This window comes from Nesterenkonia aethiopica (genome assembly GCF_039534665.1).
Classification (GTDB): Bacteria; Actinomycetota; Actinomycetes; order Actinomycetales; family Micrococcaceae; genus Nesterenkonia; species Nesterenkonia aethiopica.
On sequence record NZ_BAAAVT010000020.1, the window covers coordinates 1 to 53,304 of the forward strand.

Annotated in this window: 52 protein-coding genes and 1 tRNA gene; 17 read left to right on the top strand and 36 right to left on the bottom strand. The window is 69.8% G+C overall.

Translation table 11 applies throughout. The features are described from left to right. Window positions 1-258 precede the first annotated feature (258 nt). The 6 genes from ABD658_RS13425 to ABD658_RS13450 all read right to left on the bottom strand — a co-directional run bounded on the left by ABD658_RS13425 (window position 259) and on the right by ABD658_RS13450 (window position 6,539). Window positions 259-1,545 (bottom strand): adenylosuccinate synthase, encoded by a 1,287-nt coding sequence (locus tag ABD658_RS13425; RefSeq protein WP_344683371.1) that lies wholly within the window; start codon window positions 1,543-1,545, stop codon window positions 259-261. 153 nt (window positions 1,546-1,698) lie between these two features. Further along, window positions 1,699-2,352 (bottom strand): thymidine kinase, encoded by a 654-nt coding sequence (locus ABD658_RS13430; protein WP_344683369.1) that lies wholly within the window; start codon window positions 2,350-2,352, stop codon window positions 1,699-1,701. 62 nt (window positions 2,353-2,414) lie between these two features. Continuing rightward, complete coding sequence (locus ABD658_RS13435; protein WP_344683367.1) at window positions 2,415-3,911, bottom strand: lipase family protein; 1,497 nt, start codon at window positions 3,909-3,911, stop codon at window positions 2,415-2,417. 134 nt (window positions 3,912-4,045) lie between these two features. Continuing rightward, window positions 4,046-4,471 (bottom strand): DUF3151 domain-containing protein, encoded by a 426-nt coding sequence (locus ABD658_RS13440; protein WP_344683365.1) that lies wholly within the window; start codon window positions 4,469-4,471, stop codon window positions 4,046-4,048. Between the two features lie 29 nt (window positions 4,472-4,500). Further along, entirely contained in the window at window positions 4,501-5,184 is a 684-nt protein-coding gene (locus tag ABD658_RS13445) for a response regulator (RefSeq protein WP_344683363.1), read from the bottom strand. Further along, window positions 5,181-6,539, bottom strand: a complete 1,359-nt coding sequence (locus ABD658_RS13450; protein WP_344683361.1) for a sensor histidine kinase — start codon at window positions 6,537-6,539, stop codon at window positions 5,181-5,183. Before ABD658_RS13450 ends, ABD658_RS13445 begins: the two co-directional genes overlap by 4 nt. A 203-nt stretch (window positions 6,540-6,742) precedes the next feature. On the opposite strand from ABD658_RS13450, the gene ABD658_RS13455 reads away from it, so the two are divergent. Together ABD658_RS13455 and ABD658_RS13460 are read left to right on the top strand one after the other, a co-directional pair. Further along, complete coding sequence (locus ABD658_RS13455) at window positions 6,743-7,825, top strand: ABC transporter permease (RefSeq protein WP_070161388.1); 1,083 nt, start codon at window positions 6,743-6,745, stop codon at window positions 7,823-7,825. A gap of 46 nt (window positions 7,826-7,871) precedes the next feature. After that, window positions 7,872-8,663 (top strand): ABC transporter ATP-binding protein, encoded by a 792-nt coding sequence (locus ABD658_RS13460; RefSeq protein WP_083277659.1) that lies wholly within the window; start codon window positions 7,872-7,874, stop codon window positions 8,661-8,663. A gap of 56 nt (window positions 8,664-8,719) precedes the next feature. On the opposite strand, the gene phnE (ABD658_RS13465) is transcribed toward ABD658_RS13460, so the two are convergent. The 6 genes from phnE (ABD658_RS13465) to ABD658_RS13490 all read right to left on the bottom strand — a co-directional run bounded on the left by phnE (ABD658_RS13465) (window position 8,720) and on the right by ABD658_RS13490 (window position 14,593). Then, complete coding sequence (gene phnE / locus ABD658_RS13465; protein WP_344683356.1) at window positions 8,720-9,685, bottom strand: phosphonate ABC transporter, permease protein PhnE; 966 nt, start codon at window positions 9,683-9,685, stop codon at window positions 8,720-8,722. Next, window positions 9,682-10,710: a phosphonate ABC transporter, permease protein PhnE gene (gene phnE / locus ABD658_RS13470; protein WP_344683354.1), complete on the bottom strand. Its 1,029-nt coding sequence runs from the start codon at window positions 10,708-10,710 to the stop codon at window positions 9,682-9,684. Before phnE (ABD658_RS13470) ends, phnE (ABD658_RS13465) begins: the two co-directional genes overlap by 4 nt. Then, window positions 10,707-11,579 carry a phosphonate ABC transporter ATP-binding protein gene (gene phnC / locus ABD658_RS13475; RefSeq protein ID WP_083277658.1) on the bottom strand — a complete coding sequence of 291 codons (873 nt, stop codon included), beginning with the start codon at window positions 11,577-11,579 and terminating at the stop codon, window positions 10,707-10,709. The genes phnE (ABD658_RS13470) and phnC overlap by 4 nt, the downstream gene beginning before the upstream one ends. Window positions 11,580-11,693: 114 nt before the next feature. Beyond that, the gene (phnD, locus tag ABD658_RS13480; protein ID WP_070161382.1) at window positions 11,694-12,680 is read right to left on the bottom strand and encodes a phosphate/phosphite/phosphonate ABC transporter substrate-binding protein; all 987 of its coding nucleotides are present in this window, start codon (window positions 12,678-12,680) and stop codon (window positions 11,694-11,696) included. A 331-nt stretch (window positions 12,681-13,011) separates the two neighbouring features. Continuing rightward, window positions 13,012-13,851: an HAD family hydrolase gene (locus tag ABD658_RS13485; RefSeq protein WP_344683351.1), complete on the bottom strand. Its 840-nt coding sequence runs from the start codon at window positions 13,849-13,851 to the stop codon at window positions 13,012-13,014. Between the two features lie 10 nt (window positions 13,852-13,861). Continuing rightward, a complete protein-coding gene (locus tag ABD658_RS13490; RefSeq protein ID WP_344683349.1) occupies window positions 13,862-14,593 on the bottom strand; it encodes an aspartate/glutamate racemase family protein in 732 nt (243 codons plus the stop codon). Window positions 14,594-14,722: 129 nt separating this feature from the next. Between ABD658_RS13490 and ABD658_RS13495 the strand changes: the two genes are divergently transcribed. Then, on the top strand, window positions 14,723-15,895 hold the full coding sequence (locus ABD658_RS13495) for a LysR family transcriptional regulator (RefSeq protein ID WP_344744786.1): 1,173 nt from the start codon (window positions 14,723-14,725) through the stop codon (window positions 15,893-15,895). 154 nt (window positions 15,896-16,049) lie between these two features. On the opposite strand, the gene fbaA is transcribed toward ABD658_RS13495, so the two are convergent. After that, on the bottom strand, window positions 16,050-17,072 hold the full coding sequence (gene fbaA, locus ABD658_RS13500) for a class II fructose-bisphosphate aldolase (protein ID WP_344683343.1): 1,023 nt from the start codon (window positions 17,070-17,072) through the stop codon (window positions 16,050-16,052). Between the two features lie 198 nt (window positions 17,073-17,270). Between fbaA and ABD658_RS13505 the strand changes: the two genes are divergently transcribed. Continuing rightward, entirely contained in the window at window positions 17,271-18,050 is a 780-nt protein-coding gene (locus ABD658_RS13505) for a GntR family transcriptional regulator (RefSeq protein ID WP_344683341.1), read from the top strand. A 20-nt stretch (window positions 18,051-18,070) separates the two neighbouring features. Here the strand turns inward: ABD658_RS13505 and ABD658_RS13510 are convergent, their stop codons facing one another. Beyond that, entirely contained in the window at window positions 18,071-19,363 is a 1,293-nt protein-coding gene (locus tag ABD658_RS13510) for an MFS transporter (RefSeq protein WP_344683339.1), read from the bottom strand. 156 nt (window positions 19,364-19,519) lie between these two features. Next, window positions 19,520-21,283, bottom strand: a complete 1,764-nt coding sequence (locus ABD658_RS13515; protein ID WP_344744789.1) for a PucR family transcriptional regulator — start codon at window positions 21,281-21,283, stop codon at window positions 19,520-19,522. A gap of 143 nt (window positions 21,284-21,426) precedes the next feature. Here ABD658_RS13515 and ABD658_RS13520 point away from each other — a divergent pair, with 143 nt between their 5' ends. From ABD658_RS13520 to ABD658_RS13530, 3 genes are read left to right on the top strand one after another with little or no spacing between them, the layout of a single operon-like run. Then, window positions 21,427-22,923 carry a sodium:solute symporter family protein gene (locus tag ABD658_RS13520; RefSeq protein ID WP_344683335.1) on the top strand — a complete coding sequence of 499 codons (1,497 nt, stop codon included), beginning with the start codon at window positions 21,427-21,429 and terminating at the stop codon, window positions 22,921-22,923. Further along, complete coding sequence (locus ABD658_RS13525) at window positions 22,920-24,644, top strand: thiamine pyrophosphate-binding protein (protein ID WP_344683332.1); 1,725 nt, start codon at window positions 22,920-22,922, stop codon at window positions 24,642-24,644. Before ABD658_RS13520 ends, ABD658_RS13525 begins: the two co-directional genes overlap by 4 nt. Continuing rightward, a complete protein-coding gene (locus ABD658_RS13530) occupies window positions 24,644-25,603 on the top strand; it encodes an NAD(P)-dependent oxidoreductase (protein WP_344683329.1) in 960 nt (319 codons plus the stop codon). Before ABD658_RS13525 ends, ABD658_RS13530 begins: the two co-directional genes overlap by 1 nt. A 104-nt stretch (window positions 25,604-25,707) precedes the next feature. On the opposite strand, the gene ABD658_RS13535 is transcribed toward ABD658_RS13530, so the two are convergent. Together ABD658_RS13535 and ABD658_RS13540 are read right to left on the bottom strand one after the other, a co-directional pair. After that, a complete protein-coding gene (locus ABD658_RS13535) occupies window positions 25,708-28,158 on the bottom strand; it encodes an ATP-binding cassette domain-containing protein (protein WP_344683327.1) in 2,451 nt (816 codons plus the stop codon). A gap of 146 nt (window positions 28,159-28,304) precedes the next feature. Continuing rightward, window positions 28,305-29,183 carry a helix-turn-helix domain-containing protein gene (locus ABD658_RS13540; protein ID WP_344683325.1) on the bottom strand — a complete coding sequence of 293 codons (879 nt, stop codon included), beginning with the start codon at window positions 29,181-29,183 and terminating at the stop codon, window positions 28,305-28,307. 94 nt (window positions 29,184-29,277) lie between these two features. Here ABD658_RS13540 and ABD658_RS13545 point away from each other — a divergent pair, with 94 nt between their 5' ends. After that, window positions 29,278-29,931 carry an NAD(P)-dependent oxidoreductase gene (locus ABD658_RS13545; RefSeq protein ID WP_344683323.1) on the top strand — a complete coding sequence of 218 codons (654 nt, stop codon included), beginning with the start codon at window positions 29,278-29,280 and terminating at the stop codon, window positions 29,929-29,931. Between the two features lie 24 nt (window positions 29,932-29,955). Here ABD658_RS13545 and ABD658_RS13550 read toward each other — a convergent pair whose 3' ends face one another. Continuing rightward, entirely contained in the window at window positions 29,956-30,102 is a 147-nt protein-coding gene (locus ABD658_RS13550; RefSeq protein ID WP_344683373.1) for a hypothetical protein, read from the bottom strand. On the opposite strand from ABD658_RS13550, the gene ABD658_RS13555 reads away from it, so the two are divergent. Continuing rightward, window positions 30,068-30,499: a DoxX family protein gene (locus ABD658_RS13555; RefSeq protein WP_344744800.1), complete on the top strand. Its 432-nt coding sequence runs from the start codon at window positions 30,068-30,070 to the stop codon at window positions 30,497-30,499. The two genes, ABD658_RS13550 and ABD658_RS13555, sit on opposite strands and share 35 nt — an antisense overlap. A gap of 10 nt (window positions 30,500-30,509) precedes the next feature. Here the strand turns inward: ABD658_RS13555 and ABD658_RS13560 are convergent, their stop codons facing one another. Then, window positions 30,510-30,908 (bottom strand): YciI family protein, encoded by a 399-nt coding sequence (locus ABD658_RS13560; protein ID WP_311026234.1) that lies wholly within the window; start codon window positions 30,906-30,908, stop codon window positions 30,510-30,512. A gap of 73 nt (window positions 30,909-30,981) precedes the next feature. Further along, window positions 30,982-31,782: a class I SAM-dependent methyltransferase gene (locus tag ABD658_RS13565; RefSeq protein ID WP_344683316.1), complete on the bottom strand. Its 801-nt coding sequence runs from the start codon at window positions 31,780-31,782 to the stop codon at window positions 30,982-30,984. Between the two features lie 160 nt (window positions 31,783-31,942). Between ABD658_RS13565 and ABD658_RS13570 the strand changes: the two genes are divergently transcribed. Further along, window positions 31,943-32,665 carry a class I SAM-dependent methyltransferase gene (locus tag ABD658_RS13570; RefSeq protein WP_344683314.1) on the top strand — a complete coding sequence of 241 codons (723 nt, stop codon included), beginning with the start codon at window positions 31,943-31,945 and terminating at the stop codon, window positions 32,663-32,665. A gap of 21 nt (window positions 32,666-32,686) precedes the next feature. Here the strand turns inward: ABD658_RS13570 and ABD658_RS13575 are convergent, their stop codons facing one another. Then, window positions 32,687-33,295, bottom strand: coding sequence for a TetR/AcrR family transcriptional regulator (locus ABD658_RS13575; protein WP_344683312.1), 609 nt, complete (start codon window positions 33,293-33,295; stop codon window positions 32,687-32,689). 190 nt (window positions 33,296-33,485) lie between these two features. Between ABD658_RS13575 and ABD658_RS13580 the strand changes: the two genes are divergently transcribed. Continuing rightward, the gene (locus tag ABD658_RS13580; RefSeq protein ID WP_344683310.1) at window positions 33,486-34,097 is read left to right on the top strand and encodes a hypothetical protein; all 612 of its coding nucleotides are present in this window, start codon (window positions 33,486-33,488) and stop codon (window positions 34,095-34,097) included. A gap of 134 nt (window positions 34,098-34,231) precedes the next feature. On the opposite strand, the gene ABD658_RS13585 is transcribed toward ABD658_RS13580, so the two are convergent. The 10 genes from ABD658_RS13585 to ABD658_RS13630 form a co-directional block, all read right to left on the bottom strand. Then, window positions 34,232-34,543: a hypothetical protein gene (locus ABD658_RS13585; protein WP_344683304.1), complete on the bottom strand. Its 312-nt coding sequence runs from the start codon at window positions 34,541-34,543 to the stop codon at window positions 34,232-34,234. 401 nt (window positions 34,544-34,944) lie between these two features. Then, window positions 34,945-35,856, bottom strand: coding sequence for a hypothetical protein (locus ABD658_RS13590; protein WP_344683302.1), 912 nt, complete (start codon window positions 35,854-35,856; stop codon window positions 34,945-34,947). 8 nt (window positions 35,857-35,864) lie between these two features. Beyond that, window positions 35,865-37,559, bottom strand: a complete 1,695-nt coding sequence (locus tag ABD658_RS13595) for a hypothetical protein (protein ID WP_344683300.1) — start codon at window positions 37,557-37,559, stop codon at window positions 35,865-35,867. A 326-nt stretch (window positions 37,560-37,885) separates the two neighbouring features. Further along, window positions 37,886-38,395 carry a hypothetical protein gene (locus ABD658_RS13600; protein ID WP_344683298.1) on the bottom strand — a complete coding sequence of 170 codons (510 nt, stop codon included), beginning with the start codon at window positions 38,393-38,395 and terminating at the stop codon, window positions 37,886-37,888. Further along, entirely contained in the window at window positions 38,392-39,123 is a 732-nt protein-coding gene (locus ABD658_RS13605) for a DapH/DapD/GlmU-related protein (RefSeq protein ID WP_344683296.1), read from the bottom strand. Before ABD658_RS13605 ends, ABD658_RS13600 begins: the two co-directional genes overlap by 4 nt. 453 nt (window positions 39,124-39,576) lie before the next feature. Next, window positions 39,577-40,005 (bottom strand): cupredoxin domain-containing protein, encoded by a 429-nt coding sequence (locus tag ABD658_RS13610; protein ID WP_344683294.1) that lies wholly within the window; start codon window positions 40,003-40,005, stop codon window positions 39,577-39,579. A gap of 87 nt (window positions 40,006-40,092) precedes the next feature. Continuing rightward, complete coding sequence (locus ABD658_RS13615) at window positions 40,093-40,767, bottom strand: hypothetical protein (protein ID WP_344683292.1); 675 nt, start codon at window positions 40,765-40,767, stop codon at window positions 40,093-40,095. Continuing rightward, entirely contained in the window at window positions 40,760-41,338 is a 579-nt protein-coding gene (locus ABD658_RS13620) for an RNA polymerase sigma factor (RefSeq protein WP_344683291.1), read from the bottom strand. The genes ABD658_RS13615 and ABD658_RS13620 overlap by 8 nt, the downstream gene beginning before the upstream one ends. A gap of 71 nt (window positions 41,339-41,409) precedes the next feature. Then, on the bottom strand, window positions 41,410-42,138 hold the full coding sequence (locus tag ABD658_RS13625) for an SDR family NAD(P)-dependent oxidoreductase (protein ID WP_344683290.1): 729 nt from the start codon (window positions 42,136-42,138) through the stop codon (window positions 41,410-41,412). A gap of 94 nt (window positions 42,139-42,232) precedes the next feature. Beyond that, window positions 42,233-43,141, bottom strand: a complete 909-nt coding sequence (locus ABD658_RS13630) for a LysR family transcriptional regulator (protein ID WP_344683288.1) — start codon at window positions 43,139-43,141, stop codon at window positions 42,233-42,235. A gap of 109 nt (window positions 43,142-43,250) precedes the next feature. Here ABD658_RS13630 and ABD658_RS13635 point away from each other — a divergent pair, with 109 nt between their 5' ends. Next, window positions 43,251-43,997, top strand: a complete 747-nt coding sequence (locus ABD658_RS13635) for a LysE family translocator (protein ID WP_344683286.1) — start codon at window positions 43,251-43,253, stop codon at window positions 43,995-43,997. 3 nt (window positions 43,998-44,000) lie between these two features. Here ABD658_RS13635 and ABD658_RS13640 read toward each other — a convergent pair whose 3' ends face one another. Both ABD658_RS13640 and ABD658_RS13645 read right to left on the bottom strand, forming a co-directional pair. Continuing rightward, entirely contained in the window at window positions 44,001-45,299 is a 1,299-nt protein-coding gene (locus ABD658_RS13640; RefSeq protein ID WP_344683284.1) for an RNA polymerase sigma factor, read from the bottom strand. A 10-nt stretch (window positions 45,300-45,309) separates the two neighbouring features. Continuing rightward, window positions 45,310-45,657 carry a YciI family protein gene (locus ABD658_RS13645; RefSeq protein WP_070162244.1) on the bottom strand — a complete coding sequence of 116 codons (348 nt, stop codon included), beginning with the start codon at window positions 45,655-45,657 and terminating at the stop codon, window positions 45,310-45,312. 373 nt (window positions 45,658-46,030) lie between these two features. Here ABD658_RS13645 and ABD658_RS13650 point away from each other — a divergent pair, with 373 nt between their 5' ends. From ABD658_RS13650 to ABD658_RS13665, 4 genes are all read left to right on the top strand, one after another. Further along, on the top strand, window positions 46,031-46,294 hold the full coding sequence (locus tag ABD658_RS13650; RefSeq protein ID WP_070162246.1) for a glutaredoxin family protein: 264 nt from the start codon (window positions 46,031-46,033) through the stop codon (window positions 46,292-46,294). Between the two features lie 180 nt (window positions 46,295-46,474). After that, window positions 46,475-47,251 (top strand): Pr6Pr family membrane protein, encoded by a 777-nt coding sequence (locus ABD658_RS13655; protein WP_344683281.1) that lies wholly within the window; start codon window positions 46,475-46,477, stop codon window positions 47,249-47,251. Window positions 47,252-47,355: 104 nt separating this feature from the next. Further along, window positions 47,356-48,429 (top strand): sugar-transfer associated ATP-grasp domain-containing protein, encoded by a 1,074-nt coding sequence (locus ABD658_RS13660; RefSeq protein ID WP_344683279.1) that lies wholly within the window; start codon window positions 47,356-47,358, stop codon window positions 48,427-48,429. 468 nt (window positions 48,430-48,897) lie between these two features. After that, window positions 48,898-50,127 carry an IS110 family RNA-guided transposase gene (locus tag ABD658_RS13665; RefSeq protein WP_344744802.1) on the top strand — a complete coding sequence of 410 codons (1,230 nt, stop codon included), beginning with the start codon at window positions 48,898-48,900 and terminating at the stop codon, window positions 50,125-50,127. 141 nt (window positions 50,128-50,268) lie between these two features. Here the strand turns inward: ABD658_RS13665 and ABD658_RS13670 are convergent. After that, window positions 50,269-50,341, bottom strand: a tRNA-Ala gene (locus ABD658_RS13670). A gap of 267 nt (window positions 50,342-50,608) precedes the next feature. Here ABD658_RS13670 and ABD658_RS13675 point away from each other — a divergent pair. Continuing rightward, window positions 50,609-51,463, top strand: a complete 855-nt coding sequence (locus ABD658_RS13675; protein WP_344685359.1) for a Cof-type HAD-IIB family hydrolase — start codon at window positions 50,609-50,611, stop codon at window positions 51,461-51,463. 59 nt (window positions 51,464-51,522) lie between these two features. On the opposite strand, the gene ABD658_RS13680 is transcribed toward ABD658_RS13675, so the two are convergent. Together ABD658_RS13680 and ABD658_RS13685 are read right to left on the bottom strand one after the other, a co-directional pair. Next, window positions 51,523-51,843 (bottom strand): hypothetical protein, encoded by a 321-nt coding sequence (locus ABD658_RS13680; RefSeq protein ID WP_344685357.1) that lies wholly within the window; start codon window positions 51,841-51,843, stop codon window positions 51,523-51,525. Between the two features lie 116 nt (window positions 51,844-51,959). Beyond that, window positions 51,960-53,137 (bottom strand): IS3 family transposase gene (locus ABD658_RS13685; protein WP_344685355.1). Its coding sequence is split into 2 segments (ribosomal slippage): window positions 51,960-52,850 and window positions 52,853-53,137, totalling 1,176 coding nucleotides; the frame shifts between segments, so codons are not numbered across the junction. Window positions 53,138-53,304: the final 167 nt, after the last annotated feature.

Consider the following 53,304-nt stretch of genomic DNA (forward strand, 5'->3'; position numbering starts at 1 on the left):
AACTCAGCGGGATATCCTCTTCGTCCCATGTGGCACTCCAATGCTCGGGACACCAGAATCCACGAAATCCAAACTCCTCGGAACTCAGGACGGACCATTGTGTCAGCGGACGAGCAGGAGAACCAAGAATTCACGGGCAATTGGCTCCGCCAACCCGAACTGAGCAGCATAAGAGGGCGCTACGACCTCTGAAACCCAGAATGCAGGCCTTGACGGCCGGGCGATGATGCCTCGGCGGCGGAGTCGCCTCGACGCGGATCAGTCGATCAGGTCACGTACGGCGATGACCTCGTCGCGCCCCGGACCCACACCCACGCCCGAGATCCGCGTGCCGCTCATCTTCTCCAGAGCCAGCACATAGTCACGGGCGTTGGCCGGCAGATCATCCAGGGTCCGCGCCTCAGAGATGTCCTCAGTCCATCCGTCGAAATGCTCGAAGATGGGCTTCGCGTGATGGAACTCTGTCTGCGTCATCGGCATCTCGTCATGCCGCACTCCGTCGACGTCGTAGGCCACGCACACGGGGATCCGTTCGATTCCGGTCAGGACGTCCAGCTTGGTGAGGAAGTAGTCGGTGAAGCCGTTGATGCGGGCAGCATGCCGGGCCATGACGGCGTCGAACCATCCGCAGCGTCGCGGCCGACCGGTGTTCACGCCGAACTCGCCGCCGGTCTTCTGCAGAAACTCGCCCCACTCGTCAAACAGCTCCGTGGGAAACGGGCCCGCACCGACACGGGTCGTATATGCCTTGACGATGCCGACGGACCGGTTGATACGCGTGGGACCGATGCCGGTCCCCACTGAGGCACCGCCGGCTGTGGGGTTCGACGACGTCACGAACGGATAGGTGCCATGGTCGACGTCGAGGTAGGTGGCCTGACCTCCCTCCATGAGGACGACCTTGCCCTCGTCGAGCGCGTCGTTGAGCAGCAGCGTGGTGTCGACGACCATCGGCCGCAGGCGGTCCGCGAAGGAGAGGAAGTACTCGGCGATCTCATCGACCGTGATGGAACGTCGGTTGTACAGCTTGACCAGCAGCTCGTTCTTCTGCCGCAGGGCGCCGTCGATCTTCTGCCGCAGGATCGACTCGTCGAAGATGTCCTGCACACGGATTCCGAGACGTCCGACCTTGTCCATGTAGGCGGGCCCGATGCCACGGCCGGTGGTACCGATGGCCCGCTTGCCCAGGAACCGCTCGGTGACCTTGTCCATCGTCTGGTGATAAGGGGCCACCAGATGAGCATTGGCCGAGATGCGCAGGCGGGACGTGTCCGCGCTGCGAGCCTCCAACCCCTCGATCTCCTCGAAGAGGGCCTCCAGGTTCACCACGACACCGTTGCCGATCACCGGCACCGCGTTCGGGGAGAGGATTCCCGCCGGCAGAAGCTTCAGCTCGAACTTCTCCCCCCCGACGACCACTGTGTGGCCTGCGTTGTTCCCACCATTGGGCTTGACCACATAGTCGACGCGTGAGCCGAGCAGGTCCGTCGCCTTGCCCTTCCCCTCGTCTCCCCACTGGGCACCGACGATCACGATGGCTGGCATGTCGCTCCTTCAGTGGTCCCCGCTCTGCGCCGGGACGTCTCGACGTCAGTGCCGTCCCCTTACGCCGACGACACCGTCGGAAAGTCTACCAACGCAGGTATGACACCCTGATCTCGCGCCGACGATCCTGGACGTTTCGCCGCCCACTGAGATTCAAGCCAGTCGGCCCCCGGAGGCCTCCAGGTAGCAGCCTGCACACAGCGACTCGTACCAGACGTCCTCGCCGTCGATGGCCACCTGGTCACCGTCGAAGATGATCCTCTCCCCCGCCCGTCGGGTGTTGAAGACCGCCTTGGCGCCGCAGCGGCAGATGGTCTTCAGCTCCTCGAGGGAGTGCGCGATGTCCATCAGTCGGCCCGAACCGGGGAAGGACCGGGTGCGGAAGTCGGTGCGGATCCCGTAGGCCAGCACCGGGACACGGTCCAGCACGGCGATCCGCAACAGGTCATCCACCTGCTGCTCGGTGAAGAACTGGGCCTCATCCACCAACAGACACGCCACCGGCTTCACTCCGCGGCGCAGAGCGCGGGACTCGGCATCGTCGACGTCGTCCAGCAGGGTGCCTGGAGCGCTGGCCCCCGCATGCTGATGGAACAGCTCCCGCAGGTCCACGCCCGGAGGGACCAGGAAGTCCACCGACCGGGTCACCCCCAGGCGGGAGACGATCTCGTCGGCGCCCTTGGTGTCCAGATCCGGCTTGGCCAGCAGCACCCGCTGCCCACGCTCCTCATAGTTGTAGGCCGCCTGGAGCAGACCCGTGGACTTCCCAGAGTTCATCGCCCCGTAGCGGAAATAGAGCTTGGCCACCCTCGTCCTCTCTGAAGCTCCTGCAGGCCCCGCTCATTGTAGAGGGCGGGGCCGGCAGGAGCTCAGAGCCGCCAGCAGCTGCTCACCGGGGTGATCCCGTTCAGCGTCGCCCCTGTGAACAACGCCACACCGGGCATGCTCGCCACGAATCCACCGACATGGGTGGGGACCCCAAGCGTCTCGAACGTCACCCTCACCCCTTCGCCACACCACCGCTGCGCCAGGCCTCTGCCGGTGGAATAGGGGATGACGTCGTCCAGCAGCGAATGGTTGATCTGCACAGGCACTTCGGGAGCCCGACCGTCCCCCAACCTTTGCGCCGCCACTGCAGAGGCGAGGGGCTCGTCCTGGATCAGCTCGTTGAAGCCACGGCTATCGACGGTCAGTGTGGCGGTGTCCACGAACATGTGGCTGATCAGCGCGGAGACCGTGCACTGGCCGGAGGCCTGCTCCAGCCGGGCCAGCCCCTCCTCATTGAGGAACTCCGCGGGGTTCAGCCCCTCCGACTCCACCAACCCGCCGAGCGCGAACAGGAGGAACGCGTTGTACAAGCTGCTGTCGATCATGTCCCCGACCTCGAACAGGTCTGCCGGCACCGCCCCGGCCGCTCCGGAGATCAGGTTCAGCTCCGGTGCGTGCTCATGCGCCGTCTCCAGGGCCGCAGCCGCCGCGCCCCCGCCCTGCGAATAGCCACGGATGTGCACAGGGCTGTCCGGTCCGAGCGCCACTCCCTCGGCCTGCTGGGCCGCGCGGGCAGCATCGAGCACCGCATGCGCCTGGTCCACCCGGTTCATGAACGTGTGCGTACCCTCAACGCCCAGCCCGATGTAGTCCGGCATCACGACGGCGTAACCCGCCTTCAACGCCGAGGCCACACCCAGACCCTCGTACTCAGTGCCGGCGGCCAGCTGCCGGCTCGGGGCGCACTGATCGCCCAAGCCTTGGGTGCCGGGCGCGTGGACGATCAGCGGTCGCTGCGGATCGTCGCCGCCGCGGCGCGGCTCCAGGACCGTGGCGACGGCGGCTCGGGCCTGCCCGTTGGAGTCGGTGGTGCGGTACATGATGCGGGTGACTTCGGCGTCGTGCTCGATCAGCCCGATGGGGTCCAGGTAGAACGTGGCGGGCTGCTGGCGGATCAGCGTGCCGTCCTGGTCCGGGAGCTCCGCGGGCACGGCGTAGAAGTCCTCGTCGGTGCCCTGCGCCAGATCCTCAAGGGCGGCTGCGTAGTGCACATCGTCCTCCGTCAGCTCCGCAGAGGACTCGACGGCGGCTTCAGCCTCCTCGACGGTGACGTCGCCGGGGACCTGCTCAGCGATCAGGTCGGCGTCGTCGGCCTCCTGCCTCTGCTGCCACAGCTGCTGCAGCTCGGCGAGGTCCTCCTCAGCGGGGTACTCCTCCGGCTCGGCGGAGGCCGCAGGCATCACCGCCAGCAGAAGCGCGGCGGCCGACAGCGCGGCACCTGCCCCACGGGCCAGGCGTCTCCCTCCCCGGGGCGGGTAGCCAGCGGACGGTCCGCCGGGTGTCCGGCGACGGGGCCAGGGCGTCACAGAGTTCGTCATCGAGCCTCTCCATCAGTGCGGGATCAGAACCGGAGCACTCATTACCCACGGGTGTGACCCGTGAGTAATCAGTGATCCGAATCACATACTACTGGGAGGCGCGAGCCCTGGGAAGACCCGGGAGCCCCCGGGCCTCAGCGGTGCAGCTGGGCGATCTGCTCCGGCGCGGAGGGATCACAGTCCCGCAGGAAGGTCTGGATCCGATGGATCTCCTCGGTCTCGCCGATCGCCGTGGCGGCCTGCCCCAGCGCGGCCAGCGACCGCAGGAAGCCCCGGTTCGGCTCATGGGACCACGGGACCGGGCCGGAGCCACGCCACCCCGAGCCGCGCAGCGCATCCAGTCCCCGGTGATAGCCGACCCGGGCGTAGGCGTAGCCCTCCACGGTGTACCCCTGGGACAGCGCGTCCTCGGCCAGCAACGCCCAGACCAAGGACGACTCCGGGTGCTTGGCGGCCAGGTCCACGGGCTCCTCACCGGCGGCGAGTGACTCCGTGACCTCGGGCTCGGCCGGCAGCAGCGTGGGCTCCGGCTCCATCAGGTTGCGTCCGACGATGCTCATGGCTGCCATCCTACGCGGCTCCCCAGCCCTCACGCGCGGATGATCCCCCGCTCTGACGCCACCCGAACCGCCGCAGTCCGGTTGTCCGCTCCAAGCTTCTGGTAGATGTGCACCAGGTGCGTCTTCACCGTCGCCACGGAGATGAACAGTTGGCGAGCGATCTGCTGGTTGGACAGCCCTGTGGCCAACAGCTCCAGCAGCTCCACCTCACGGGTGCTCAGCGAAGTGCTGTCACCCCGCATTCTGCCCATCAGCCGGGCGGCGACGGCGGGAGCCAGTGCCGTCCGCCCCGCGGCCGCATCGTGGACCGCTCGATGGATCTCCTCCGGGGCGGCGTCCTTGAGCATATACCCGCTCGCCCCAGCCTCCACCGCGGCCAGAATGTCGGCCTCCGTGTCGTAGGTGGTCAGGATCAGCACCGGAAGTCTGGGGCACTGCTGCCGCAGCTGACGAGTCGCCGCAACCCCGTCCATACCCTCCCCCATCTGCAGATCCATCAGCACAAGGTCAGGACGGCGCCCCTCCGTGACGAGCCGGGCGACGACGTCGAGGGCCGCTTTCCCGTCCGCCGCCTCAGCCACCACTCGGATCTTCGGATCCTCACTGAGCATCGCGCGCAGACCCGCTCGGACCACCGGGTGATCATCGACCAACACTGCGCTCAGCCCGTCACCGGGCTGAGCACCGCCCTCGGCTCCGGGACTCTGCCTCACTCCGCCCATCGCTCCACCTCCCCTGGCAGCTCCTGAGGCTGCGGGGGCTCCTGCCCCAGGGGAATGCGTATGGACACCGCCGTTCCCGAGCCGGGGGAAGACTCTACGTGCAGCTGGCCGCCCTGGGCCGCGACACGGTCGCGCAGCGCCCCGAGGCCGACGCCGGTGCCCATGGGGCGCTCGGCGCCGGAGGCAGGGGGCACCCCGACCGTCGCGTGCTGATCGAAGCCGACGCCGTCGTCGACGACGTCGACGAGCAAGGCCTCCTGCAGGAACGTCAGCGTGACGGCGGCCGTGTCAGCCTGGGCATGCCGCAACACATTGGCCAGGGTCGCCTGCACCGCCCGCAGCACCAGCATCGCCTGGCTGCCCGCGACGGGTCGGAGACCTCCGCTGACGCGTAGTCGGCACCGCAAGCCCTGTCCCTGTGCGGCCGCCTGCGCTTCGATCTGCCGGCAGGCACGGCGCAGCTCGTCGAGGAGGCCCGGATCCTGCAGCTCACCGGACTGCAGCACGGCGACGAAGCGTCGAGCCTCATCCAGGTTCTCCCCTGCAGTGCGCACCACCGTGCTCAGCTGGTCCCGGGCCTGCGCAACGGAGCCTGAGTCGAGATTGGAACCTGCGGCACGACTCATCAGGACGATGCTCGCCAGCCCCTGAGCGAGCGTGTCATGGATCTCACGGGCCAGCCGCTCCCGCTCGACGAGCGCGCCCGCCTCCCGCTGGGCGGCGACCAGTTCCTGGCGAGCGCGCTGCAGGTCCTCCATCGTCTCCCGAAGCGCGCGGTTCTCCTGATCCATGATTCTGTAGGCCTGCGCCATCAGCCCGGCACAGACGGCTCCGATGATCGGTCCGATCACCGTGGCGGGATGGTCTCCTCCGGGCTGGTTCCAGAGCACGAGGACGACGGCACCCGTGAGACCCGCGACGGCGACGACGGCCCATGGGACGCGCAGCAGGTGCAGGTGCAGGAAGAACAGCGGGAAGGCGACCCAGGCGAAGTCTGCGCTGACGGCCAGCAACCCACCCCACAGGCCGGTGACCACGAACAGCCACACCAGCGTGCCGCCCTGTCCGAGCGCTGAGTCCGTCCGCAGAGGTCCGGTGCTCGACGACGCGGACGTCTTCGCCTCCGAGACGCGCCGTTCCACGAACGTGCCGGCCACGTAGACCGCCGCGAACACCAGCGTCAGTGCGGCTCCGGTGACGCGGATTTCGACGGAGTGAGGACCGTCCAGCAGTCGGATGAGCCCAATGACGAGGAGCACCGCCACGCTGGTGTGCAGACCCACGCGCAGGCTGCGCAGGATCACCACACCACGCCCTGCCCGTGGATGCTCATCCGGCCTCAGCATCCCCCCATCGTATGCGGGCGAAGACATCAGGGCATCAACCGAACGGTTGACCGGCACCTCCACCTTTCGGAGGCCGAGGCTCCACCACCCAGGCGATGGAGAACCCGCACTCGCGAAGGAGAGTGGAGGAAGACACGGCGGATGCCCTCCGCCCCGACCGACCAGCGAGGTCGGAACACCCCTGACGATGATCGGAGATCCTGATGTATCTGGCACTTCGCGAAGTCCGCTTCGCCCGCGGGCGCTTCGCACTGATGGGCACAGTGGTCGCCCTGATCACGCTGCTGCTGGTGATGCTCACCGGGCTGACCTCCGGACTGGCGCGACAGAACGTCGCCGCGATCGACTCGCTGCCGGCGGATCGGATCGCCTTCGGGGATGACGAGCGCGAGCCCAGCTACACAGAGTCCTCCGTCGACGCTGAGCAGCTGGAGACATGGCAGCAGGCCGAAGGCGTGGCCCACGCGGAGCCGCTGGGCATCAGCCAGACCACGGCCGAGGCCGGGAACGCGGTCTCAGTGGCCGTCATCGGACTCGCCGAGGACTCCCGAATGACGCCAGACGGCGAGGCGGCACCGAGTGTGGATCAGACGGTGGTCTCCGAAGAGATCAGCGAGGACCTGGGGCTGACAGTCGGCGATCCGGTGACGGTCAACGGCCAGGAACTCACGGTCAGCGCCGTGACTCCTACCCAGTGGTACAGCCACACCCCGGTGATGTGGACCGCACTGGCGCAGTGGCAGGAGCTCTCCCCTCGCGGCGATGCCGATGCCGTCGGCACCGTCCTGGCGATCACCGCACAGGACGACGCCTCCCCGACCCTCGATGAGCAAGCGGTGGATGACGCCGCCGGCACGTGGAGCATGACCCCCACAGAGAGCTTCGACGCGCTGGCGTCCTACTCCTCCGAGAACGGTTCGCTGACGCTGATGCAGGTCATGCTCTATCTGATCTCCGGTCTGGTGATCGCGGCGTTCCTCACCGTGTGGACCGTCCAGCGCACCCGGGACATCGCGGTGCTCAAAGCTCTCGGAGCCTCCACCGGCTATGTGCTGCGCGATGCTCTGGCGCAGGCCGCCGTGGTGCTCACTCTCGGTGCGAGCATCGGTGGTCTCGCCGGGTGGGCCGGCGGTCTCGCCACCAGCGGGGCAGCGCCTGTCGAACTCACCATGCTGACGACTCTGGCGCCCGCGGCCGGAGTCCTCCTCACCGGGCTCGCCGCCGCCGTTCTCGCTGTCCGCCGGGTCACCCGGGTGGACCCCCTCCTCGCACTCGGCGGCAGCTGATCCGCGCCCGCACTGTCCATCACCCTTCCATCTCATAGGAACACGCATGCCCACATCACCATTCACCTCGGACCAGACGGCATCGGCCGTTCCCTCTGACACCAGCTCCCGCACCGTCCCGGCACACGCGCCGACAGCCCTCGAGCTGGACGGTGTGACCCTCACCTACCCGGACGGCGCAGGGACGCTCACCGCTCTGGACGAGGTCTCGCTCCGCGTCGGCGCGGGTCAGATGCTCGCCCTCGTCGGTCCCTCCGGGTCCGGAAAGTCCAGTCTGCTCGCCGTCGCGGCCACTCTGGTCCAGCCTCAGCACGGTGTGGTGAGCATCGCCGGACGCGATGCCGCCCAGCTCAGCCGCCGAGGCCGCGACCGGCTGCGGCGCGACGAGATCGGCATGATCTTTCAGCAGCCCAACCTGCTGCCGTCGCTGACGTCGCGTGAGCAGCTCATCATTGCTGAAGACATGAGGGGCGGCGCCCGTCGGTCGGCCGCGGCCAGGGCCGACGCCCTGTTGGAGGAGGTCGGCCTGACCGACGCCGCCGGACGGAGACCTCATGAGCTCTCCGGAGGAATGCGCCAGCGTGTCAACATCGCTCGCGCCCTGATCGGCTCGCCGTCGGTGCTGCTGGTGGACGAACCGACGGCCGCTCTGGACCACGACCGTTCTCTGACCGTGGTGCAGCTGCTCGCGAGACTGACGGCCGAGCATCAGGTGGCCACCGTGATGGTCACCCACGACACCGAGTACGTGCCGGTGGCCGACGCCGTGGCCACGATGCGTGACGGCGCTCTGTCCCGCCCCGAACCGACCGACACCGGAAAGACCTCATGGAACTGAGCTCCTCCAGCCCTGGGCCTCAGCTGGGCGACCGGCGAGCATCCCGTGGGGTCTCCTCAGGTCGGAGGAGTGCCGAGCACAGGACCGTCACCGGAGTCATCAGCACGCACCGACGCCCGCACCTGCTTCTTCGGCGCCCCGTGGATGACCCGATGACGGATCCAGGCCGAGATCTGGTCGATGATGATGGTGACCACGATGATCACCACCAGGGTGATGCCGATGCGGTCCCAGGCACGCACGTTGAACAGGGCCGAGAGCAGGGATCCGATGCCGCCTGCCCCCAGCACACCGAGGATCGCCGAGGCCCGGATGTTGACCTCGAAGCGGTACAGCCAGATGGCGATCACCTCCGGCATCACCTGCGGCAGCACCGCCCAGCGGATCATCTGCACCTTGGTGGCCCCGGCGGCGCGCGAGGACTCCAACGGCCCCGGATCCACCCCCTCGATCGCCTCCGAGATGAGTTTCGACAGAGTGCCGATGGAGCTCACTCCCAGGGCCAGCGCACCGGCCAGCGGCCCGAGGCCGAAGATCGGCAGCATCACCGCGATGGCGAACACGATCTCCGGCACCGCGCGGATCATCGAGAGGATGAACCGCACCACCGCATACAGGGGCAGCGGCGTCATGTTCCGCGCGGCCAGAAAACCCATGGGCAGGGAGAACAGCGCCCCCACCACGGTGCCGATCCAGGCGATCTGCACCGACTCCAGCATGTCGGAGAATGCCGTGGTCCACGCCGCCTGCACCTCCGGGGTCAGCGGCTGAAAGACTCCCTGAACCATCAGCGTGGAGTAGTTGAGGAAGTTCGCGGGGAAGTCGGCCAGCCGAGAGAAGTTCGCCCCCGTGGTGGAGACGGCTGCGATGAAGAGGATCCCGAAGGCCAGCATCCCCAGGTTCCATCCCAACTTGGAGGGCTTCACCGGACGGGCGTCCAGACGATCCGGGGCGAAGCGAGGACCGCCGTCTGCGCCGGAGGAGCTCAGCGACTGCCCGCCAGGCACGTGGGAGTCGCTCATGTCAGCCTCCGTCGGATGGTCAGGGACAGGAAGTCCACGGCCAGCACCACGACCACCAGGGCGATCATGATCGCCGAGATGTTCTCATAGGCGAAGCGCGAGAGCTGCACGCTGATGATCGAGCCGATGCCTCCCGCGCCCACGATCCCGAGGACCACGGAGGCGCGGATGTTCAGCTCGAAGACGTAGAGGCTGTAGGACAGGTATCCGGGGAGGATCTGCGGCACCACAGCCACCCGGTCGCGCTGCAGCAGGTTCGCCCCCGAGGCGTCGGCGGCCTCCAGCGGACCGCGGTCCACGGCGTCGATGGTCTCACCGGTCAGCTTGGCGATGATGCCGATGTTGAGCATCACCAGCGCCAGCACACCGGCCATGGGTCCGGCGCCCCCGGCGGTGCCGCCCAGCATCGCCACGAACAGCAGGCCGTACCCGATGTCCGGGATGGACCGGATCACCGAGTTCAGCGCCTTCACGAACTGGGAGACCCCCGTGCTCGGGCTGGAGACCGGGGAGGCCAACATGGCCAGCAGCAGGCCGATGCAGCACCCCACGGTGGTGGCGACCACCGCCATGGCGAGGGTGACCAGCCACGCGTCGGAGACCCGCCAGATGAACGCCCAGTTCGGGTTCAGGAATCCCTGCAGCACCGGTTCGGCGCGGTGCAGGTCCTCCCACAGCGGGGACAGCGTGAATCCGATCCCGGAGCCGCCCCACCAGGTCACCCCGATCACGGCCAGCGCGCCGAGGATCGGCAGCGTGCCGGTGCGGGTGCGCCAGCCCAGGAGCAGCACGGCCACCAGCGCCAGGGCGCCCAGCGCCGGATACAGGGGCACCCGACCCACACCGATGTCGAGGACCAGCGTGGACGAGGAGGTGGCCAGGAAGAACAGGATCAGCAGGACGACGACGGCGGCCAGGCCCAGGTAGCCCGTCACACTGGGACGCGGCTTCTCCGGTCGGTCCGCTCCGCCGGAGGCCGGAGGTCCCCCGGGTGCGGAGGGCGGTGCAGTGACGGTGACGCTCACCGGCCAGCACGCTCCGCCGGTGAGGCGGCCGATCCGCCGCCCTCGACCTCAGGTCCTTCCTCGGGTCCGTCCTCGGCGCCCAGGGCCTCGTCCACGCTCACCGGAGCGTCGGGGGCGACGTCCTCAGCCGTCAGGGACCGCTGGTAGACGCCCTCGATGGCAGCATCGGTGGCGGCCTCCACGGGGCCATCGAAGACGACCTCCCCGCCGCGCATGCCGATCACCCGGTCTGCGTACCGGCGCGCCATGTCCAGGTGGTGGAGGTTCACGATGGTGGTGATCCCCAGTTCCCGGTTGATGCGTCGCAGGTCCTGCAGCACCTGGTGCGCGGTGGGCGGGTCCAGGGAGGCCACCGGCTCGTCGGCGAGGATCACCTCGGGATCCTGGGCGAGCACCCGGGCGATCGCGACCCGCTGCTGCTGTCCCCCGGAGAGTGCGGAGGCCCGGTTGTAGGCCTTCTCCACGATGCCGACGCGCTCCAGCGACTGGAAAGCGATCTCCTTGTCGGCCGCCCTGTACCAGCCCAGCAGCGAACGCCAGGAGGAGGTCTGGGACGACCGACCCACCAGCACGTTGGACAGCACGGAGATCCGGCTGACCAGGTTGAAGGACTGGAAGATCATGCCGACCCGGGAACGCAGGCGGCGCAGCTGCCGGCGGGAGGAGGGGTCGACGACCTCGTCGCCGACGGTGAGGGTGCCCGAGGTGTAGGGCACCAGGCCGTTGATGGTACGGATGAGGGTCGACTTTCCCGCGCCGGAGAGGCCGACGATCACGACGAACTCTCCGGCCTCGATGTTGAGGTCGACCTTCTTGAGGCCTGGGAAGCCGCCGGGGTAGACGACATCGACGTTCTCGAATCTGATCATGGAGTTTCCTGTGGACCGTGTCGCGGGAGGTCCCGACCGGCGGTGCGCCGGTCCGGACCTCCCGCGACAGGGGGACGACGGCTGGCGACGTCGCCCGGACGGGGTCGGATGGGCTTACTCGTCGCCGAAGTTCGCGGCCACATCACGGGCGGCGTCGAGAGCGTCGATGTTGGCCTCCACGAGGTCGTCGATCTCATAGACGTCGAAGAGGACCTCCTGACCCTCCTCGGACTCGGTGAGCGCCAGGAAGCCGTCGGTGATCTGCTGCTTCTCCTCGTCGCTGAGGTCAGCGGCGAGGGCGATCCCGTCATTGGGGATGTCCTCGCTCCAGGCGAAGACGACGACCTCGTCGCCGACGTCCTCCTGCTCCTCCACCACGGACTCCCGGGCGTCGTCGAAGCTGACCCCGATGCTGATCTCGCCGTTGTAGACGTTGAGCACCGAGTTCGGGTGGCCCCCGGCGAACTGGGCGTCGATGTCGCTGAGCGGGTCGAAGCCGTTGAGCACCTCCAGCTGGGTGGCCGGGTAGTAGTAGCCGGAGGCGGAACCCTCGTCCACGAAGGAGATGGTCTCGCCCTCCTCGATCAGCTCAAGCGCCTCCTCCCCGACCGGTCCGGACTCGGCGGTGTCGGTGCCGTTGCAGAACAGCATCTCGTAGCCCTGGCCGGTCTCCGCCATGACGGGCTCGTCCAGGCAGTAGGTGTCCGGATCATTGGTGAACCACTGGGTGACGTAGGTGTCGGAGCCGTAGCGCACGGACTGGAGCACGGCCTCGGCATCGGCCTGATCGATGGCCTGGACCAGCGCGATCGGGCCGAACATGCCGATGTCGGCCTGCCCGGTCTGCATGGCGGTGACCAGTCCCGCATAGTTGTCGGTGATGTACGGCTCGACATCGCGGTCCAGCTCCTCGGCGAGCAGCTCCGCCAGCGCGTCGGCGTCCTCGACGAGCTGGTCCATGTCCTGCGAGGGGACCAGGCCGAGCACGAGGGCGTCCCCGTCTCCGCCGTCGCCGCCGTCATCGGAGTCCGCGACGCAGCCGGCCAGAGCGAGCGTGAGCACGCCGCCGACGGCGAGTGCGGAGGTGGTCTTGATGCGCATGAGTGATTCCTTGTCGATCATGATGCCGGTGGCTGCCGGACCTGCACATCGATAGAGACCCCCAGTGCACCGTCCGGCAGGCTCCTCGTCCCGAGCCGCGGCACCGCGTGCCTGAGCCTCGTGTCGAGAGCCTCATCCGGGCACGCCGCACCTGACGCGGGGCGCGAGTCTGATCCTCACTCTAGAGCGGAGAGATGGGCCTCACAAGCCACGGAAGGGGCGTTTGATCAGGTGTCACACAGTGTTCACATGCCTGGCGGAAGCCCGTGATGCCGCTCACGACGTCGGCATGAGCGGCATCACGTGACCTGCGAGTAGGTATCGGCGCTGGTCAGCGCCTTGCGCGCGCTCGCGCCCAGGACCTGATGATCGGCGCGGCATCGGCGAAGTCCTGGACGCGATGATCCGGCTCTCCGAGTCCGGTGGCGAATCTGTCGATCAGCAGCGTGGTGCCGCCCAGGGCCGCGAGGTGCTCATGATCGTTGCGCCAGATGTCCCCCACCGAGAGGATCTCCTGCGCCGGCACGGGCTCCTCCCCGCCGATCAGCTCCCCGGCCCGACGCAGGACCTCCGGCATGCCGAAGGGCTTCCGAGAATCTGTGATGACGGCGTCGAAGGCCTCGGTGAGCCCGAGCGTCTCGAGCCACGGGCCGAATGCGGCGGCGGGGGCGTTGGTGGCCAGCACGACGCCGGCCTCCGCACGGACCTCGTCGAGCAGCTCGGCCAGGCCTGCAGGCGCGTGGACATCGGTGGTGCCCAGCCCGCGGGCCAGGAGGTCCTCCCGTCCGCCCAGGAAGGCCTGGCCGGCGTCGGCGTCGCTGAGACCCCGCTGGCGGGCCAGCAGCTGGACCAGCTGATAGCCGTCCTGGACCGGCCAGGAGACCGGGTGGGCGCTGGGGGCTCGATGCGGCTCCGCACCCCGTTCGACCGGTTCCTGGTCCACGCCGCAGGGGAAGCCGGTCTCATCGAAGGCGATGTCGGCGGCGAGCAGGTCCTCGACGGCGAGGGCATGCGCGACGGCGGCCTCCACGCCTCCCTCCTCCCCCCGGGCGGCGAGGATCGCGTCCACGCGGCGAGCATAGGCGAGCACGGGGTCGTCGCCGAGGCAGACGGTGCCGTCGAAGTCGAGGAGCAGCAGGCGGCGGCGCGGTGTGGAGGGTGTCGTCGTCACATGCCTCAGCCTAGCCCGCGACGGGTGCGGCCCGGGAGGCGGCGGGGAGCTCGCCGCGGAGGCAGAAACGGCTCAGGACCGAGACGTGGGCGTCCACCGAGTCCAGCGCGGGCATCGGCGCCTCGGCCGGCGGGATCAGGATGCCGATCTCGGTGCAGCCGAGCACGACCGCATCGGCGCCGCGGGCCTGCAGCGCCGTCATCGCCGCGAGGAAGTCGCTCCGCGCCGGATCGGTGAAGTGGCCCTGGGTGAGCTCGTCGAAGATCCATCGGTCCAGCGTCCGGCAAGTCTCGGGGTCGGGCACGACGACGTCGATCCCGTGGGCTGCGAGCCGGGCGCGGTAGAAGTCGTCCTGCATGGTGCGGGCGGTCCCCAGGATGCCGAGCGTCCCATGACCCGCGAGGCGAGCCTCCTGAGCGACGGCGTCGGCGATGTGGATCAGCGGCACGTCCACGGACGCCTCCACGGCAGGGGCGACTTTGTGCATCAGGTTGGTGGCGATGGCGAGCGCCTCCGCCCCACCGGCGACGAGCCGCTGCGCTGCGGCGGCGAGCACATCTCCGGCCGTCTCCCAGCGGTCGGCGACCTGGAGGGCGCGGATCTCGGCGAAGTCGGCGGAGTCGATGAGCAGCGGAGCCGAGGCGTGGCCCCCACGAGCGTCAGCGACAGCCGTGTTGAGGCCGCGGTAGTACTGCACGGTGGAATGCCAGCTCATGCCTCCGAGCAGACCGATGCGATGCATGATGAATCCTTCCCTGTGGATGCCCCGGGCGGCGCAGGCCACACACGCCCTGACGACATCACCATCATGTTTCCTTGGGGTGATGACCGGTAGGCCCGGTCATGATGCCCCGAGGCATAAGCTAGACTTATGGAAGACTCCGAAGGGACCGCCGCGGCCCATGACAATCACCAGAACAGGAATGGCGCCGCCGACTCGGCCAGCCCCGCGACCCGCCCGCTCGCCGTCGACCTGGGCGACGAGTTCACCGACGCGGAGCTGGACCCCGAGGCGCTGCGGGAGCAGGTCAGCCCGGACTATGACCTTCTCCCCGAGGTCGACGCCCCCGGATCGGCTCCCCGTGGCGACCGGATCGGCCGCCACGGCCGCCATCATCACGAGCATCCTGCGCCCCGCCGGGGCGAGGAGGAGCGGCTCGATCTGCGCAAGCTGCTGCTGTTCGAACGCGCCGTCTCCGCCGGCAGCCTCAGCGCCGCCGCCGTCGAACTCGGCTGGTCCCAGCCGGCGGTCTCCCAACAGCTCAGCGCCCTCGAGCGCTCCCTCGGCACCCGGCTGCTCACCCGCACCACCCGTGGCGTGGTGCCCACCCCGACCGGCCGTATCCTGCTCGGCCGCGCCGAAGCCATCCGCGCCCAGGCGCGCGGCGCCCTCGAGGACCTGCGCTCCGCCGTCAGCCCCGTGGACCAGACGCTGCGCATCGCGGCCTTCCCTTCTCTGCTCGGAGGCGCGCTGGCGCCGTCGTTGGAGCAGCTGGTCGGCGGAGGCGGAGGGGGCTTCGAGGTCCTCGAGCACGAGCCCCCGGAAGCCCTCGACCTTCTGCGCCGCGGGCGGGTCGACGTCGCCCTGATCTTCCGCCACGGGCCCGGCGAGGCGATCCCCTCCGGCCACCGGGCAGTCGTGCTGGGCGTGGACCGGCACGCGCTGATCCTCCCGCGCCGGTGGGGGCTGGACCGGGATGTCCGCGAGCTCGCCGATGCCGAAGACCTGCCCTGGGTCGCCGGCTGCCGCCGGTGCACCCAGCATCTGACCCAGGTGTGCGAGGCCGCCGGCTTCACTCCGGCCATCCGTCATGTCACCGATGACCCTCAGGCCATCCAGGCACTCGTGGCCCACGGGCTCGGGGTCGCCCTGATCCCCCGTCTCGCCCTGCGAACCCCCGGGGCCACCGGCTTCGCGGACCGGCTCGACGTCGTCGATCTTCCGCAGCTGGTCCCGCGGGAGATCACGGCCGTGCACCCGGAGAGCTGGACCGGCACAGCCCGCCTCGACGAGCTGATCTCCGCCCTGCGCAGCCGGCTCTGAGCGGCCCCCGCGACGCGGAGGCCCCGAAGGAAAAGCCCCCGAAGGAGAAGCGCCCGGACACACGGGAGGGCCCGCCACCTGACGGTGACGGGCCCTCCCGAGGTGCCGGCCGCGCCGAGAGCCCTCGACGACGGTCAGCCGATCCGGACGCGACTCAGCGCAGGGTCTTGCCTGCCGAGCCGAGCCGCTGCGCGGCCTCGACGATGCGGGCCGCCATGGACTCCTCGGCCTTGGCGCCCCAGACGCGCGGGTCGTAGGTCTTCTTGTTTCCGACCTCGCCGTCCACCTTCAGCACGCCGTCGTAGTTCGAGAACATGTGCCCGGCCACCGGACGCGTGAACGCGTACTGGGTGTCGGTGTCGATGTTCATCTTGATCACGCCGTAGCTCACGGCATCGGCGATCTCCTGCTCCGTGGAGCCCGAGCCGCCGTGGAAGACCAGGTCGAACGGGCTGTCCTTGCCGTACTTGGCGGCGGTCTGATCCTGGATCTCCTTGAGGATCTCCGGGCGCAGCTTCACGTTGCCCGGCTTGTACACGCCGTGCACGTTGCCGAAGGTCAGCGCGGTGATGTAGCGCCCCTTCTCCCCCAGACCCAGGGCCTCGATGGTGGCGGTGGCGTCCTCGACCGTGGAGTAGAGCTTCTCGTTGATCTCGTTCTCCACGCCGTCCTCCTCACCGCCGACGGCGCCGATCTCGACCTCGAGGATCTGCTGGGCCGCGGCGGAGCGGGGCAGCAGCTCCGCGGCGATGCGCAGGTTCTCCTCCAGGGTCTCGGCGGAACCGTCCCACATGTGGGAGTTGAAGATCGGGTCACGCCCGGCCTTGACCTCCGCCTCGGAGGCCTCGAGCAGCGGCAGCACGAAACCGTCCAGCTTGTCCATCGGGCAGTGGTCGGTGTGCAGGGCGATGTTGACCCCGTAGTTCTTGGCGACCTGCTTGGCGAAGGCCGCGAAGCCCAGCGAGCCGGCCACCATGTCCTTGATGCTGGCGCCCGACCAGTAGGCGGCGCCGCCGGTGGACACCTGGATGATGCCGTCCGACTCGGCCTCCGCGAAGCCACGGATCGCGGCGTTGAGGGTCTGCGAGCTGGTCACGTTCACTGCCGGGAACGCGTAGCCGCCGGACTTGGCGGCGTCGATCATCTCGTTGTACTTGTCAGGTGTAGCGATGGCCACGGGCGAACTCCTTCGAGTCGTGGGTCAGAGGGTCTCCCGATCCATCCTAGCCGCGCAGACCCGCACGGCGAGCGGCACAGCTCACTTCGGTCGCGGGTATACCGGGTAACCTGCTGAGGCGACCGCCTGTGACGCCGTGACCGTCACCTCGGGGATTCCTGGTACCGCACTGAACAACGCCTGTATAGAGTGAGACCCATGACACACCTTGCCTCCGGATGGGACCCCCATGACGACGACTTCGCCGTCCCGCTGACCCGAGGGGAGGCGGTCGCGCAACGTCTTCGGGAGGAGATCCTGACCGGACAGCTCCCTCCCGGGGCTCCCCTGCGAGACGCCGAGCTCGCCTCACGGCTCGGGGTCAGCATCACCCCGGTGCGCGAGTCGGTGGCCACGCTCATGGCCGAGGGTCTGGTCGAAGCCCTGCCCAACAAACGACGTCGGGTCTCCGTGCTCACCCAACGGCAGGCCGAGGAGCTCAGCGACCTGCTCGGCACTCTGCTGATCATCGCCGTCGAACGCCTCCCGCTGCCGATGGACGACGATGCGGAGATCTCGGAGAGCCCCGTGGGCGCCGTCGCCGCCGCCGCGCGCCTCATGGCGCAGGCATGCCGGTCAGACACCCGAGACACCGCGGAATCCTCCTACCGCACCTTCGCCTCCACGCTGTTCCGCGCGACCGGCCACACCGAGCTGATCAGGGTCGCCGTCCCGACCCTGCGGCGCACCCTGAGCATGTTCCGGAAGTTCCCGGTGGAGGGCCTGCTCCCCACATGGGCTGCGGCGCTGGACGAACTCGCTGACCATCTCGACGACCTCGAGGGCGCCGAGGACCGGTCACAGGCCGAGGCCGCGAGGAAGGCCGCCACCGAGCGGACCGCTCAGCTGGTGCGAGACGTCCTGGCCCTGGTGCACGACACCGGTGAAGACGACGGTGCGGCCTCCGCGGCAGCGGCCGACGCCGCCGACGACGACTGACCTCGCCCGCGCTGCGCGGGTCAGCGACCGATCGACTCCGTGGCCGCCATGCGCCAGTTGACCATCGCCGCCCCCAGCACAACGGCCGCCGCCAGCAGCGGGGCGAACAGCGCCGTCGAAGTGCCCACGTGCTCGCCGATCTGGCCCACCAACGCCGAGGCAGAGGACTGCCCGACCACGATCCCCGTGGTGGCCACCGTCATCGCGGTGGCGGCACGTCCCCGCGGACTGCGGGCCGAGACCAGACTGAACACCGTCACCAAGGTGGGCCCCAGCCCGATGCCCAGCAGCCCCAGAACCGCCAGCATGCCGCCGAGTCCGGTCACCGACGGCAGCATCGCGGTGCCGACGAGCATCAGCCCGGCGAAGATCAGCCAGCGCGCCCGCAGCGAGAACCGCTCCGGAAACAGTCCGGCACCCAGGGCGAACGCCGCCGAGCCGATCCCCATCACCCCGTAGACCAGACCCGCACTCTCGCCGTGGCCGGCGTCGGTCATGAAGGAGGTCAGGGAGGTCAGCACCGAGCCGAAGAACAGCCCGATCCCGAGCGCGCCCACCAGCACAGTCAGCAGGGATCCGCGGAACAGCTCCCGCACCGGGGCGACGAGTTCCGGCTCGCCTCCCGAGGGGCGCACCTCCTTCGCACTGCGGTGCAGGGCGAAGGACGTCACGAAGACCAGGGTCAGCAGCGCCGCCCCGACCACAGGGGCCGCCGGGCTCACCAGCGCGGCCAGCAGTCCCACGATCATCGGCCCGAAGACGAAAGTGACCTCGTCGGCGGCGGACTCATAGGCCATCGTGCGGCTCAGGATGCGGTTCTGACGGGCCGCCGGCAGCCGACGCAGAATGATGGCCACCAGCCGAGTGCGGGACATCGGCGGAATCTGCGGGGTGGTCGCTCCGATCAGCAGCGCTGCCACCAGCACGGCCCAGTCCGGCAGAGGCGAATAGGCCACCCAGGCCATGGCCAGCAGCGTCACAGTGCTGGCCAGCCCGACCACGAGCACCACGAGCCGCTGGCCCCAGCGGTCCGCGGCCGCACCCACCAGCGGGGCGCACAGGGCCGTGCCCAGGCCCACCATCGCGGAGGTCAGGCCGCCCAGCCCGAGGGAGCCGCGGGCGGAGACCACCAAGGTGAGCACCCCGACGACCATCATCGCGTAGGGGAAGCGCGCGATCAGGGCGATCGGGAAGAAGGACGGGCCGGCCGCACGGACCAGGGTGGGTCCGTCATCAGGGGGAAAGGCCGGGACGTCGCGCCCGGAGGACTGGTCCTGGGAGCCGTTCCGGCGATCGGAGTCGAGAGTCGTCATCGTCGCGCACCTCCTGCAGCGCACACATGGAGCAGTGCCGCCTTGGCGTGCTCCACGATGAGCATCACCAGGTAGATACACAGACTGGTCAGAGTCGAGCCACGCAGGGATTCCCGCGCAAGCCGACAGAACAGTGTACAGGACGTCCCCGCACGCTCAGTCGCGGGAGCCGCTGTTCTCCGGACCCAGGGCATCCAGTGCGGCGAGCAGGTCTGCCCGGTGGCGCGCGTCGTCGAGGTCCACCTGCAGCACGCGGGCCGCGGTGCCGACCACGCGCCGCACGGTGTTGCGATGGAGCCCCAGCTCCCGCGCGGCACCGTCCCATCTGCCGTGATGCAGCAGCCAGCAGTGCAGCACCTCCAGGCACTCCGCTCGGCGGCCGTCGTCGAGCGTCCGCAGCGGAGAGAGCATCCGGTCCGCCAGCGCGGCCCGAGCCTCCTGCGGCACCGCCGCCGCCCACCGCCCCGGCGTGCGCGCCGCAGCGGCGTCCCCCGCCGTGAACTCGGCGGCGGTGACCGAGACGCCCCGCGCCTGGGCCACTGCCGTCAGTGCCACGGCCTCATCCATGGCGACTCCGAGCCGACCCGCGGGCTGGGCACGGCTGACCGCCACCACCCACCCCTGGTCCTCACAGAGCCGCAGACGACGGCGAGACGGCGGGGTCGCCACCAGGGCGCGCAGATGCCGCCCGTCGCGGTCGGCAAGGCCCGCTGAGACGAGGGTGGACCACCAGGCCAGCTCCTCAGGACCGTCCACGGTCACCTCCTCCGAGACCCCGGGCGGGACGGTGCGTGGGGCGGCGACCACGGCGTAGGCGCAACCGTCGGCGTCGACGCCGACCACCTCCCTCAGGAGCTCCGCCGTCTGGTCCTCCGCGGTCTGGCCCTCCGCCGTTTCGCCGGACTCCGGCGTACGCCATGTGCCGGCCCGCGCGGCCTCCCCCGACACCGCACGGGCCGGTGCCGTCGCACCGCGCCCCTGCTGCAGGATCAGGCGCATGGTGAGCTGGTCGACCGCGGCGCTGCGCCGACCGGGGGCCCGCAGAATCAGCTCCAGCAGGTCGCCTGCCAGCATGAGCAGCGTCAGGTCGTACTGGGTCAACGGGCGCGGGGCCACCATCAAGACGACCGGGGACGCGGCCGACGCCGGCGCCGGACCTCGGAGCCTCAGCCTCACCGCTTCGGGCGTCGACAAGCGCGGATCGTCCTCCTGAGCCTGGAGGGCTGTGAAGCGGAGGCGCTCCCGCCCCGCCTCAGGGCGGGAGGCACGCTCCAGCTGCTCCTCACCCACGCCGGGTGGCAGCGTCCCGGACTGCTCGATCAGCCGCCTGCCTCGCAGCTGCACTGCGGTGCCGGTGGCCTCCGCCAGGCGATCCAGGATCTGCCGGACCGGACGTGAGCCGAAGGCCGAGGTGACCATGGAGATGACGCCCCTGCTCGCGGCGGCGGCCTGGGCGACCCGCTCCGACTCCAGCAGCGATGCCAGCGCGACTGTGAGCCGGATGAACGGCACGTCCTCGGGCAGGGCGAGCAGCGGCAGATCATGGGCCTTGCAGGCTGCGATCAAGGCCGGAGGGACGTCGTCGTGGACCGGCATGATCCCGAACAGCAGGGCCGCCACCCCGCCCTCGCGCAGCCGCGCGACGTACTGGTCCACACTCGCCGGGTCCTCGGGCAGCCCCAGCCCCGTGACCAGCAGCAGCTCATCTCCCGCCAGGTAGCGCCGCGGGTCGTCGAGTTCGATCACCGGCGCCGAGGCCACCGGGATGCGCCGGACGGACCCGGGATCCTGCGGGTGGAGGCAGCGGATGCGCAGCTCCCGCTCATCGAGGAGCCGGCCCAGCTCGACCGTGATGCGACCGCGCCGGTGCTCCTCGGAGCGCAGCTGCTCGATATAGGGCAGCTCGTCCGCGGGCGTCATCAGGTCATTCTATCCCTGCAGACGCTAGAACAGGATGCTTCGCCCCAAGACGTCTGTGATGCGTCGCACTAGCATGACACCAGGCGCGCCGACGGGGGCCTCCCGGCGGCGCACAGCCTCGAGACGCTGCAGGAGACACCCTCATGATCCTCGACATCGCGGTGATCGCCGTCTACACCGCTACCATCCTCGGCGTGGGCTGGTGGGGCCTGCGCCGGTCCACCACCAAGAGCGACTACCTCGTGGCCGGACGCCGTCTGGGGACGTTCATGTACTCCGCGGCGATGTCCGCCATCGTGCTCGGCGGAGCCTCCACCGTGGGCGGCATCGGCCTGGGCTACAGCTTCGGCCTCTCCGGAGCGTGGCTGGTCACCGCCATCGGGCTGGGGATCCTGCTGCTCTCGGCGCTGTTCGCCCGGCACATCGTCAAGCTGCGCGTCTACACCGTGATGGAGATGCTGGACCTGCGCTACGGGCCGTCCTCCCGCGTCGTCCCGGCCGCGGTGATGTTCCTGTACACGTTCATGCTCGCAGTGACCTCCACCTTGGCCTACGCCACCATCTTCCACGTGCTGCTGGGCGTGCCGAACTGGGCGGGGATCCTCATCGGCGGCAGCGTCGTGGTCATCTACTCCACGCTGGGCGGCATGTGGTCGATCACGATGACCGACGTGATCCAGTTCGTCATCAAGACGATCGGCATCCTGCTGCTGCTCGCCCCGGTGGCGGTCATCCATGCCGGCGGCTTCGCCGAGATCCGCGAGCGCGTGGGGGACTCCTTCTTCTCGCCCACCGCGATCGGCGGCGCCACCATCGTCACCTACATCATCACCTATACGCTCGGACTGCTGATCGGCCAGGACATCTGGCAGCGGGTGTTCACCGCCCGCACCCCGCGCATCGCCATGATCGGCGGCAGCCTGACCGGGGTGTACTGCATCGTCTACGGGATCGCCGGCGCGGTGATCGGCATGTCCGCCCGCGCCATCTGGCCGGATCTGCCCAACCCGGACGAGGCCTTCGCCACGATCGTCCAGGACGCGCTGCCCACCGGCCTGCGGGGCCTCGTGCTCGCCGCCGCCCTGGCGGCCCTGATGTCCACGGCCTCGGGGGCGCTGATCGCCGCCTCCACCGTGCTGACCACCGATCTCATCCCGTACGCCCGCCACCTGCTGCAGCGCGGTGCCGCCCCGGATCCGACCGAGACGCGGGACCAGGAGGACGTGCGGGGCTACCGCGGCGCCACCCTGCTGCTGGGAGTCGCCGTCATCCTCGTGGCCACCATGGTCACCACAGTGGTGGGCGCGCTGGCCATGGCTTACAACGTCCTGGTCGGCGGTCTGCTCATCGCCATCCTGGGCGGCCTGGTCTGGCGCCGCGGAACCCGTCAGGGCGCCACCTGGTCCATGGTGGTCGGCACAGTGGGCGTCATCGTCACCATGGCCGTCACCGACATCCTCGCCAATGAGCCGATCTACGTAGGTCTCGGCGCCAGCCTGGTGACCTATGTGGTGGTCAGCCTGCTAACTCCACCCACCTCCGAGGAGGTCCACCGGGAATGGGTCCGCCGGCTCAGCCGCAGCGACACCACCACGATGAGCGAGATCCCGCCCCACGATGAAGGAGCACCGACCCGATGACCTCCCCGGACCTTCCCGCCGGCTCCACGGCCGCCGACGACGCCGGCACCCCCGGCACGCTGGGCACCCGCATCGGGGGCGACGTCGTCCTCGAGTCCCTGCAGGCGCTCGGGGCCGAGGGTGTGGTGGGGCTGCCCGGCCAGCACGCCCTGGGGCTGTTCGACGCGCTGCGCCGCTCCGAGCTGCCCTGTCTGGCCGCCCGAGTCGAGAACAACGCCGGCTTCATGGCTGACGGTCTGGCCCGCGTCACGGGGAAGCCCGCACCGCTGCTGCTCTCCACGGGCCCGGGTGCGCTGACGTCACTCGCCGCCCTGCAGGAGTCGGCGGCGTCCTCGGTGCCGGTGCTGGCGATCAGCGCCCAGGTGCCGGTCGCGGGCCTGGGCGGTGGGCGCCACGGGTACCTCCATGAGCTGCCGGACCAGTCGGCGTCGTTCCGAGGGGTCGTGAAGAGCACCTTCACGGTCCGGCGGATCTCCCAGATCCCCTCGGCCCTGGCCGAGGCCTGGACGACGGCGGCCTCCGCCCCCCAGGGGCCCGTGCTGGTGGAGATCCCGCAGGACGTCCTGTTGGAGACGGCCGAGCCGTCCGTGCCGCCGGTGGTGGACCTGACCGCGACGCCGACGGCCCCTCCTGCGCGCGAGGAGCTGGTCCAGCAGGCGGCGGACCTGCTGCGCGGCGCCGAGAACCCGGTGATCCTGGCCGGCGGCGGAGTGGTCCGCGCCGGCGCAGGAGAGTCTCTGCGTCGTCTCGCCGAGGCGCTGCCGGCCCCGGTGGTCACCACGTTCAGCGGCAAGGAGGCCCTGGCCTGGGACCATCCGCTCAACGCGCGCAGCTGGATGGAGGACATCGCCACCACGGAGTTCCTGGAGTCCGCCGACGTGCTCCTGGTGGTCGGCAGCGGCCTCGGGGAGCTCTCCAGCAACTACCACACCTTCGCGCCCCGCGGCCGGGTCATCCATGTCGAGGCCGACCTCGGGAAGGTCACCGCCAACCACACGGGGCTCGGCGTCCACGCCGACGCCGCCGCCGCCCTGTCCGGGATGGCCGCCGCCGTCGAGAGCTCCGGTGCGCCGGACCCGGGGCGACGCACTCGAGCCGAAGAGCGCGTCACCGCCCTGCTGGCCACCGTGGCCCGTCGGCTCGAGGGCCAGGGGCTCGAGAGCGAACGCGCGCTGCTGTCCGGCCTCCGGCAGGCCGCTCCGGAGGGCACCGACACGTTCTGGGACATGACCATCGCCGGGTACTGGGCCTGGTCGGCCTGGGACCCGCGGGATGGACGCTTCGTCTCCGCGCAGGGCGCCGGCGGCCTGGGCCATGCGCTTCCCGCCGCGGCCGGGGCCTCCTTCGCGCGCCGGCTGCGTGGTGAACCGTCAGCCGTGCTGGCCGTCTCCGGCGACGGCGGGGCGCTCTACGGCATCGCCGAGCTCGCCGCCCTGGCCCAGCACCAGCTGGACGTGACCTGGCTGATCGTCGACGACGGCGGCTACGGCATCCTGCGGGAGTACATGGAGTCCGCCTTCGGGACCGCCACGTCCACCGAGCTCGCCCGCCCGGACTTCTGCGAGCTGGCCACCTCCTTCGGGATCCCGGCGGAACGGGCGACCACGGACGAAGCGCCGGATGCGGTGGCCCGGGCCCTGGCCGCCGGTGGTCCCCGTGTGGTCGTGGTCCCCGCCCGGCTGGGGCTGTTCGCCCCCACACACCTGGACCGGCTCGGCTGATGGGCGGTCCGCGCCTGGTCCTGTTCACCGACCAGACCGACCTCGACCCGCAGCCCGCCCGTGAGATGCTGGCGCGCCACAGCATCGGGAGCATCCTCGCCGGCCCCGAGGGTCCGCTGGCGGCGGCGCAGGCGGCCACCGGCCCCGTGGAGGGCCTGGTGGTGGGCTACGCCGACGTCGACGCCGGCCTCCTGGACGCGCTGCCGGCGCTGCGCGTCATCGCGACCAGCAGCACCGGGCTCGACATGATCGACCTGGAGGCGACCCGAGCTCGGGGGGTCCCGGTGGTGCCCCTGACCGATGCCTCGACGGAGGAGGTCGCCACCCACGCGGTCGCGCTGATGCTGGCCGTGGAGCGGCAGCTGCTGGCAGGGGCCCGCACTGTGGCCGCCGGCGGGTGGACGCAGGAGGCCACCGGGCTGACTCCCGCCCCGCGACGGCTCAGCGACCTCACCGTGGGCCTGCTCGGATGCGGCCGCATCGCGCGGCGCGTCGCGGCGCTGCTGCGGCCGCTGGTCGGAGAGATCATCGGCCACGACCCCCACCAAGACTGTCCGGAGATCCATCAGGTCGGCGTGGAGGAGCTGCTGCGCCGCAGCGACGTGCTCAGCCTGCATGCGCCGCTCACGCGGGAGACCCGCGGGCTGCTCGACGAGGAACGGCTTGCTCTGCTCCCGCACGGAGCCACCCTGATCAACTGCGCCCGCGGCGAACTGGTGGATCCCGACGCTCTGCTCTCCGCACTGGACTCCGGCCGGCTGCGTGGGGTCGGGCTCGACGTCCTGCCTGGTGAGCCGCCGTCGCCGTCGTCGCCGCTGCGCCAGCACCCGCAGGTGGTGTGCACCCCGCATACGGCGTTCTGGTCGGCGCCGGCCCTGGAGACCTACAGCCTGCAGCCGGCACGCACCGTGCTGGAGCACCTCACCTCCGGGAGCCTCCCCGCTCACGCGGTGCTGTGACCCGTTCCGGACCCGCCGGACAGCTCGGCCCATACGGGGCGCGGGAGGCTCACCTTCCCGGAGGTGGGACGGGTGAGCCTCCCGCAGACCGGCTGAGCCCTGGTTCAGTCGCCCACGTAGTCGGCCAGATGCTGGCCGGTGAGCGTGGCCCCCTCCCCGCCGTCCCGGGCCGCGGCGACCAGATCGGACGGGGTGCCTTCGAAGACCACCCGCCCGCCGTCGTGGCCCGCCCCAGGCCCGAGGTCGATGATCCAGTCCGCATGGGCCATGACCGCCTGGTGGTGTTCGATGACGATCACGCTCCGCCCGGAGTCCACCAGCCGGTCCAGCAGCCCCAGCAGCTGCTCCACGTCGGCCAGATGCAGACCCGTGGTGGGCTCGTCCAGGATGTAGGTGCCGCCGTCGTCGGCCATGTACACCGCCAGCTTCAGGCGCTGCCGCTCACCGCCGGAGAGCGAGTTCAGCGGCTGCCCCAGGGTCAGGTAGCCCAGACCGACGTCGGCCAGCCGCCGCAGGATCTTCTGCGCGGCCGGCAGCCGCGCCTCGCCGTCGCTGAAATGCTCCAGCGCCTCGTCCACGGACAGGTGCAGCACCTCGCTGATGTTCCGCCCGCCCAGCGTGTACTCCAGCACCGCGGCCTGATAACGCCGGCCTTCGCACTCCTCGCAGGGAGTCTCCACCGTCTCCATCACCCCGAGCTCGGTGAAGACCACCCCGGCGCCCTTGCACGTGGGGCATGCTCCCTCCGAGTTGGCGCTGAACAGCGCCGGCTTGACCCCGTTGGCCTTCGCGAAGGCCTTCCGGATGGGCTCCAGCAGGCCCGTGTAGGTGGCCGGATTGGAGCGCCGAGAGCCTTTGATCCCGGCCTGGTCGACCACGACCACGCCCTCCCTGCCGGCGAGGTTCCCGTGGATCAGGGAGCTCTTGCCGGAGCCCGCCACCCCGGTGACCACGGTGAGGATCCCCGTGGGGACGTCGACGTCGACGCCGGTCAGGTTGTTCTGCTCGGCTCCGCGGATCTCCAGCACCCCGTCCCGCTGCCGGACCGACTCCTTGAGCCGGGCGCGGTCGTCCAGGTGACGCCCGGTGAGCGTGTCGGAGGCACGCAGCCCCGGCACGTCACCGGTGTAGACGATCTCACCGCCGGCGGACCCGGCCCGGGGCCCCAGGTCCACGACGTGGTCGGCCACCGCGATGGTCTCCGGCTTGTGCTCCACCACCAGGACGGTGTTGCCCTTGTCTCGCAGGCGCAGCAGCAGGTCGTTCATCCGGGCGATGTCATGCGGGTGCAGCCCGATGGTGGGCTCGTCGAAGACGTAGGTGACGTCGGTCAGTGCGGAACCGAGGTGGCGGATCATCTTGGTCCGCTGGGCCTCACCGCCGGAGAGTGTGCCGGCGGGCCGGTCCAGGCTGAGGTACCCGAGTCCGATCTCCACGAAGGAGTCCAGCGTCTCCCCCAGGGTGGTCAGCAGCGGGGCCACGGACGGCTCGTCGAGGCCGCGCACCCAGGCGGCCAGGTCAGAGATCTGCAGGGCGCAGGCCTCGGCGATGCTGATGCCCGCGATCGTCGAGGATCGGGCGGCCTCGGTGAGCCGGGTGCCGTCGCAGGCCGGGCAGGTGGTGAAGGTGACCACCCGGTCCACGAAGGTCCGGATATGGGGCTGCATGGCCTCACGGTCCTTCGAGAGCATGGATTTGCGCACCTGGGGCACCAGCCCCTGGTAGGTCATGTTGATCCCGTTGATCTTGACCTTCTCCGGCTCCCGGTGCAGGAGGTCGTGGCGCTCCTGGTCGGTGTAGTCGCTGATCGGCTTGTCCGGGTCGAAGAAGCCGGACTCGGTGTAGAACTTCACCGACCAGCCGCCGACCTTGTAGCCCGGCACCGTGATGGCGCCTTCGTGGAGGGATTTCGTCTCGTCCACCAGCTGGGTGACGTCGATGTCGCTGACCTGGCCGCGGCCCTCGCACTGCGGACACATGCCGCCGGTGATCTGGAAGTCCCGGCGTTCCTTGACCTTCTTGCCCTCCTTCTCGAAGGTCACGGCTCCGGCGCCGCTGATGGAGGCCACGTTGAAGGAGAACGCCTGCGGGGAGCCGATGTGGGGCTCGCCGAGCCGGCTGAACAGGATGCGCAGCAGCGTGTTCGCATCAGTCGCGGTCCCCACCGTCGAGCGCGGGTTGGCGCCCATGCGCTCCTGGTCCACGATGATCGCGGTGGTCAGGCCCTCCAGGTGGTCCACGTCCGGGCGGCCCTGGGAGGGCATGAACCCCTGCAGGAAGGCGCTGTAGGTCTCATTGATGAGCCGCCGGGACTCGGCCGCGATGGTGCCGAAGACCAGGGAGCTCTTGCCGGATCCAGAGACTCCGGTGAACACGCTCAGTCGTCGTTTGGGGATCTCCACACAGACGTCGCGGAGGTTGTTCTCCCGGGCTCCGGTCACCCGGATGATGTCATGGGTGTCCGACGGCGCCAGCGCGTCAGCTCCTCGGGACGCGGGCGGAGATGTGGGCGTGGCGGTGGTGGTGCGAGCGGGGGTGGGCGACGTCGTCGTCATAGGTTCTCCTGGGGAGCACCGGTCGCGCGTCCCGAACGGGTGAACGCCGGTGACGCGCGATCATGGGCAGGTGCACAGCAGTGTAGTGCTCCCCCATGACGGCTTCCTCAGGACGGCTCCATCAGGACGGCTTCATCAGGACGGCTTCATCGGTCCGCCCCCGACGTGTGATCGTGTGCGGCACGGAACTCGCTGGGCGTGTGTCCCGCCTGCCGCCGGAACCATGCCGTGAAATTGCTGGGGTCCTCGAACCCGATGCGGTCTCCGATGCTGTGCACCGGGAGGTCTGTCTGGACGAGGAACCGACGGGCCTCCAGCAGGAGGCGCTCGTCGATGACCTTCTTGGGCGTGACGCCTCGGGCCAGCCGAGACGCCCGGGCCAGCGTCCGGGGAGACCAGCCCAGCGCGGCGGCATAGTCGGAGACGTCATGCCAGTCGGCGAACCGTCGTTCCACCAGCCTCCGGAAGTCCCGGAAGGCCGGCGGAAGCTCGGCGAAGTCCTCCTGGCCTCGGTGCCAGGACACCAGCTGGATCAGCAGGGCCGAGAGAGCGTGCCGCAGGGCGGATCGCTTCAGGGGGCGCGACATCGCACCGTCTGAGGCGAGGTCGCGCACTGCGGTGCTGAGCACGGCGAGACGCGCGTGGTCGGTGTCCTGCGCATCCCACCAATGGGGCCCTTCCGGAGAGTCGGCGGAGGTGAGCCGGGTGGTGTCCGGATCCAGGAGCCCGCCGGGGAAGAGCAGCACGGTCCCCTCCAGACGCGTGGGATCCTCCCACAGCTGGACCTGTCCGGGACGCACCCAGAGCACCGTCCCGGGCGCGAGGCGGTGCTCGGCGAAGTCCACCATGTGCCGGGCAGCGCCGTGCTCGATGAGCATCACCTGGTGGAATCCCATCCGCTGCGGCCGATCGAACAGACCGGGCGAGGCCCGGCCCAGCAGGTCATCGACGGTGTGGACCTCCACCTCGCCCGCCTGGCCCGCAGGAGGACGGTAGGCGACGTCCTCAATCGCATCGTGTCCCATATTCACCATGATATGTCCACTTCTCACCGGGACCTTGCACCCGGTGAGGAGTAGATTCACCAAAGTCAGAGACACCGACCCGGACAGGAGAACCATGGCTCACATCGCCGTCATCGGAGGCACCGGCCACGCAGGCTCACACATCGCCGCAGAGGCCGCCCGCCGAGGCCACCACGTCACCACCGTGTCCCGCAATGGATCGCACCGGACTGCTCCCACCGACGCCGCGGGGCAGAGCCACCACATCGCCGGCTCCGCCGCCGACGCTGAGCTGGTGGCCCGGTTGGCCACCGACCATGACGTCATCGTCCTCGCCCTGCCGGCGGCCGGGGAGCCCGGTCTGTCCGATCATCTGCGTACGGTTCTGCCTGCCGCGGCGCTCGGAGGAAGCCGCGTCGCCGTCGTCGGAGGCGCCGGCGGCCTGCGAGTCAGCCCGGACGGGCCGATCCTGATGGAGACCGCCGACTTCCCTCCGGAGTACCGTCCCGAGGCGACGGCCCACCGGGAGGCACTCGACGTGCTGCAGCAGGACACCTCGGAGGCGCGCTGGTTCTACCTCTCCCCCGGAGCGATGTTCGGGGCGGAGCTGCAGATCCCGTCGACAGGTGAGTACCGCACCTCGGACGAGGTCCTCCTGACGGACCCGGACGGCCGATCCCAGATCAGCGGGGCCGACTATGCCCTCGCCCTGGTCGACGAGATCGACCGCCCTGCTCACGAGAACCGCCGGTTCCACGCGGCACAGTGACGGAGTGCTCCCGGCGGGAGGGAGTCAGCTGCGCACCGGATCCGCAGATCTCATGCCAGCGGCCTTCTCCCCCTGGGCACCGTTCGCCAGCACGGGCAGCACCTGGCGCGTGGACACCACGACGGTCGGGTCCACGGTGGCGAGGATCAGCTCATTGCCGGTCCCCGCCATCAGCCGGCACGTCGGGCTCGGACTCGGCGGATGTCATAGGCCCGATACACCCCTGATTCTCAGTGCGGAAGCCCGCATCCCAGGCCACGAAGGAAAGGACACCTCACTGAGGTCGCACTGTGGATCTCCCTCGGCTTCCTGGCCATGGAGCTTCTGGTCGGCGGCCCTCAAGCTCCTGGCCGCCGCGGGACTCACGCTGCCGACGACCCTCGGCATCTCCGCCTGGCTGGCGCCTCTGAGCGCACTGGGCCTGATGATGTACATGACCGGCGCCACGGCCGTGCGCGTCGTGAGACGCGAGTGGGGCTACGCCCTGGGCGATCTCACCTTCATCGCCCTGTCCGGGTTCGCCGCCTGGGGCTGGGCGTTCGGACCTGGCGCCCAGCTCAGCTGCTGAGGCCAGCCGGTCAGCCCTCGCCGTCGGCGGCGCCCAGCGCGGGACGCAGTTCGAGCCACTCTCTGACGGGCCTGCCGCCGGCGCCGGGGGCGTGGGCCAGCTCTGCAGCGATCTCGCGGGCGCGGCTCTCGTCGGCGACGTCGATCAGCATCCACCCGGCGATGAGGTCCTTCTCCTCGGGCAGCTCGTCACCGACCACCGGCGCCCCCTGATCATCGGAGCTGACCCATGTGCCTTCGGGTGCCAGGGCCAGGCTGTTGACGTACTCGCCCGTCTGCTGGAGGCGCTCGGCCAGACGCTCCATGAACTCGACGTGGTCGGCGACCTCCTCGGGCGTCCAGTCCCGCATGGGCACGTCATTGGCCGCCGCAGGTGCGCCCCGGTAGTGCTTGATCAGCAGATACTTCATCCTCGTCCTCTCTCCGACCGCACGGTCACGCGTGACCTCGACCCTAGGGGGAGCGCCGACCCCAGGGAACACCTCACGCCCACCCCACACCGATCAGCGTGGTCGCGTCGAGCTCAGCAGCCCCTGCCCCCTGCAGGGACGCCAGGTACTCCTGGCGGACGCGCTCGGTCTCGTCCTCACTGAGGCCAGTCAGCATCCCGGCGAAGCCGGAGCCGGTGATCACCAACCACGCGAGGGACTCGGAGAGCGAAAGACGCAGCTCAGACTCGGTCACCTCGACGTCCCGGAGCCCGCGGTCCGCAAGCCAGGGGCCGAAGGTCTCGGACGTGTTGACCTCGTCCAGGAGATGGCGTGGCCGGGAGGGGAACTCCTGTCCGGTCACGCCCGCGATCGCCTGCGCCAGATGGCGACCGGAGGCTTCCATGGAGCCGCGTCGCCAGATGGTGACAGCGGCACGACCGCCGGGACGGAGCCTCTTCACCAGATGCTCGGTCCCGGCGGTCATGTCGGAGAAGAAGAAGATCCCCAGGACGCACTGGACGACGTCGTATCCGCTCCGGCCCCAGGACGTCACATCCGCGACCGCCGACGTGATGTTCTCCAAGCCGTCGGCCTGCCGCTCGAGGTCGGCCAGGAGCGGAGCGGCGAGGTCGACAGCGTCGACGTGACCGCCGGGACCCACGCGTCGTGCCGCTGGCAACGCGGACGCCCCGTTGCCGCAGCATGCATCGAGCACCAACTCGCCCTCCTGCGGCGCGGAGAGTTCTACGGTGGAGGCGCCGATGGGCCTCCAGAGATGCTCTCCGAGTCGGTCGAAGTCGCTGGTCGAGCTCGCATCGGAGAAGGCGCGCGTGATGCGCTCACGGGAATCCATGCGCCTCATGCTAACGATTCTCATGAGAGGATTCTCGGGTGGGCGCTCATGGCGCGGAATCGTCCCCGCCTGTGCGTTGTTGATCCTGAGGGCCGCCACGGAAGCGCCGGGCCGCGGTGGGGCACGATGGCCACCACCGACCACAGAGAGCGGAGAGATCGTGACGCGACAGTTCGACGCCGAGTACTGGGAACAGCACTACCAGGGATCACCGGGGCCCTACCCGTCACAGACCGCCATGAGCTCAGGCCCGGGGGACCCCAATCCGCATCTGGTGCGTGAGATCTCTCCGCTGTCACCGGGGAGGGCCCTGGACGCGGGCTGCGGCCACGGGATCGAGGCCGCCTGGCTCGCGGAGCAGGGATGGAAGGTCACCGGCGTCGACATCTCCCGGACGGCACTGGACCGGGCCGCACGGATCCTGCGCGCCCGCGGCATGGATACGCGTGTAGAGCTCATCGCCGCCGATCTGACCACCTGGGTGCCGGAAGGGCAGTACGAACTGGTGACCACCCACTATGCGCATCCCACGATTCCGCAGCTGGACTTCTACCGACGCGTCTCAGGGTGGGTGGCGCCGGCAGGCACGCTGCTGATCATCGGCCACCTGCACGGCGAGGGCGACGCTCACGAACACGATGCTGACGCACACGGCGCTCCCGGACGCGACGCTGACGCACACGGCACGGCCGAGCACGATGCTCCCGGCCACCGGGGGAATCCACCGCTGGAGGCGCAGGTCCGGGCCGCCGACGTCGCCGCCCTGCTGGACGAGTCGTCCTGGCGGATCGAGACCGCAGCGGAGATGAGCCGGACGACTCTGCGCGGACAGGACAGCGTCACGCTGCACGACGTGGTGGTCCGAGCCATCCGACTGAGCTGAGCGGCCGGGATCTGCGGCGCGTCAGCCGTGCAGGCGGATCCCGCGGGACAGCTGTTCGAAGGCCCGCACGGCGAGCTCGGCGGGCGGCTCGGAACACCCGGCGTCGGCGGCCCAGTGCTCGAATCCGATCCGGACGGCGTCGGTGGCCGCCGCGGCCATCAGCCGCGCGGCCAGCGGATCCACGTCCGGCACGAGGCCGGTGATGACCTCCTGCAGTCGTTCCTCGGAATCGCGATTGACGCGGTCCCAGACCGCCAGGAGGGCGTCGTCCTCGGCGGCCGCCCGCAGCAGGCCCCGCATCATCCGCCGCGTGGAGTCCTCAGCGCCGCCGTCGACGTCCAGCAGCGCCCTGATGACCTGCGGGATGGCGGTCCGCGGGTCACCTGGCCCCGTGTCCGCCAGGGCCTGGCGCCACTGGTCGGCACCGACGCTGAGCAGCGGCGCCACCGATTCCTCCTTGGTCCGGAAGTACCGGTAGAAGGTGCGCAGAGAGACCCCCGCACCGTCGGCGATCCTCTCCGTGGTGACCGCCGAGACGCCGTCGGCCGCGAACAGCCGGGCCGCGGAGCGGGCGAGGTCCAGCCGGGTGAACTCCTTGCGACGCTGTGTCAGGGTGGTGGAACTGGTCACATCCAGCAGAGTACGGGAATCACGACCGACGTGCACACGTTGCCATGATGGCACATTGTGCCACTTAGGCAGGATGTGCTCACCGGAGGCGGATGCCCGCTATGCCCGGTGAGGCCGGACGCCTGGGACCCACGTCCCACCGGCCTGCAGTCGAATCCCGCGCATCGCGCCGCGGAGAAAGGATCACCCCATGCCCACAGGATCGACCCTGTCCCCCGCGACCACGACCCCCGGGCCGCGCAGCGCGCTGGCCGCCGGCGCCATGGTGCTGGCGCTGCTCGCCACGGGATGCGCCGCAGAAGACGACGGAGCCACAGACACCCCCGGTGACGAGGACACCGTGCAGGTGGAGGCCCCCGAGGACGAGACCGACGTCGAGGATGACGCTGAGGCGGAGTCCCAGGAGACCAATGCTGAAGAGACGGAGACTGAGGAGACGGAGGCCGACGGCGCCTCCGACGTGTCGGTGGAGACCGTCGGCGAGAGCCCACACGCCTTCGTGACCGGTCAGGCTCCGGAGGGCCCCGCAGTGGACGTCTCCGGTGAGCTGATCATCGGGCCGGGCGGCTACATGGCGCTGGCTCAGGACGGTCAGCCCCAGGTGCTGGTCTTCGACGAGGACACGGAGTTCTCCTTCCGCGACGGCGCACCCTCCGTGACGACGCCGGAGCACGGCACCATCGAGGTGGGCGAGGAGGTCGAGTTCAGCGGAGTGGAGCACCCACTGGACGACATCGATGGGATTCCGTCGCAGCGCCTGGGCGGCGCCGACCAGCAGGTCCTCTTCGTCACCGGTGACTGACGGGTCCAGCCGTGTCACCGTGAGCTGTGCATGACGCACGTCGGCCCTGTCGCAGCAGTGTTCACCTGCGTCACGACAGGGCCGACGTATATCTGAAGGCGTCCGCGAGAGTCACCCGCGGCGCCGCAGCGGCCTCAGCTGCTGCGACCGGGGCGCCAGCCGAAGAAGTACAGGATCCAGCCGAGGGTACCCAGCAGGAACAGGCCGACAGTGGCCCAGGCACCTGTGGGCACTCCGGCGATCCGTTCCATGGCGCGCGCCTCGCCTGCCTCGGCGTCGTCCGCTGCGTCTGTCTGATCGGCGGACGGTGCCGCTCCGGTCTCGACCGCGGTCGGGGACTGCCCTCCTTCGCCAGCCTCCAGGGCCCCCGCACCCGCGCCGGGGATCTCGGAGGACCCCGCCGAGGAGCCCCGGAAGCGGTCTTCCAGCGCTGTGGGGGGGAGCACCCCGGTCCAGCGCGCTCGCGGACCCGCCGTCTCGTGGGGCGAGCCCTGGGTCGAAGGTCACAGGTTCGTCGCCGCGCGCCACCGGGAGCTCACCGTCGTCACTGGGCGACCAGTCCTGGCCTGAGCCTCCAGCACCGCCGCCGCTCCGAGGAGCGCGGGGAGCCTCGGCCCGTGCCGACCCCTCCGACGGGTCGGCAGAGTCAGCGCTCTCTTCGGACGTCGAGCTGTCCGAGTCCGAGTCCGAGTCCGACTCATCATCGGAGCCCCGCGGGGAGGGCTCCGACGTCGGGGACGGGGTGGCCTCCGCCTGCTCCTGGGCATCACGCCGCTGCTCCAGCAGGGCCCTGATGTCTGCGCGGGAGATGCCCTCGTTCCGGTCATCGGCTGCGGAGCTCTCCGAGTCATCGCCACGGTCGGATCCACCGGGTGTCTCGGGACGCTCCTGGACCGGTTCGGGGTCTTGGGGGCTGGGGGGTCTGTCCTCTCTGACCTGATGAGGATGAGGGCGCCTCGGTTCGAGAGTCGGAGGCTTCAGAGCTCTGCTGCCCCTGTTCCCGCTCGGAGCCGCTCGACTGCCGCTCCGAACTGGATCGCCCACTGGCGTCGGACTGCCCTGACCCGCCTGTGCGGTCCGACTGGCCTGTGCGGTCAGCGCCGCGTTCGGGCGACGGGGGTGTGCTCGTGTCGGATGTGTTGCCGGCATCGGGCCGGTCGCCACCGCTGTCTCGGCCGCCGTTCTCAGGCCGCTCGTTCTGCTGCTGACCGGGCTGCCCACTGGGCGTCCCTGGGCGCGGCTGGGGATCAGCGGGGCGTTCCTCGGGCTGCACCGGCCGCTCCTCCGGAGTGCCTTCGGGATCGGCCGGGCGCTCATCCGGATCGACGGGACGACCCTCGGGCTGCACCGGCCTGCCCTCCGGCTGGCCACCATCGTCCTCGTCGGAGTCCTCGTCCTCGTCAGAGTCCTCGTCCTCGTCAGAGTCCTCGTCCTCGTCGGAGTCCTCGTCCTCGTCGGAGTCCTCGTCCTCGTCAGAGTCCTCGTCCTCGTCAGAGTCATCGTCCGGCTCGGGCTCAGGCTCCGGCTCAGGCTCCGGCTCAGGCTCCGGCTCGGGCCCGGGCTCAGGCTCCGGGACGTCAGGTGTCTCGAGAGCCTCCTGCGGGTCAGATGCCGACGTCTCGTCGGGGCTGACCTCCGCGGGCACGTCGCGGACCGACTCTTCGGTCTCCGCATAGGCCGGAAGTGCGCTCAGCGGCGCGCTCAGGCCGACCACCACGGCAGCAGCAAGACCGGCTCGCACGCCAGCAGGACGATTCATCGGTGTCATCAAGCATCCCCTCGGTCCCGGGAGAGCGCCACCACCGAACCATCCGGCTGCCGCACCCACATCGTCCTCCCTGGGGACACCCCGATCACTCTGTCAGTCTCTGAATACACGTGCTGGTCCAGCACGATATGACGCCCACTGTCGGTCTCCACCACCGCCGCGGGCCCCAAGGCCACGGTGAAGTCGGCTCCATCCCAGGCCGCCTCCAACTCGCCAGACGTCAAAGACACAGCATAATTCTCGATGATGGCCAGGTCCATACCCCGCCCGACCTCCCAAGCCGGCGCCTCGGAGGCCGGGGTCGGCGTCTCAAGCACGGCACGGGCCGCCCCGTCGTCGAGATCGTGGACCACGTAGTAGCCCTGGTCCTCGGCAGTCCAGTACGACAGCCCCTGCCCGTGCCCCACGGCCAGGTGCTTGGTGAAGGTGAAACCTTCCTCCGGCGTCTCCAAGGTCAGTGCCGTCGACTCCTCGCCCTCTGACCACGGGATACGCACGATCTCCGGTTCACCGGGTCGGGCCTGGATGATCCCGGCCCGGTCGGCCGCTCCGGTGATCAGCTCGGGATTGACCTCCAGGAGCTCCGGCTCCTCCGAGCCCAGCTCGAGCAGGTGGACGCCGTCCTGGTCATGCAGCAGCGGGATCTCCCCCATTGCCGTGACCTCCGACCCCTCAGGAATCTCCCACCTCTGCTCATCCCCTGCGGCGGTCACCACGGTGAACTCACCGTCGGTACGGACGCCCACGGCGTCGACGGCGGCCTCGGTCTCCCCTGGCAGCCGCAGCTCGGTGGTCCACTGCAGCTCGGAGTCCAGCTCGATCTCCGCCACCGGCTCGCCGGTCAGCCCAGCACGCAGCACCAGGGTCTCGCCCTCGCCGGCCACGCTGAGAACGCCCGCCGAGAACACCGAGAGCTGACCGGCCTCCGACGGCGGCAGGTCCCACAGCCGCAGGGGGTACTCGTCCCGAAGATCGATCCCCGCCTCCACGAGCTCAGGGGAGGCGGTCGCCGGAGAGTCTCCCCGTGCGTCGTCCTCCCCTGTCACGGCGTACCAGGCGAGGCCGCCGACCAGCACCGCCACCACCGCTCCCAGCACCGCAGCCCGCCGACGACGACGCTTCCGCCGCTGCCGGTCCTGGGCACGGCGCGCACTGCGGGTGAGCGCTTCGAACTCACCGGTGTCCAGGGAAGGCTCACCCTCAACAGCCCCGGCCACAGCAGGAGCGGAGTCCGAGCCGACCTCGTCGGCGCGGCTCGCGTGCCCTGCCGCCTCATGCTCAGCCGTGCCGTCTGGCTCCGGCTCCTCCTGGGGCAGCCCGGCGGACCGGATGTGCTCCGCCAGTGCTGCGGGTGCGGGCGCAGCACGGCCGTCGGTGTCCAGGGTGAAGACGGTCGGGCGCAGGCCCAGCAGATCCCCGACGACTTCGGCGGGCCGCCCGCTGGCGCGGATCACCGACGCGAGCTCCTCGCCCAGCTCCGCGACATCGACCGGGCGCGGCCCCTCTCCCGGGACCGTCATCGTCCAATCCGTGTAGGAGAGTGTGAAGTCCACGGCCTGACGGGGAGGCCGTTCGCACCGCTCCGGATCGATGTACTCCAGCGTCCAGCACCCGGACTCGACGACGTCGGCGGCGCCCGGCTCCACGTCGAGCCCGATGACCGGAGACAGATGCCCGTGATGCCCGCGACGCACCGCGGCCAGCGCGGAGGCCAGGTCCGCATGCGAGTCCGCTGACCGTCCCGATCAGTGAGGTCCACGGCGGCGTCGAGGCGCACCGGAATCAGCAGGGGCGAGCTGCTCTCAGCGTCCGCCCTGTTCCCCTCAACCCGTTCTGGATCGCCTGCCACCTCAGCCTCGTTCTCGCCGCACCGCAGCGGTGATCGTTCTGAAGCCTCACCCTCGAGGCTGTGCTCACCGTTCTACCAGCTGGACCTGCCGGGCCACCAGAGATCCACGGACCTTCTCCCGAGGTGAGACGCCTCAGCCTGCTGGCGTCGCCCCGCCCGCGACGCTCCCCCTCAGACGGATTCGGAGGCCCGCCGACGTCGGCGGTAGTCCCACGTCACCGTCGCCAGCAGCGGACCCCAGGCGACCAGGGGCAGGTAGAGGAACCCGACGGGAGTGTGCCAGCGTGGATCCACCCCGCTGGGCACGGGCTCCACGGTCCACCACCAGAACAGCTGCGCCCAGAGCAGGGTGAGCAGCACCGCGCCGATCGAGGACACCACGACCACGGGACGCGCGGGGACGACCCGCCCGCCCAGCTGCGGCACCCAGCCCGGCACGGTCTGACCCCAGGGGCGCACCAGGCCGAGGCTGAGAGCCGCCGTCGCGGTGGTCAGCAGCGACAGCGCGATCAGGGCTAGTCCGTCCTGGTCCCACCGCGCGCTGGCATAGCCCCACGGAAGCCCCAGTGCGTTGCCGAGCCTCCATAGACCGCTGGGAAGCGTGATGAGCACGGTGCCCCAGGCGGCCCAGACCGCCCAGCGCGGCGCGGGCACGGCCCCGCCCGCGGAGCCCGAACTCATCGGCCAGGTCCCTGGGTGGGCTCGCTGCCGGTCGGCGCCGCAAGAGTCCGTGGCTCCCTCCAGGACCAGTCCCGATCCGCCTCGGTGATCTGCCTCAGGACGCGCGCCGGAGTCCCGCCCACCACCGTCAGCGGTGGCACGTGGGCGTGGACCACCGCACCGGCGGCGACCACGGACCCGGCCCCGACCCTGACGCCGGGGAGGATGACGGCATGGGCTCCCACCCAGACGTCGTCCTCGATGATCACGGGTGCGGAGAACTGGGTGCCGTCCCGGCGCAGCTCCGGGTGGACAGGGTGTCCGGTGGAGGTGATGGTGACCCTGGGGGCGAGCATCACGCGGTCGCCGATGTGGACCTCGCCGTCGTCGACCAGAGTGAGCCCGGTGTTGACGAAGACGTCGTCGCCGAAGAACGTGTGCGCGCCGTAGGAGACCACGACATCAGGCTCCACCCACAGGTCGCGGCCCGCGCGACCGAACAGCTTCCCGAGCAGCTCGGCCCGCCGGGAGGCGTCTCGCGGACCCGTGGCGTTGTACTCGCCGGCGAGCTCCTTCCCCCTCATGCGGGCCTCCTCCAGGCCGTCGAGGCCGGGCGCCGCATCGGTGTAGAGCTCCTGGACGGCGATACGACGACGGACCTCACGCTCGCGGGGGTCCATGCCGATGTCGGCGCCCGGGACGTTGCGGAGTTCACGGCGATGGTGGGATGCGGTGGGGGTCGTCTCCATGGGCCCATCCTGCCTCACGACCTCGTGAGTGCGATGTGAGTGAGATGTGAACACCCCCCTGGGAGAGTCGTCAGCGTCGACATAGTCGGCCATGCCGAGGGGCGCGGCCTCACGGGCGTCCGGACGACATGCGTCCGGGCATCTGCCACCTCACCGCGCCCCTCGGTCCAGACCGCGACGCCAGGACCCGAGAGGAGGAGCCATGCTCGAATTTCTCACCACGGTGATGAACTTCATGAACATCATGTACATCCTGTGAGCCGCATACACGGCCACGTGATCACAGGGGTGGACGTCCCGCCCCTGGGCATCTGCTCAGGGATCTCTCCCGTGGGACGGACGCAGTAGCCGATCGGGGCTGGTGACGCCGCATGCGTCGCCAGCCCCGTGGCATGACTGTCAGGTGGCGACGGCGAGGTCCCGTCACGCCCCGGAGGGCCGTTCGAGGGCGGATCACTCGACGACGAGCGTGGCGGTCATGGACGGATGCGGGGTGCAGTGCAGGCTGTAGTCGCCCGGCTCCTCGGGGGCGGCGAAGGTCACGGTCTCACCGGCGCCCACCGCGACGTCGAAGATCCCGGACTCATCGGAAGTGACGGTGTGGGCCTCACCGTCATGGTTGGTCACGGTGATCTCCGCCCCGGGAGCCACGGTGTCCGGGACATCGAACTCGTGGTCGGTGATGGTCAGGTGGACCGGTGTCGCCGCGCTGTCACCGTCGTCGGCACCGTCTGCCTCTTCCTCGGCCTCTCGAGGGGCGCCGTAGCCCGGCCGGGGGCTGTCGGCCTCCTCCTCAGCACCTTGGTCATCGGTCGGCTCATCGCCCTGACAGCCGACGAGCAGGAGCCCCGTGGCGGCCAGGACTGCCAGGGTGGTGCTCATCCGGCGCCTGCCGGGCTGTGCAGGAGTTCTCCTCAGGTGTGGTCTCATACCGACGATACGTCTGGAAGCCGCGGAGGGATTGGTCGGTCACAGGCGGGAGGAGGCCCACCGCTGCCCGTCCTGGTCGATGAGCAGGACCTCCACCACGCCGGGGTCGCGGTCGGCGACGACCCACGTGCCGCCGCCCTCACCCAGCGGCCACTCGCCGACCTCCTGCACGGTGCCGTCGGCCAGCCTGACCAGGCACGTGACGGCCCGGCCCTCCGGGGCCGCGACCACGTCGATGACCAGCACCGCCCCAGACTCTCCGTAGGCGCGGGAGACCTCACCCACCGGATCGGCGTCATCCTCGTCGGCGGCGACGAGAGGGATCCCCGCTGCGTCTTCCGGTCCCGCCGCTGGCTGCCCGCCGAGCACTCCCCACATGATCCCCGCCCCGATGGTCAGGCCCGTCACCGCTGCCGCGGAGGGCAGCAAGGCCTTCCGCAGGCGACCGGTGGACCCGGGGGCAGGCGCCACCGTCGGGAAGGACGACGGCTCCACACCCAGACCGGCCAGCACGCGGGACTCCAGCCCCGGCGCGGGGGCCGCCCGCGGCGCCGCCGGCAGGACCGCTTCCACGGCGTCCAGGAGTTCGGCGACGGTGCGGCGGCAGCTCGGGCAGTGGGACACGTGGTCCACCAGCGGCGCGGTGGACTCGGCGTCGCCCGTGCCCAGTGCGAGGTCCGTCAGCAGGTGCGGGTCGGGGTGGGCATCAGGCATGGTCCGCCTCCTCCCGGTCCCGCAGGCGGCGCAGCCCGTCGCGGATGCGCGTCTTGGCGGTGCCCAGCGGGATCCCCTCCCGGTCAGCGACCTCGGCGGCGGTGCATCCGCCGAACACCGCCAGCACCACCGCCCGCGCCTGGGGAGGTGACAGGCTGTGCAGCGTCCGGAGGGCCCGCTCCGACTCGATGCGGTTGAGCGCCGTCTCCTCCTGTTCCGGCACCGCCGTCAGCGTGTCCTGCACCAGCCGGTCCAGGATCTCGTCCTCCACCGGGGTGGCCCGTCGGGCACGCACGGCGTCGATGGCGGCGTTGCGGGAGATCGTCAGAAGCCAGGTCAGCACGGAGGCGCGCCGCAGGTCATAGGTGCCCGCGGCCCTCCAAGCACGCAGGAACACCTCCTGGCTGACGTCCTCAGCAAGGGCCGGGTCGCGGGTGATGCTGACCGCCATGCCGAACACCGCACGCTGGAACCGGCGCACGAAGGCCGTGGCCGCAGCGGCGTCTCCCACTGCGAGGCCCGCCAGCAATGCGGCGTCGTCCGCCCGGTCCGCCCGGGACAAGCCCTCCATAGTCCATGGTACGAGTCACAGCCGCCGGGAGATGGGTCAGCTCGGGCGACCCCGGGGGCGGACTGCGGGGCTCAGGCCAGTGTGACGCCGGTGTGCTGGGCCAGCGCGGCCAACAGCTGCCCCTGGAACTGCTCATCGTGGACGGCGGCATGGGGCTCTTCGCGACGCCGGTGGTGCCAATACCCGCCGACGTCGGCGGCGGCGTCGGCGGTGACGGCCAGCCATTCCTGGGTCCGAGTTCCTTCCCGGAGGTCCCCGGTGGCCGAGGCGCCGCCCATGCGGGTCGGCACCCAGCCGGGGTCCACCGCGTGTGAGGCGGTCTCCGGCCATCGGCGCTCGACGGCGGCGGCCAGACCGGTGGCCATCAGCTTGGTGTCCGCATAGGTGGCGGTCTCCTGCTCTCCGGCCCAGTCGAGTCCCTCCAGGGCGGGGTGGCCTCCGTGGTGAAGACCGCTGGAGAGGATGATCAGGCGCCGGGGACGGGGCAGCAGCGCCGTGAGCAGATAGGGGGCCACCACATTGACCGGCAGCAGGTGCGCACCACGGAGGACGCCGGCGTTGTGGATGACCGCATCGAAGCCACCGAGCTCCTCCGCCTGGGCGACGATGTCCCGGACCTGCTCCCTGTCGGCGAGGTCGCCGACCACGGCGGAGGCGCCGTCGTCCACCAGCGGCCGCAGGGAGGCGCGACGATGGTCGTCGCGGGCGTGGACCGTGACGTGGTGTCCTGCCGCCTGCAGGTGCTCCGCGGCGATGCGACCGAGTCCGTCGGTGGATCCGGTGATGAGGATGCGTGCCATGGGCGGGTCCTTCCGGTGTGCTCGCAGGATAGTCAGCGGCACCTCGCCTGCGCGAGGTTTCGGCGTCGCCGGCTGTCCCACCCCTCAGCGCCCCTCAGCCTCGGGCCGACATCTGCATCAGCGTCTGCAGGGCACGCTGCACCACAGGGCGCGGCTGCGGGGCACGCCGGACATGCACCACGATGCGCCGGCGGACCTCCGGGGCGGTCAGCCCCCGGACCGGGAGCCTCTCCTCCACGCCGGTGAGCGCCAACCTCGGCAGGACTGTGAGACCGATCCCGGCCTCGACCAGCGCCAGCGCCGCGTGGTGGTCGTCCAGCCGCGCGACATAGCCCGGCGCGAATCCCGCCGCGCGGCAGGCGGTGCTGATGATCCGGCCCGTCGGGCTGTCATAGATGTCGTGGTCGATCCAGGGCTCGTCCTGCAGCTCCTGCAGCGGAATGACGTCCCGGTCGGCCAGCCGGTGCCCCGGCGGCAGCACCACGAAGAAGGCGTCCACGGCCAGCGGATGCCGCTCGTAGCCCTCCAGGCGGGGAGCATCCGGCTCCGGCGGATCGTCGAGGGGCTCGTTGCGGATGTCGAGGTCGGCATGACGGCGGCCATGCCCGCCATAGGGCTCGTTGAGGCTGACCTCCACCGTGACCTGAGGGTGGTGGGCGCGGACCGCCTCGATGACTCCCGGCAGCCAGACCTGCGCGGCCGAGGAGAAGCACGCCACCGCCAGGTGCTCCGCCGGGGATTCCCGCAGGTCAGCGATGGTGCGGTCCAGCCGACGCAGCTCGGTGAGCGCTCCCGACGCGTGGGCGACGAGCTCCCGGGCCGCCTCGGTCGGCACGATCCCCCGGCCTTCTCGGGTGAACAGCTCCAGCCCGGTCTCGCGGGCCAGCTGTTTGAGGTGCTGGCTGACGGTCGCCGGCGAATAGTTCAGGTTCCGGGCCGCCGCGTGGACGGAGCCGCTGGCGATCACGGCCTCCAGCATCTGGAGACGGTGCGGGTTCTGCATGCCATGACCATACGGTGATGACGAACAATCATTCAATAACACCCGCTTGTCCCGAACAGTTGAAGGAGGTGGAATGGTGAGGCTGGCCGTTCGCCCCCGAGGAGACATCGTGACCCTGAGCAGCTACCTGGCCTTTCTCGGCGTCGCCGCGATCCTGGCGGTCACTCCGGGACCGGACACGTTCTTGGCTCTGCGCTATGCCATGGCTGGCCGTCGCCCCGGCCTGCTGGCCGCCACCGGATCCTCCGTGGCGATCTTCGCCTGGGCCGCGCTGGCGGCGGCCGGAGTGGCGGCGGCGCTGCGCAGCTCCACCACCGCCTACTACGGACTCACCCTGCTGGGCGGCACGTACCTGATCATCGTGGGTGCCCGGGCACTGCACGCCGCGCGGGCGGCCCGCGCGTCCCTCTCGGCCACTTCCGCTCCGGTCACGCCTGCCACCCATGCCCACGGCCCGCGGGCCGACGCCGAGCCGGCCAGGACCGACGACGACGCCGCCGTCGGCCCGTCGGGGGCGGTGGCCGTCGCCGCGCCGCCCAGGATCCGGAACCGGACCGCGCTGCTGGCCGGGGTGACCACGTGCCTGACGAATCCGAAGACCGGACTGTTCTTCATCGCCCTGTTCCCGCAGTTCACCTCGGCCGAGATGAGCGTGCCGCAGGTGACCTTCGCCCTGGGCGGGACGGTGGCGCTGTGCATCTTCCTCTACCTGATCGCCGTCGTGGTGCTGGCCGACGCCGCCCGTCGCTGGCTGGCCCGGCCGGCGGTCACCCACGGCATCCAGGCCATCAGCGGGGCGGTGCTCGGCGGGCTGGGCGTCTATATGGTCGCCACGGCTCTGCCTCAGCTGATGTGAGCCTCAGGCCTCGCCCTCCACGCCGGCCAGGGCGGCGGCCAGGAAGCCCTCCTCGGCCTGGTTCCCCGGCAGCTCGAGGGCGCGCCGGTACGCTGCTGCGGCGGCGCCGTGATCCCCCAGCTGCTCCAACGTGAGCCCCCGGGCGGTGTGGAACGGCCGGAACCGCGAGAGGACCGGATCCTCGGCGAGCGCATCCAGCTCTCGCAGGCCCGTCTCCGGGCCCCGAGCCTTGCCTCGCGCGACGGCCCGACCGAGCAGGACCACCGGGCCGTCGTCGTGGGTCCGCAGCATGTCGTAGAGCACCGCGATCTGTGCCCAGTCGGTGGACTCTGCGGCGGGCGCCTCGGCATGCACCGCAGCGATGGCCGCCTGGATGGCGTACGGCCCTGCGCCAGGAGAGGCGGCCGCCTGTTCGGTGAGGGCCACACCCTCGCGGATGAGCGCTTGGTCCCACAGGGCCCGGTCCTGGGCGGCCAGCGGCACCGGGCGCCCGTCATCGGCCAGCCGGGCGGGACGCCGGGCCTGAGTGAGCAGCAGCAGGGCCAGCAGGCCGGTGGTCTCGGCGGAGCCCGGGATGAGTCCGTGGAGCACCCGGGCCAGGCGGATCGCCTCGCCGGTGAGGTCCTCCCGGGTGTGAGACTCTCCACCGGTGGCGACGAAGCCTTCGGTGTAGAGGAGGTAGATGACGCGCTGCACGCCGACGAGCCGCGCCCCGAGATCCTGCCGTCGAGGCGGAGTGAAGGCGATGCCGAGGGTGCGGATGCGGCGCTTGGCCCGCACGAGCCGCTGCTGCATGGTCGCAGTGGGCACCAGAAGCGCCTGCGCCACCTCCGCAGAGCTCAGACCGCCGAGGAACCGCAGGGTCAGCGCGATGCGATCCTCGGGGGCGAGCAGGGGGTGAGCGCAGGCGAAGAACAGTCCGAGGCGCTCATCCGGGATCTCGGCATGCTCGTCGTCGTAGTCCTGCTGGGCGGGGTCCTCCAGCGCCTCAGGGACGGGACCGCGGTCCTGCTCCACCCGCAGCCGCGGCAGCGCGGCGGCCCGCACCCTGCCCCGGCGCAGGGAGTCGATGCCCTTGCGGCGCGCCGTGGTGGTCAGCCAAGCCTCCGGAACGGCGGGCACGCCCGTCTCGGACCAGCTGTGCAGCGCTTGGACGATGGCGTCCTGGAGCATGTCCTCGGCGAGGTCGAGGTCTCCGAACCGACGCGCCAGGGCGGAGAGGATGCGCGCCCGGGCGTCCCGGCCGAGGCCGGCGATCGCCCGGTGCGCGGCATCCGCTCCACCGATGTGCGGGGCTGTCACGGCAGGCGGCTCAGTAGGGGGCCACAGGGCGGACCTCCACATGTCCGCCCGGGGCAGAGCCGGGGCTGCGGCGGGCCCACTCGATGGCCTCGTCGATGTCGGCCACCTCGATGATGTAGGTGCCGCCGACGAACTCCTGAACCTCGGCGAAGGGGCCGGAGGTGACGACCCGGGCGCCGTCGTCGTCACTGGCGACCCGCACCCCGTGCTCGGGGTCCTCCAGGGCGAAAGAGGTGACGACGACGCCGGCCTCGGTGATCTCCTTGTCGAAGGCGAAGAACTCCTCAGGGTCCGCGCCTCCGTGCTCGCCGCAGCCGGCGTCATCCGTGCGACCCATCAGCAGCAGTGCATATTTCATAGTGACTCCTCATATCTGTCGGCCGTGGACCGCGGCCCGGGGAGGGACGCGACGCGAGCCGAAGGACGTCGCACCGGATGGTCCGACAACATCTTGACGCACGGGGTGTGCCGGGATCGACAGATCCGGGCGAAGTTTTTCTCGGGGTTCCTCTCACGCTCTCCGATCTGTGTCCCCGTTGCAGGCACGAGGCCGTCCACTGAAGCGATTCAGTCCGGCGTCGCATCCCTGGAACAGGGACAGCGACCGTGCTCGACCCGATGTCCGCCCCGGGAATCCTGCTGCACGCCCGATGGTTCCCCCTGTGGACATCACTGCAGCAGTGGACGTCGGCACAGCATCCCGCCGACCGCATCGCCCGAGAGGACCCGCCATGACCGAGACGACCCCCGCCACGATCCGCATGTTCGGCGCCCAGTGGTGCGGTGACTGCCGCCGCACCAAGGCGCAGCTGGACGGCCTCGGCGTCGACTTCCAGTACATCGACTTGGAGCAGGATGTGGCCGCCGCCGACGTCGCCCGGGAGATCTCCGGGCGCACCAACATCCCCGTAGTGGTCTACCCGGACGGCTCCCACCACGTGGAGCCCAGCAACGACGACGTCGCCGCCAAGCTGCGGGAGCTGCGGATCATCTGAGCCGTCGCAGCGGACTGCCGCGGAGCCCGACCTCCACTGACGGCCCAACGGCGAGCCCTCAGACCTGGCCCCCGAGCCACTGATGCGCTATATATGGTCGGATGACCACCCGTGCGTCGGACGTCCGGCGGTGAGCCTGACGGCGTCGGCGGGGCATGGCGAGGGGAAGGACTTCACCGGGTGGCCGAGACCGAGACGATGACTCAGCGCGGAGACCCGCGCGCGCCGACGGCGTCGCGGATCCCGTTGCGCCGCCTGCCGACCAGCATGATCCTCTGGTCCGCCATGCGCGTGCTCGTCGCCGTGCTCGCCGCTGCGGCCGTGGTCGCGCAGTTCGCCGCCGCCCTGGACGGCGCCCTCACCCATGACCGGGCACTGGGCGCCACGGTGGGGAACTTCTTCAGCTACTTCACCATCCTCTCCAACTCAGCGGCAGCAGTGTTCCTGGCCTGGGCCGGGCTGCGTCCGCTCATCCGTCGGCGCGGCTCCCTGGTGGACCCGCCGGCGCTCTCCCTGGGGCTGGCCTGTGTAACCAGCTGCGTGCTGATCACCGGGGCGGTCTACAACACGTTGCTGCGCCATCTGCCGCTGCCCCCCGGCAGCGAGCCGCCGCCATGGTCGAACGAGGTGCTGCACATGGTGGTGCCGCTGTTCGTCTTCGCCGACCTGCTGCTGGGGCCGCGCCGACGCGCTCTGCCATGGCGCGCCCTGTGGGTGATGGTGGCGTTCCCGCTGCTGTGGGCGATCTACACAATGGTCCGAGGCCCGCTGGTCACCGATCCGGCCACCGGCGCACCCTTCTGGTACCCCTACCCCTTCATGGATCCGGGCAACCAGGACCTGGTGCCGCTGGCCGGCTACCCGGGCGTGATCCTCTACCTGGCCGGCATCGCGGCGGCCATGATCGCCGTCAGCGCCGTCGTCGTCTGGTGCGGGCGCCGCGGACCCGGGCTGTGACACCGCCGGTGCGGGGCTTCCCTGGAGAGGGGTTCGAGACTTCGACCATGATCGAGCCGAGCCGCTGACGGCGCGGCACCACAACACCTCTCAAGGGAGTCGGCATGAACCTGGACACGATAGAGCAAGCTGACGATGCCCTGAGGATGAAGGTCCGGGCCCGGCTGAACCGCCGGAACGCGGCGAAGGTGCTGCGATCGATCGAATCCGCGACAGGCCCGGTGCCACGGCATGTCAGGGCGCAGGCCGACGACTACGCCGGCGATGTGCTCGGTTCCAAGAGCCATGCGGCCTGGCTGTACGTCTACTGCGCGATCGCCGGCGAGTTCCGCGACGGGTGGATCCCCGACGACTACTACATGTCCGTGGTCCTTCCCGCGATCGAGGGGCGACATGGCGCGCTCTCCGACATGCGGTCGATGACAGCCCGCATCTTCGGGCACGAGAAGGAGATCCCCGACAGCGGATACGTGGTCAAGGGGCGGCTGTTCAGCGCATCGCTCGACGAGAGCGCATCCCTGGAGGAGTTCACCGACCTGGTCTTCGCCGGAGGCGACCGAGTGGCCTTCAAAGCTGACGGGAGCGCGCGCGGCCGCGGCGTGCAGATCCTTGATCGAGAGAGCTTCACGCGGACGGCGAGGGACCTTCCCGACGGCGTGGTCCAACCCTTCATCCACCAGCACGAGGCCTTCGCCGAGATCGCGTCCGGCTCCGTCGGGACGCTGCGGATGACGACGGTCATCGAACCTGACGGGCAGCCGTCGCTCAGGGATGCGTACCTGCGCTTCGGGCGGGAGGCGGAGGACCATGTCGCCTCGGACTCGAACATCCGCGTTCTGCTCGACACGACCACGGGCGCCTTCAGCCCGATCGGCTACTCGGTGGACTGGCTCGAGATCGACCGGCATCCCGACTCCGGCGCCGTGTTCGCCGGACATGAGGTGCCGAACTACGCCGCCTGCCGCGAGGCCGTGGAACGGCTGCACGGGCGATTCCCGGTGGCCCCGGTGATCGGGTGGGACCTGACCGTTGGTCATGACGGTTCCGTCCACGTGCTCGAGTGGAACAACGGGCACAACGACATCAAGTTCTCCGAAGCGACCTCGGGGCCGTGCTTCACGGGGTTGGGCTGGGAGTTCCTCGGCCGGAAGGGAGGGCGGCCCGGTGTCCCTCACTGAGACGGAGGCGCCCGCGGCGATCTTCGCCCAGTCTGGCGCAGCCCTCTCCCCCGATCAGCGAGTCGTCGACCTGCTGCTGGGGCCGCGGCGACGGGCGCTTGCCTGGCGCTCCCTGTGGGTCGTCGTGGGTCTCTCTCTCCCCCCGTTAGCTTCTAAGGGCGCTGCTTCTCCGGCAGGATGAGCAGTGTTGGCCGGTCCGGTCTCTGGGCATGATCATTTGCCCCCAGTCGCAGTCATGATCCGGGGGGTGTTGTCACCCAGAGGCCGGTCACGGGTGGATCGTGGATCGCTGATAGAGGCACGACAGCCCCAACCTGCCCCGGCAGGCGGAGGGCTAGTTTCCTAACGTGGATGCCGAGCATGACCCGCCCTACTGACCACACCGACACCTCGGTGCTGGATCCGGCCAGCGACGGGCCCGGCACCCCGACCGGTGGCCGTCACGGTTCACAGAGACGGGAGAAGACCATGGGCTGGATCCTGCAGGATGTCGAGGTGTTCATCGGCCTCGACGTCGTCAAAGCCGAACATCACGCCACCGCACTGACCCGCACCAGCGAGAAGGTCTACGACAAGGCCCTGCCCAACGACGAGACCAAGCTGCGGCAGCTGCTGAACGAACTCACCAAGGACCACGGGCCAGCATTGTTGGTGGTCGACCAACCAGCGACTATCGGAGCGCTGCCTGTCACCGTGGCCCAGACGATGGAGCAGGTCGAAGTGGCCTACCTGCCGGGGTTGACCATGCGCCGGATGACTGACCTGCACGCCGGCTCGGCCAAGACCGATGCCCGGGACGCGTTCATCATCGCCGAGACAGCCCGCACCATGCCCTCAGCGCTGCGGCAGATCGCCGCCAGCGACGAGCAGATCGCCGAGCTGGCGGTGCTGGCTGGCTTCGATGATGACCTGCTGGGCCAGACCACCGCAGCCAGGAACCGGCTGCGCGGGCTGCTGACCCAGATCCACCCGGCTCTCGAGCGGGCTGTGGGCTCGAATCTGCATCACTACGGGGTCCTTGATGCTTTGGCCGCCTGGCCGACCCCGCAGAAGCTCAAGGCCGCTGGCCGGGGGCATGTGCGCAACAGGATCAAGAAGCACAATCCTCGCCTGGCCGAGAGGCTCACCGCGGCGATCTTCACCGCCCTGGATGCCCAGACCGTGGTGGTCGCTGGCACCGGGGCCGCGGCCACGATCATCCCGATCCTGACCAACCAGCTGAAGGACCTCTACACCCAGCGGGCCCACGTGCTGGCCCAGGTCGAGGCACTGGTGGAGGCCCACCCTCTTGCCCAGGTCCTGACCTCGATGCCCGGAATCGGGGTCAGGACCGCCGCTAGAATCCTCACCGAGGTCGTCGGCAAGGACTTCAAGACTGCCGGGCACCTCGCTTCCTACGCCGGGATCGCCCCCACGACCCGGCGCTCCGGGACATCGATCCGCGGGGAGTTCGCCAACCGCGGCGGCAACAAGAGACTGAAATCGTCCCTGTTCAACAGCGCCTTCGCCTCATTGCACCACGGGCCTTCACGGGCCTACTACGACAAGAAGAGAGCCGCTGGGAAGACTCACAAACAGGCCGTCATCGCTCTGGCTCGTCGCCGTCTGGACACTCTCTACGCCATGCTGCGAGACGGCACCTTCTACCAAGACCCCGAGACCATCAGAGGCGGCACCTGGCACGCCCTCGCGGCTTGACGAAAACCATAGAGGCACCCCCGGGGGGAAGGACAGCCCGGAGTTTAGGGATCGATGCCGAAGAGTTCGAGGAAGACGCGCCCGCAACGAACGAACCCTGCCCGGCGTCGCCGCGGGGCAGGGTTCGGACGTCTTCAGTTGTGGAGCTAAGGGGAGTCGAACCCCTGACCTCGTCGATGCGAACGACGCGCTCTACCAGCTGAGCTATAGCCCCGTATGCAGTTTCTACCCTGTGCCACCGCACCGGCCCTTCTGCAGATCAACTCGGCAGATCGCCGCGCGCGACCACACCAGGATATAACCGCGGAGCCGCTCACAGAAATTCCTGGACGGCAGATGACGCCGGGAACCGCCTGTCCCCGCCGTCATCGCTGGTCACCAGCGCATAGGGGCACCGTCACACGATGTCGACCCGCGTTCCTGCACCCGGGGCGTGAGCACCGCCACTGCTGAGCCGGCCTGAATCCCTGATACTGGTGGGATGACCGTCTCCACCGCGCCCTCCCCCGCCGTCGTCGCCGAGCCTGCCTTCGGGCTGCTGCTGGACGTGGACGGCCCCATCGCCTCGCCGGTCTCGCGGACGGTGGCGATCACCTCCATCGGCCGCGATCTGGCCGCCATGGCCAACCGGGGCATCCCGGTCATCTTCAACACCGGACGCTCCGACGACTTCATCGCCCGTCAGGTGGTCCCGCCGCTGCGCGAGGCGGGCCTGCACGCGGGCGCTCCGGTCTTCACCATCAGCGAGAAGGGCGCGGTCTGGGCCGAGGTCACCCCGGAGGGGCTGGGCGAGATCCACCTCGACGAGGAGCTGCGCCTGCCCGCCGCCCTGGCCGACGACGTCCGCGCCCTGGTGGCCGAGCGGTTCAGCGGGCACATGTTCTTCGACGAGACCAAGCGGGCCATGATCTCCCTGGAGCAGCGCACCGACGTCGCCAACGAGGACTACCTGGCGGTCCAGCCGGAGTTCGACGCCGCCGCCCCTGCCCTGCTGGAGAAGCACCAGGTCCGTGACGTCCGCATCGACCCGACCATCATCTCCACCGACATCGAGCACGATCGCCTGGGCAAGGACCTCGGCGCCGCCCGGGCGCTGGAGCTGCTCCAGGCCCGTGGCATCAGCCCGCAGGCCTGGTACACGATGGGCGACTCCCGCACCGACTACGCGATGGCCTCCTGGCTGCACGAGCGCGGCCACCAGGTCAGCCATGTGGACGTCCGCCCCGCCGACGGCATCCCGGAGACCGCCCACCCGGTGCTGACCTCGGACACCGGCGCCATCCATGACGACGCCGGCGCCGAGTTCCTCAGCCGTTGGGCCCGTTCGCTGTGCTGAGGGCAGAGAGCCGCGGGTTCAATCCAGGACGTTCGTACACGGCCTAGCTCGGAGCTGCACTAACTCGACCTCAGCGAAGGCCTGGTCATCCACATCCCCGCCATGCAGGTCACATAGATGGTACCCGTGACCAGGGAGGCGAGCAGCACCCAAGGGTCATACGAGCTGAACAGCGTGACGACGAGAAACATCAGAACTACCGTCGACACGACCAGGCCGATCAGCCAGGCCACGAATGTCCGGTCCGCTCGTGTCAATTGAAGCACCCCATCACAGTGAACGCGGTGGTTGATCCAGCGATGGTGACAATCCCACCGATGCAGGCTGCGCAGATCTTCGCCGTCGGGGGCGTAGCCGGCACGGAGCAGGACGATCCGCACAGGGCCACGATCGTCCCCGCTGCGACGGTGCCGATTCCGAGCGTGGTGGCTACGCACGCCACTGTGCCCCCTGACTGTGCAACGGGGCTGATGCAGGAACAGGTGACAGTTCACTCTTAGGCCGCCAGGGTGACGGCCTGCTCCATTAGGTGGGCTTCAAACTGTACCGGGGTCATCCGGCCCAGCTCCTGCTGCTTCCTCCTTCGGTGGTAGGTCTTCTCGATCCAGGTGACGATCTTCATCCGCAGCTGCTGACGGGTCGCCCAAACCTCACGGTCAAGCACATTGTTCTGCAGCAGCGAGTAGAACGACTCCATCGCCGCGTTATCACCAGCGGCACCGACCCGACCCATCGAGCCGATCAGCCCGTGCTGTTCCAGCACCCGGGTGACTTTCTTCGCTCGAAATTGCGACCCTCGATCCGAGTGCAGAATGCATCCGGCCACGTTGGCGACCCCGCGGCGGGCCACCGCGTTGTTGATCGCCCGCACTGCCAGTGAGGACTTCATGCGCGAGTCGATCGCGTAGCCGACGATCCGGCGTGAGCAGACATCCTTGATCGCGCACAGATACAGCTTGCCCTCACCGGTGTGGTGTTCGGTGATGTCGGTCAGCCAGACCTGGTTCGGGGCATCAGCGTGGAAGTTCCGTCGCACCCGGTCGTCATGGACTGGCGGGCCCGGGCGGGTGCCTTTGCCCCTGCGCTTGCGGCTGATCACCGAAGTCACACCCTGGGCGTTGCACAGCCGCCACGCAGTCCTGGTGGCCATCCGGTGTCCAGCCTCTTCTGCTTCATCAGCGAGGTATCGGTACCCGAACTCAGGATCCTCTCGGTGAGCATCGATCAGCGCGTTGAGTCGGTGGGCTTCCTCCCACTCCTGATCCGTCACGGGGTTGGCCAGCCACCGGTAGTAGGGCTGGCGGGCGATCTTCAGTACCCGGCACGTCACCGCCACAGGAACACCCTCGGTGGCGGCGAGATCACCTACGAGCGGGTAGAGCCTTTTGACGGCAGATTCGCCTGCGAGAGATACGCCGCGGCCCGGCGCAGCACCAGGTTCTCCTGCTCGAGCAACCGGTTACGCCGGCGCAGTTCACGCAGCTCGTCCTTCTGATCACTGGTGCGGCCTTCGCGTTCACCGGCATCGGTGGCGTCCTGGCGCATCCAGTTCGTCAGAGTCGCGTAGCTGATCCCGAAATCAGCAGCGATCTGCTTCAGGCTCACACCGGCCTCGCGGTTCTTCGCGACCGCGACAACATCCTCCCGGAACTCCTCCGGGTACTTTCCTGCCATAGGGACATCCTCTCCTGCCCAGCACCCACGGCGCTAAGCATCAGATGTCACCTGTTCCTGCATCAGCCCCATGGATAGAAGTCGAGGCCTTCCGATGATGGAGGTTCCTACACCTAATCCATCCAGAAGACCTCGACGATGTCCCAGCCTACTTTCACGACCCCTGA

Bases quoted from the DNA above. Each gene is read 5' to 3' on its own strand.
- ABD658_RS13545 (WP_344683323.1), top strand. From the start codon at position 29,278: ATGGCTCACATCGCCGTCATCGGAGGCACCGGCCACGCAGGCTCACAC.
- ABD658_RS13515 (WP_344744789.1), bottom strand. From the start codon at position 21,283: ATGACGCCCGCGGACGAGCTGCCCTATATCGAGCAGCTGCGCTCCGAG.
- phnC (WP_083277658.1), bottom strand. From the start codon at position 11,579: ATGATCAGATTCGAGAACGTCGATGTCGTCTACCCCGGCGGCTTCCCA.
- ABD658_RS13675 (WP_344685359.1), top strand. From the start codon at position 50,609: ATGACCGTCTCCACCGCGCCCTCCCCCGCCGTCGTCGCCGAGCCTGCC.
- ABD658_RS13535 (WP_344683327.1), bottom strand. From the start codon at position 28,158: ATGACGACGACGTCGCCCACCCCCGCTCGCACCACCACCGCCACGCCC.
- ABD658_RS13520 (WP_344683335.1), top strand. From the start codon at position 21,427: ATGATCCTCGACATCGCGGTGATCGCCGTCTACACCGCTACCATCCTC.
- ABD658_RS13560 (WP_311026234.1), bottom strand. From the start codon at position 30,908: ATGAAGTATCTGCTGATCAAGCACTACCGGGGCGCACCTGCGGCGGCC.
- ABD658_RS13495 (WP_344744786.1), top strand. From the start codon at position 14,723: ATGGAAGACTCCGAAGGGACCGCCGCGGCCCATGACAATCACCAGAAC.
- ABD658_RS13590 (WP_344683302.1), bottom strand. From the start codon at position 35,856: ATGAATCGTCCTGCTGGCGTGCGAGCCGGTCTTGCTGCTGCCGTGGTG.
- ABD658_RS13435 (WP_344683367.1), bottom strand. From the start codon at position 3,911: ATGACGAACTCTGTGACGCCCTGGCCCCGTCGCCGGACACCCGGCGGA.
- ABD658_RS13490 (WP_344683349.1), bottom strand. From the start codon at position 14,593: ATGCATCGCATCGGTCTGCTCGGAGGCATGAGCTGGCATTCCACCGTG.
- ABD658_RS13620 (WP_344683291.1), bottom strand. From the start codon at position 41,338: ATGGAGGGCTTGTCCCGGGCGGACCGGGCGGACGACGCCGCATTGCTG.
- ABD658_RS13630 (WP_344683288.1), bottom strand. From the start codon at position 43,141: ATGCAGAACCCGCACCGTCTCCAGATGCTGGAGGCCGTGATCGCCAGC.
- ABD658_RS13565 (WP_344683316.1), bottom strand. From the start codon at position 31,782: ATGGATTCCCGTGAGCGCATCACGCGCGCCTTCTCCGATGCGAGCTCG.
- ABD658_RS13460 (WP_083277659.1), top strand. From the start codon at position 7,872: ATGCCCACATCACCATTCACCTCGGACCAGACGGCATCGGCCGTTCCC.
- ABD658_RS13580 (WP_344683310.1), top strand. From the start codon at position 33,486: ATGCCCACAGGATCGACCCTGTCCCCCGCGACCACGACCCCCGGGCCG.
- ABD658_RS13615 (WP_344683292.1), bottom strand. From the start codon at position 40,767: ATGCCTGATGCCCACCCCGACCCGCACCTGCTGACGGACCTCGCACTG.
- ABD658_RS13600 (WP_344683298.1), bottom strand. From the start codon at position 38,395: ATGAGTTCGGGCTCCGCGGGCGGGGCCGTGCCCGCGCCGCGCTGGGCG.
- ABD658_RS13665 (WP_344744802.1), top strand. From the start codon at position 48,898: ATGGGCTGGATCCTGCAGGATGTCGAGGTGTTCATCGGCCTCGACGTC.
- ABD658_RS13610 (WP_344683294.1), bottom strand. From the start codon at position 40,005: ATGAGCACCACCCTGGCAGTCCTGGCCGCCACGGGGCTCCTGCTCGTC.
- ABD658_RS13550 (WP_344683373.1), bottom strand. From the start codon at position 30,102: ATGGCGGGGACCGGCAATGAGCTGATCCTCGCCACCGTGGACCCGACC.
- ABD658_RS13450 (WP_344683361.1), bottom strand. From the start codon at position 6,539: ATGCTGAGGCCGGATGAGCATCCACGGGCAGGGCGTGGTGTGGTGATC.
- ABD658_RS13660 (WP_344683279.1), top strand. From the start codon at position 47,356: ATGAACCTGGACACGATAGAGCAAGCTGACGATGCCCTGAGGATGAAG.
- phnD (WP_070161382.1), bottom strand. From the start codon at position 12,680: ATGCGCATCAAGACCACCTCCGCACTCGCCGTCGGCGGCGTGCTCACG.
- phnE (WP_344683356.1), bottom strand. From the start codon at position 9,685: ATGAGCGACTCCCACGTGCCTGGCGGGCAGTCGCTGAGCTCCTCCGGC.
- ABD658_RS13505 (WP_344683341.1), top strand. From the start codon at position 17,271: ATGACACACCTTGCCTCCGGATGGGACCCCCATGACGACGACTTCGCC.
- ABD658_RS13425 (WP_344683371.1), bottom strand. From the start codon at position 1,545: ATGCCAGCCATCGTGATCGTCGGTGCCCAGTGGGGAGACGAGGGGAAG.
- ABD658_RS13455 (WP_070161388.1), top strand. From the start codon at position 6,743: ATGTATCTGGCACTTCGCGAAGTCCGCTTCGCCCGCGGGCGCTTCGCA.
- ABD658_RS13605 (WP_344683296.1), bottom strand. From the start codon at position 39,123: ATGGAGACGACCCCCACCGCATCCCACCATCGCCGTGAACTCCGCAAC.
- ABD658_RS13540 (WP_344683325.1), bottom strand. From the start codon at position 29,183: ATGGGACACGATGCGATTGAGGACGTCGCCTACCGTCCTCCTGCGGGC.
- ABD658_RS13650 (WP_070162246.1), top strand. From the start codon at position 46,031: ATGACCGAGACGACCCCCGCCACGATCCGCATGTTCGGCGCCCAGTGG.
- ABD658_RS13625 (WP_344683290.1), bottom strand. From the start codon at position 42,138: ATGGCACGCATCCTCATCACCGGATCCACCGACGGACTCGGTCGCATC.
- ABD658_RS13510 (WP_344683339.1), bottom strand. From the start codon at position 19,363: ATGACGACTCTCGACTCCGATCGCCGGAACGGCTCCCAGGACCAGTCC.
- ABD658_RS13440 (WP_344683365.1), bottom strand. From the start codon at position 4,471: ATGAGCATCGTCGGACGCAACCTGATGGAGCCGGAGCCCACGCTGCTG.
- ABD658_RS13530 (WP_344683329.1), top strand. From the start codon at position 24,644: ATGGGCGGTCCGCGCCTGGTCCTGTTCACCGACCAGACCGACCTCGAC.
- ABD658_RS13525 (WP_344683332.1), top strand. From the start codon at position 22,920: ATGACCTCCCCGGACCTTCCCGCCGGCTCCACGGCCGCCGACGACGCC.
- ABD658_RS13645 (WP_070162244.1), bottom strand. From the start codon at position 45,657: ATGAAATATGCACTGCTGCTGATGGGTCGCACGGATGACGCCGGCTGC.